The sequence below is a fragment of the Arthrobacter sp. ok909 genome (assembly GCF_900104405.1).
Taxonomy (GTDB): Bacteria; Actinomycetota; Actinomycetes; order Actinomycetales; family Micrococcaceae; genus Arthrobacter; species Arthrobacter humicola.
This window is the reverse complement of the sequence record NZ_FNJS01000006.1, coordinates 90,639-147,823: the sequence shown is the minus strand read 5'-3', so window position 1 is coordinate 147,823 and position 57,185 is coordinate 90,639. Positions and strand designations below refer to the sequence as shown.

Here is a 57,185-nt window from a genome sequence, read left to right as displayed (position 1 = left end):
CAGCTGGACCTGGGTCTGGTTCTTCCGCGGCACCCCGGTCTACACCCAGTTGATCTTCTGGGGCCTGATCGCCGTTCTCTACCCCAAGATCAGCGCCGGTGTCCCGTTCGGGCCGGAGATGTTCAGCGTGGACACCAGCACGGTGGTCACGGCAACGGTGGCGGCGATCCTGGGCCTTGGCCTCAATGAATCCGCCTACCTCGCGGAAATCTTCCGGGCCGGGCTCAAGTCCGTGGACCAGGGTCAGATGGAAGCCGCCGAGGCTCTGGGCATGGGCAAGACCAAAATCATGTGGCGGATCATCCTGCCGCAGGCGATGCGGGTAATCGTGCCGCCCACCGGGAACGAAACCATCGGCATGCTCAAGACCACCTCGCTGGTCCTGGCCGTGCCCTTCACCCTGGACCTGACCTTTGCCACCAACGCCCTGGCGAACCGGACGTACCTGCCGGTTCCCCTGCTGATCGTGGCGGCTATCTGGTACCTCGTCATCACCAGCCTCCTGATGGTGGGCCAGCACTTCATCGAGGCCTACTACGGCAAGGGCGTGGACAACCGGGCCCCCGCCACCGTGAACCCCGCAGCGGCCAAGGCTGCCGCGGCCGTGGCCCCAAGCGCCGACGCCGAGCCGGCACTCAAGATGGACTTCCCCGAGGAGGAGGCGAAATGACGATCACCACTGAGAAACCGCTGGTTCAGATCGAGGGCCTTCACAAGTACTACGGCGAGCACCACGTGCTGCGCGGGATCGACCTGAACGTCAACCAGGGCGAGGTGTCGGTGGTGATCGGCCCGTCCGGTTCGGGCAAGTCCACCATGCTTCGCTGCGTGAACCTGCTGGAGACCATCAGCGCCGGACGCATTTCCGTCGGCGGGGACCTGATCGGCTACCGCGAGGTCAAGGGCAGGCTCCATGACCTGAAGGCCAAGGAGATCGCCGCCCAGCGCCGCGAGATCGGTATGGTGTTCCAGCGCTTCAACCTGTTCCCGCACAAGACCGCGCTGCAGAACATCATGGAAGCTCCGGTCCAGGTCAAAGGCCAGTCCAAGACCGTGGCCCGGAAGCGTGCCTTGGAGCTGCTGGACCGGGTGGGTCTCGCGGACCGCTCCGGCCACTACCCGAACCAGCTCTCCGGCGGCCAGCAGCAGCGTGTTGCGATTGCCCGGGCCCTGGCCATGGACCCCGAGCTCATGCTCTTCGACGAGCCGACGTCCGCGCTCGACCCCGAGCTCGTGGGCGATGTCCTGAACGTGATGAAGGACCTCGCCAAGTCCGGCATGACCATGATCGTGGTGACCCACGAGATCGGCTTCGCCCGCGAAGTCGGCGACCGCCTGACGTTCATGGACGGCGGCGTGGTCGTGGAATCGGGCGACCCGCGCGAGGTCCTCGCCAACCCGCAGCACCCCCGCACCAAGGAATTCCTGAGCCGGGTGCTGTAGCCCGACGCGCAAGTCGCCTGTCGATGCGCAAATGCCCTGCCGCTACCGTTATTCGGGTAGCGACAGGGCATTTGCGCGTCGTGGGACAGGTTGCGCGTCATGGCCACACGGCCGAACGGGCTCGACGGCGGGGCACACCGAACGCGGCCAGCTTCTGTTCCAGCCGGCCGGGCTCCATGAGGTCCGCCCAGACCCACCGCACTACCCGGAGCCCCATCGCCCGGATCCGATTTTCGCGCTCTTTCTCGTCCACGACGGCCTGCGATGCGGTCCTGCCCCGAAGGTATTCGGGTTTCAGATATTTCTCGACGCCGTCGAACTCGCCCACTAGCCGTGCAGTCTTCCAGTAGTAGTCGGTGTAGCCCGCGAGACCGGCGCTGTCCCGGACTTCGTGCTGAAGTTCCGGCGGTTGGAAGCCGGCCACCCACATGAGCCCGCGGCCGTAAGACTCCCCAGGGGACCCGGACCGCGGATCCGCGAACTTCACGGCAGTCCTGATCCGCAGCGCGGCCGCCGCTGTGTAATTGCCGTCGACACCCGCCAGCAGCATTTCCTTAGAGAGCGCGGGCAACCCTTGGGCTGCGTCCGGCCGGAGTACATGGTCCAAGGGAACAATAGCTTGGGCAAACGGTGTAAAGGCAGCGAGATCCAACACCGTGCGGACCCGCCCCGTGACCAGAAGGCCTTCGCGCCGGAACACCTTGAGACCGTCCGGGGCCGCGTAGTGCCGCTGGACTCCTGCACGCGAGCGTCCGCCAGCGTTCTGAAGCGTCAGGGCATGGACCGGATGGCGCTGTCCAATGGTTGGAACTCCCCACACGGATGCGGCGGAGTGCCTGGCAAAGACTGTCGGTGCCGTGAATGCCTCCGCCGCCGCGCTAACCCGGAGCCGGTATTGTTCCCAAGGCTGTAGCGCCCGCCACGCCTCCCCATCGACGTAGACGCCTTGACGCACGCGAACAAGCACCCCTGACCGGCAGCGTTTGGCGAGCTCTTTCGGTGTTAGGCCCTGCTGGACATGCTCGCGGGCCAGGACCAGTCTCGGTAGTTCCTTCATGGAACGAAGATCGCAGCACGGGAGCGGCGGCGCCATGAGCTACCGCCCGAGTGTGGACAACCCGACGCGCATTCCGTTCTGCGACGCGCAACTTACCTGGCGCGGCGGGTATTCCGGCGTCGGTGGGTTTCTTGCGCGTCGCCAGGGCACGAAGCGCGTCGGTGGGTAATTTGCGCGTCGCCGGGGCACGAAGCGCGTCGGTGGGTTTCTTGCGCGTCGCCAGGGCACGAAGCGCGTCGTGCCCGGCGAAATGCGGCTAGGCCTGCGGGACGCCCTCCACGGCGGCCTCGACGGCGGCCCGGATGGCGCGGTGCAGTTTCCCGAGGCTGTGCCGGTCCGTGCGCACTTCGATGATGCTGCGGCCTTCCACCGGGCCGGACAGCGCGTCGGCGAGTTCCGCCGTCGTGCCCACCAGACGGTGCGCGACGCTGTAGGCGGCCGCCAGCGCGGCGAGATCCACGCCTTGCGGGGTCGCGAAGAGGCGTTCGACGGCGTTGCCGTAGCGCCCCGCCGCGGCCACCGCGCCGTGCTCCAGGAGACCAAAGATGGCACCGCCTGCGTCGTTGAGCACCACGATGCGCAGCAGGGGTTCGGCCTCCCCGGCACCGAGGAGGAGCCCGCCGGCGTCGTGCAGGAACGTGACGTCACCCATGAGCACTGTGGTTTCCTGGCGCCCGCCGAGCGCGATGCCCGTGGCGGTGGACGTGGTGCCGTCGATCCCGGCGAGGCCGCGGTTGGCGAACATGGTCGCCTGCGGTTCAGCGGGCGGTGCCCCCGCGAGGTCGACGTCGCGGATCCCGTTCGACGAGCCCAGCACCAGCTGCCCGCGGCTGTGTTTCCAGACCTCGGCGCCGACGGACGGGCCGGTCGCAGCAGGGGACGCGGCAAGGACCAGGTCCACGGCGCGCTGCGCGGCGGCACCTGCCATCAGCCAGGCATCGAGCCACGCGGCAGACCCGCGCCCGGCGAACTCCGCCAGGTCTGCGAGGCTTTCCAGTGGCAGTTCGGTCCTCCGGCCGGGTTCGTACCAGGCCACGGGGACGGGCTGGTACAGGGCCGACGGCACGTCCGCCCTGGCCAGGAGCGCGCTGACCGGCCGGGAGAGCGTCGGCCGGCCGAAGAGGACCACGCGTTCGATCGGCTGGGCGGAGTCCGCGCCGAAGTGGTCAATCAGCAGCCGGTAGGGCCCGACGGCGTTGGGGCCGAACCGGGCATTGGAGGAGGGTTCGGCCAGCAGCGGCAGGCTGTGCGCGCGGGCGAAGGCCTCGGCGACCGGGCCGGCGTCGTGCCCGGCCAGCACGACGGTGCGACGCTCCGGCAGGACCGGTGGCGCGGCCGGGAAGTCCAGCGCCAGGGGGTTCCGGGCGGCCCGGTAGACACCGCGCGCGGCCGCTGCGGGCAGGGCGTCGCCCTCCGCCGGGACCAGCGGGTCGCGGAAGGCCAGGTTGAGCTGGACCGGCCCCGGAGGCGTGTCCTCGAAGGCTCCGGTGGCTGCGCTGAGGGCGGTTTCCACGGCGCGCTGCGGATCGCTGCCCGCAGGGACGTCGACGGCGAAGCGAACGTGCTCGCCGAACAGGTCCAGCTGCACCGTGGTCTGGTTGGCCCCGGTCCCGCGCAGTTCCTCGGGCCGGTCGGCGGACAGGACCACGAGCGGCACCGCGGCGTGGTTTGCCTCCATCACTGCCGGCAGGAGATTGCCGACGGCAGTCCCGGACGTGGTGAGAACGGCGACCGGGGCTCCCGTTGAGAGGGCGAGGCCGAGGGCCGTGAAGCCGGCCGAGCGCTCGTCGATCCGGACCAGCAGCTCCACCCGGCCGGCGCTTTCGGCCTCGGCCAGGGCATAGGCCATGGGCGCCGAGCGGGAACCCGGGGACACCACCACTTGGCGCACCCCGGCGTCGAGCAGGGTGCTGACGGCGATGCGCGCCGCCTCCACCGCCGACAGGCTGGAGGCCGAGGACGCGCCAGCGGAGGTCACATGTTCTCCGGCGTCTCGATGCCCAGCAGCTCCAACCCGCCGGACAAGCGGCGCAGCACCAGGGCGCACAGGGCCAGCCGCGACTCCCGGACGGACTCCTCGGCCTTGAGAACCGGGCACTGGTCGTAGAAGGACGTGAACAGCTGGGCGAGCTCGAAGAGGTAGCCGCAGAGCCGGTGCGGTTCCAGCGCGTCCCGGACCTTGTTCAGCGTCGTGTCGAACTCCAGCAGATGCAGGGCCAGCGCGCGTTCCGCGGGTTCGACGACGGCGATCGCCGTTGCGGGGCCGCCGGTCGGGGCGCCGGCTGCGGAAGTGCCGTCGGCGACAGTGCCGCCCGCGCCGCCGTCGGTGAACTGCTCCAGCACCCCGGCCTTGCGCAGGATGGAACGGATCCGTGCGGCCGCGTACTGCACGTAGGGTCCGGTGTTGCCGCTGAGGGCGAGCATGCGGTCGAAATCGAAGACGTACTCGGTGTCGTGGCCGGTGGAGAGGTCGGCGTACTTGACGGCGCCGATGCCCACCTGGCGGGCGGTCACGGCGCGCTCCTCGTCGCTGAGCTCGGGCCGGCTGGCGTCGATGACGGCGCGGGCGCGGTCAACGGCCTCCTCGAGCAGGGCCATGAGTTTCACCGGGGCGCCGGAGCGGGACTTGAGGATCTTGCCGTCCTCGCCGAGCACGTTGCCGATCTGCACGTGGACGGCCTCGACCGTGTCCGGAAGCCAGCCGGCGTCCCGGGCGGTGGCCATGACCATCCGCAGGTGGACGTTCTGCGGCGCACCCACGACGTAGAGGACGCGGTCTGCCTCCAGCTCACGGACCCGGTAGCGGATGGTGGCGAGGTCCGTGGTGCCGTAGCCGTAGCCGCCGTCGGACTTGCGGATGATCAGCGGCAACGGCTGCCCGTCGCGGCCCGAAAAGCCGTCGGGGAAGGTGCACAGGGCGCCGTCGCTGATCCGGGCGAGGCCGCGCTCCTCAAGCTCCTGGCACAGTTGTGCCAGATGCTCGTCATAGGAGCTTTCGCCGGCGATGTGGTCATCGGTGAGGCTGATGCCGAGCATGGAGTAGATGGCGTTGAAGTAGCGTTTGGACTGGGCAACGAGCCGCTGCCAGACCGCGAAAGTCTCCTCGTCGCCGCCCTGCAGGGCAACCACGCGGAGCCGGGCCCGGGTGGCGAAGCCGTCCGCGTCGGCGGCCGAGGAATCGAACTTGGCCCGGGCCGCCTGGTAGAACGCGCTGGGGTCATCCACCAGCAGCGCCGCTTCCGGGGAGTCCTCGCCGATCTCCAGCCAGTGCTCGATCAGCATGCCGAAGGGGGTGCCCCAGTCGCCGATGTGGTTCTGCCGGATCACGGTGTCGCCGAGGGCTTCGAGCACCTTGACCAGGCTGTCCCCCACGACGGTGGTGCGCAGGTGGCCGACGTGCATTTCCTTGGCGACGTTCGGGGAGGAATAGTCGACGACGACGCGCTGCGGTGTTGCGGCCGGAGTGACGGCGGTGGCCTTGGACGCGGCTTGGGCCGCCTCCGCGTTGAGCAGTTCCTCGATCCACGTGCCGTCAAAGCTCAGGTTGATGAAGCCCGGCCCGGAAATTTCGACGCCGGTGCAGATGCCGTCCAGGTTCAGGGCATCCACGATCTTTGCCGCGGCATCACGCGGCGGCAGGCCCGCCTTCTTGGCCAGGGCCATGGCGGCGTTGATCTGAATGTCGGCGAACTGGGAGGGCCTGACCACCGGGTCCGTCTGCCGGAACTCCTCACCGAACGCGGTGGCAATTGCAGCCTGGACTCTGGGGACAACCAATTCGGCCGGATTATTCACAGTCCCAAATTATCAGTAGGAGCCCTCCCCCGATGCTCGCCCGGCCTCAGGAGCAACGCACTCAGAAGCAACGCGGGGTCAGATATCGCCCATGCAGGGCGCCAACATGGGCGTGAAGTGACCCCGCGTTGCTGTGACCGGAAGGTAGTTAGGCGTCGGTGCGGAACACCTGGACCACAGAAGGGCGCGGGGCGCGCGCCTGCCCTGGTTTCGGCGTCGCGCCGGCAGCGACGTAGTCCGGGAAGTAGGAATGCTGGTCGGCGAAGGTACCTTCCTCCCCCGGGTGCTGAACGGCAACGAAGACCGTCCGTTCGTCGTCGTGGATCACCGGACCGCAGGTCTCGGCGTCGCGCGGGACGGCGAGGAACTGCTCCACCTTGCCGCGGTCGGCACCGTCCAGGGTCACCTTGAAGAGCCCGTCGGCGTAACCGATGCTGGACGGCGCACCGTCGGTGGAGATCCACAGGTTGCCCACGGAGTCGAAGGCCACGTTATCCGGGCAGGAGATCGGCGAGACCTGGCTGGCCGGGAATCCGGCAAAGTAGGCGGCCGAGTTCTTGGCAGGATCCCCGCAGACCATGAGCAGGTTCCAGCCGAACGTGGTGGACGCCTGGTCCCCGGTCTCGGTGATTTCGACGATGTGGCCATCGCGGTTGAGGGTGCGGGGGTTAACCTCGGTGGCGCCCTCCTTGCCGGCCTTGCCGCGGTCCGTGTTGTTGGTGCAGACCACATAGACCTTGCCGGTGTGCAGGCTGGGCTGGACGTCTTCGCAGCGGTCCATCTTCGTGGGGCCAACCTTATCTGCGGCGAGGCGGGTGTAGACCAGCACTTCCTCCACGGACATCCCCGCCACCTTTGACTGCCCGCCCACAACGAGCGGCAGCCATTCGCCGGAGCCGTCGAATGCGCCGTCGGCGGGGAGTTTCCCCGAGCCGTCTAACTCTGCCGGCGCGGAGTTGCCGGTGAACTTGGCAACGTAGAGGTCCCCCTCCGAGAGCAGCGTCAGGTTGTTCCTGCGGTCCTCCGCCGTCGTGCCGGGGCGATACGTTCCGGCCGAGACGAACTTGTAGAGGTAGTCGAAGCGTTCGTCGTCGCCCATGTAGGCCACCACGTGACCGGACTTGGCGACGATCACGTTGGCGCCCTCGTGTTTGAAGCGGCCCATCGCGGAGTGCTTGCGGGGCGTGGACGCGGGATCGAACGGGTCAACTTCCACGATCCAGCCGAAGCGGTTGGCCTCGTTCTCGTAGCCGGGGTTGCGGGTGTCGAAGCGCGGATCATCCAGTTCCCACTGGCGCGCGGTGGGTTTGCTGGTCAGCCCGTAACGCTTGTCCGAGTCGGACGTTCCGGGCGCGGCGAAGTAGCCGTTGAAATTTTCCTCGCCGGAGAGGATGGTGCCCCACGGCGTGGTTCCGCCGGAGCAGTTGCCCAGGGTGCCCTTGATGGCCCGGCCGGAGGGATCGGCGGTGGTCTTCAGGAGGGCGGATCCGGCAGCCGGGCCGTCGAGTTCGTACGTGGTGTCGGTCAGGAAGCGGCGGTTCAGTCCGGCGCCCTTGACGTAGCTCCAGGGCTTGTTCTTGTTCTTCCGCTCCAGCTCCACGACGGTGAGCCCGTGGGCGGCCCGGCCGATCGCGCGGGTCTCGGCGGCGTCGAACCCGGCCGGCAGCATGATGTTTTCGTTGGTGTATTCGTGGTTCGTGAAGAGCACTGCCCGGCGGTCCTTGGAGCCGTCGATCGGCAGGATGTCCGTGTAGTCGTTGTTGTAGCCGAACTGGCGGGCCTGTGCGGCCGCGCTCTGGTGGTCGACGTCGAACACCGGAGAGTCGTTGAACAGCGGGTCGCCCCAGCGGATGACCGGCTGCCAGGTGAAGCCGGCGGGGACGGTGAGCTTGTCCACGGCGGCGTCCACCGGCGCGATGGCCGTGAACTGCAGCTTGGAAACACCGAAGCCGTCTTTGGCGGCCGCCGCGAGGCCCGGGCCGCCGTCGGCCACTGCCGTGCCGGCGGACGTCACCGCGTTGCCGAGGACGACGGCGAGCGCGCCGGCGGCGCCGAAGCCCAGGGCGGCGCGGCGGGACATCGTGGCGGAGGCGATGTCCCGGAAGTATCTGTTGCTGCTGGTGTTGCAGACCTCGCCCGAGCAGGCGTTGTCGCACTTGAGCGCGCACGTGACGGGGCTGCGTTTGCCCTTCGTGTGGCCAAGCATGGGGAGCAGGGAAAAGGTGCGTCCGGAGGATGCGGGCATGGAGAGACCTTCCAAGGGGTGCGTGCGATGCGGGTCCGCCCACCCTTCCAGCCACGGGCTACGCGAAGCCGACTCTCACATGAAGCTCCGGTGAACTCCCGCGGCTGAACTCCCCAGCCCAGCCTGAAGAGGCGTCAACCCAAGCACTGAGCCCCGTCCCGGGTCCAAGCTCCAAGCCCCGGAGGTCCTAGCCCCACCGGGGACGGAGGCTAGTTGTCCGCCTCTTCCGGGTCGCTGGCGGCAGCCATCAGCCGCTGGCCGATTCCTTCGAGAAATTCGGCGATGTTCACGATGTTTTCCTCGGAGGATTCCTCGAGGAGGGCTGCTGCCGCGGCCGCGAAGTGGTCGTTGGCCCACTGCATCGCGTCGGTCCCCTCCGGGCTCAGGTGCAGCAGCACACTGCGCCGGTCCGTGGGGTTGGGCTTGCGCACCATGAAGCCCTTGGACTCCAAGCGGTCCACCATGGCTGTCACGGACCCGGTAGTGATATTCAGCGCCTTGCCGAGATCCTTGGGAGTGAGACCATCCACCTCGCCCACAAACGCCATCGCGTTGATGTCGATCGTCCCGATCCCCAGCTTTTCGGCCAGCCGGATGCGGAGGGCATAGGTCCCGGTGTCGACCCGACGCAGGCCCTGCACGATCCGGAGGAGCCCGTCTTTTTCGGTCACCTTCGGCCCCTCCGCAAGCTGTGCCGGAGCCGCTTCGTCAACTTGCCGGGATCCAAAGGTGGTCATCACGAATATTCCGCTCCAAAGCTGTCTTCCACGGGTACTTCACCGCGCCCGCACCCACTTTACTCCCAAAGCACCTTACCGACTCATGTGCAGGCCCGGGCCAGTATGCACAGCCAAGTCATCGCGACTTTCCGCACCCTAAATATAGCTCTAAAATCATTTAGCTTGTTAAACAAGATACTTTCGTGTAAGTTCGCTTCACAGGCTCCGCTCAGGGAGCTTGTGCCGGGTCTCAGCCTGGCGCAGTCACCTTTCCTCACCAGGAGCACTTCATGGCACAGATTTCAGCACGCACGGCCAAATGGGCCAAATGGGCCGTCGTCCCCGCAGCACTCCTCGTGAGCGGCTTTGTCGTATCCCAGGCTTCCTACTCCGCATTCACCTCCACCACGGCAAACCCGGCGAACAACTGGTCGGCAGGGACGGTCAAGCTGGACAACGACGCTGCCACTGCACTGTTCACCGCCACTAACCTCAAGCCCGGATCAACCGGGTTCAAGTGCATCACCGTGACTTCCAGCGGCTCGCTGGCCTCCGCCGTGAAGCTCTACGCCACGGCCCCGGCCACCAGCAACGCCCTCAGCTCAAGCATCGATCTAACCATTACCCAAGGGAACGGCGCAGGGGCCGACTGCACTAGCTTCACTCCGTTGGCCACCGGATCAAGCGTATATTCCGGCACTCTGGCAGCCTTGAGCACGGCGAACACGAACTTCGCCAACGGCCTTCCGACATGGGCGCCGACCGGTGCAGCGTCGGAAGCCCGCACCTTCAAGATCACCTACACACTGAACGCGGCAGCACCGGACAGCACCCAAGGCGGCACCGCCTCCGTCGGATTCACCTGGGAAGCCCAGAACAGCTGATCCGAGATGCCCGAGTCGAGCCAGCTACCCGCGGCGGCCGGCCTGCGCCCCGGCCGCCCGGGCGCCGGCCCCGCCAACGGGACATTTGAGAACTGCACCGCCCCAGGACCGGGATTCCGGCCCGGAGCGGTGCCCAGCGGGGCACTGCTCGCTGATGCTCTACCAACGTCGGACGCTACGGCCAGCGGCATCACCGTGGATGAGGACGAGCACGGCACACCGGTAATTGCAGGGTTCGGGTTAGCCCGGCTGACTGTCACCTTGTTGGCCCGGGTCGTCTTGTTCTCGGCCCTCGGCCTGCTGGCCTGGGCATCTCTCCCAGCTGTCATCGGATGGACCCCCACGACGGTGATGACTGGATCGATGATGCCGCGCATCCATGCCGGAGACGTGGTTGTGTCCCGGCCCGTACCGGCCGGCTCGGCCGCGCTGAAGCAGATCCTACTGGTGGATGATCCGGACCATCCGGGCAGGCTGCGCCTCCACCGCTTCGCGGAATTCGCCCCCGACGGCGACCTCATCCTGCGCGGCGACGCGAACCCCGCCAACGACTCCACGCCGGTTGCACCCGCCGCTGTCCACGGGGTGGCCGTGCTGCGCATTCCCTTCATGGGGCTTCCTATCGTCTGGTTCACTGAACACGCCTGGGGCCCGCTCGCCACAGTGCTGGCCGCTGTGGCTGGCCTGACAGTCGCGGCAGCCGGTTCCAGTGCGGCTCCTCTCCGCGACGGCCCTGACAAGCCCAGCGGACCAGCCGCAAAGCCGCGCAAACCGCGCCCGGGCCGAGCCATCCAAACCGGCGGGCACACAACGGTCCGCAGAAGCAGACGCTTGCGCGCATTGCTGGCAGTGGCCGCGGTACCGGTCCTGGCATGGCCTGCGACGTCCGCCACGGCACAGGCCAGCTTCTCATCCCCGGCTCCCACCCAGACCAGCAGCTTTTCCGCTCTTGCCAGCTATCCGTGCACTTATGCAAGCCTGCCGGATAGCCCCTACCTCTTCTACCGCTTCAACGAGGGCTCTGGAACCGGCGCCGCTGACGCATCCGGGAACGCACGGAACGGCACTTTGCAAGGGGCAACCACCTGGGAACCAGGATCGTGCAGTGCCGGCCCCAGTCCCGCGTTGACCTTGGGCGGTTCACCCGGCTACGTCAGCACCGCGGCCGCCCTCACCGCCCCGGACATCTTCACCGTGGAAATCTGGTTCAAGACCCCACGCGGGTCCACAACTGGCGGGCGGCTCATTGGCTTCGGTAACGCCCAGACCGGCAATTCTGCCGTCTCGGACCGGCACTTGTACATGACAACTACGGGGGCAATCGTCTTTGGTGCCGCCCCGAACCCCGGCAGCAGCACCAACTACAAGGCCTCCGCCATTACCAGTGCCCCCGACATGAACAACGCGAACAAGTTTTACAACGACGGCGCCTGGCACCAGGCCACGGCGACCATGTCCAGCTCGGGAATGAAACTCTACCTCGACGGATCACTCGTCAACCAGAGCACTGTCAGGTCAGGGGCCGAGGTCAGCGGCTTCTGGCGAGTTGGCTATGACGCCCTGAGCACCAACAGCTGGCCAGGAGTCACCGGCAACCCGGTCTTCGCGGGAACTGTCGACAACGCCGCCGTCTACCCCGCCGCGCTCACTGCAACCCAGGTGCAGGATCACTTCGCAGCCGGCCACTAAGTCCGGAATCTCCGGAGGGAAGGGATCCTAGCCCGCAGCCAGCACCGCGTGGACCCGGCGAAGGCGCTCCAGCCACCACTCCCGGCGGTCCTGGGCGGCCGCGTATTCCGCGAGCAACTCCGGATCGGCGGCGACGTCGCGGACCCTGATGGCGCCGTCGTCGGGTATCAGCGAGTCCCGGGTAACATCAGCGGCGAGCAGGGACACGGTACCCAGCCCGCAGGCATACGGCAGTTCAGGCAGCGCCGCGGCGAGCGCCAGTCCGGCGCGGATCCCCACGGAGGTGTCCAGCGCAGAGCTGACGACGGCGGGAAGCCCGGCCTGCGCCACGATGTCCAGGGCGCGCCGCACTCCCCCGAGGGGCGCCACCTTCACGACGATCAGGTCCGCTGCGCCGGCGCGGGCCACCTTGAGCGGGTCGTCCTCCTTGCGCACGCTTTCGTCCGCGGCGATCAGCACCGGGATCCCCGCGGCCCGCAGCCGGCGGCGGACCTCGGCGAGACCGGCAATGTCCGGCACCGGCTGCTCGGCGTATTCGAGCCCGACGCCGGACAGCCGGGTCAGTGCCTCGACGGCGGCAGGGATGTCCCAGCCGCCGTTCGCGTCCACCCGGATCGCGGCGTCCGGGAGCGCCTCACGGACGGCGGCGACCCGGGCGGCGTCGTCGTCGAGGCTCTGCCCGGGCTCGGCCACCTTGATCTTGACGGCGTCCACCCGGCCGAAGCGGCCCAGGATTTCCGGAACCCGGTCCGCGGCGACGGCGGGGACCGTCGCGTTGACCGGGATCACCGAACGCAGCGGCTCAGGAAAGCCCTGCCAGCCGGCCTCGATCGCGGCGGCGAGCCAGCGGGACGCTTCCTGGTCGCCGTATTCCGGGAATGGGCAGAATTCGCCCCAGCCCAGCGGGCCGTTCAGCAGCAGTGCTTCGCGCTGGAGGATGCCGCGGAACTTCACCCGCATGGGCAGGCTCACCACGTGGGCGCCGGCGAGGAGTTCCTCCAGCGCGGGAAGCTGTTCGCGGGGTTCTTCCGGACGGCGTCCGGGACCGTCCGGCCGCGGTGGAAACGGGTTTGTGGTCATGATGGTGCCGCGCTCAGTTCTGCGCGACGGTTGCGTCCGTCAGATGCGTCACTTCAGCCATCCACGGAAACACGAACTGATCCAGCACCACGAGGGCTCCCGCAAGGATCGCCAGGGACAGGAGTATCTTCAGCCACAGAGGCCCGGGAAGTTGCCGAAAAAGCCAAACGTACATGCTCTAGCCCTTCCCCTGCAGCGCGGCGAGCTGCTTAGCGATGGCCGCCGGAGGCCCCGCGCTGAGCGGCTGCCATGAATCGAAAACGGAGTACGCAATGATGCGTTCCTGCGCACCAAAGCGCGGGTTGCAGCTTGTCATGGTCAAAACCCGTTGCTCCGGCACCGCTCCGGGCTGAGTCGGCACCGGCGCCAGCACATCCGTCCGGTCCGGCAGGACTATCTCCTGGTTCCGGAAGACGTAGGTGTAGAACCCGTCGGCGGTCTGAACGTAGATTTTGTCCCCGGGCACCAGCGTGTGGATGTTGTCGAGCACCGCGCCATGCGTCTGGCGGTGGCCTGCCACCACAAAGTTCCCCAAGGCCCCCGGCATCGCCGTTCCCGCGTAGTGTCCCAGGCCGAGGGTGTCCAGGACATCCTGGCTGGTGCCCTCGATGATCGGCCTGCTGTAGTCGACTCCGAAGCGGGGAATGTAGATGACCCCGATCGCCTCGCCGTGACCCGGCGCCTTGCCGACCGGCACGGCAGCGGTGCCCGTGGTGCCCCCGGGCGCCGTTGCGGGCGGGTCATTCGTTACCGGCGCCTGGTGCTGCTGCACGAACTGCTTCACGGCTGCCCCCTGAGCCGCATCCGCTTGAACGTTTGTCCACCACAACTGCCAGGCGACGAAGAGCACGGCAATCACTCCGAGGGTGATCAGCAGTTCGCCCATCACTTGGACGACCAGCAAAGAACGACGCCGGCGGGTGCGTTTAGTTTCTTGCGCCACCGTGTCGCGGCGGTTCAGTACCTCAGACATGCCACTCCTGTTGACTACCGCTGGACGCTGCCGATGAAGCATCGCCCGTTCGGAAGAACCGGCAAGACTGACGATTCCACAGTTCCGGACCGGACCTGCGCCATCACGCATTCGGTACCGCTTAGGACTCCGACGTCCACGGCGTCGGCGGTTAGACCGGTTGGGGTGACGGACGCTGAAACCTCCACCGCGGCCGGGGCAATCCCCGCCGAGGACAGACTCTGGCGGATTTGTTCCCGGCTCGGCTGCGGCGATGACGCAAGCAGCGTCTGCAGGGCCGCTTCCACAGCATGAGGAACGCCGGAGGGAGCAGCCGTTGCGGACGACGACGGCGATGCCCCGGCTGTTGCCAGGTTCGGGACAGCCGATGCCTGCTGAGCCAATGCTGGCGCCTGGCTCACGGTGCCGGCAGAGACCGTTGGAGAAGACGAGACCGTCGGCGAAGGGGCAGAACACGCAACCATGCCCGCTACCAGGGGCAGAACCGCAGCGGCCAGCGCCAGGGACCGGCGGCCGCTGTACCGTCCGCCACGTTGGCGGCGGAGCTGGGCGGGGTTGCGGGAAGTCACCGGAACATCCTCCCATACCGGGTCCGGCTCCCTGCGACCGACGCGGCTGTGGCCTGGGCGCGGGCTGGGCGCGGGCAACGGGTTCATCGCGGCCGGACAAGGATGCGTCTACACGTCCCGGGGGATCCTTGATTGGGCCGGCGTCGACTGGGGGTGAGTTCCTGGACCAGGAAACTCGTCTCCGCCGGCCCCGCTCAAGGAGCGACATGCCGGGGACAAGCCACGCCGGCACAAACGACTCTACGAATCCCGTTCCCGCGCGGCACCAGTAGTGAGTACCCGTCTTTTCTCCAGGCACTACTCCCCCGCCGCGCGCCCGGTTCATCAGGTGGCGTGCAGGGTTCTGTGGGAGCCTTAACGGCATGACTTTTCGGCAGGAACGCACCCCACGGGACCCGTCTGCCCCCGTCCCTGTGACGCAGATCCCGGTGACGCATGTCCACGAAACGCAGGTCCTCCCGTCGCAGCTCCCAAAACCTGAGGCCGCCACAACGCCGGAACCGCAGGCGAAGTGGTCCCCGGGCAGGGGCACGGCAGCCCTGTTTGTCCTGGCCACTGTTGCCTGCATCGCCGGGCTGGCCGCCACGTATTTCTTCTTTGTCCGCACCACCACGGGCCAGTTCATTGACGAGTCCGCCCTTGTGGAGGCGGTGGCGCTCAGCGGGACCGCGGGCAAAGCCGCCACCAAGTTGCTGGACTGGCTGCCAGCGCTCTGTGTGGTGATCGCGTCGATCGTGGTCATCTTCGTCACCATTCTGAGGCGCCGCTGGGCAGCAGCCGGGATCGCGATTGCGGCTTGCGTTGGTGCCAACCTGGCCACGCAGATCCTGAAGGACCTACTCCCGGTCCGGCCGTACCGCGGGGTCGAGACGCTGGAGTTGAACTCCCTGCCGTCCGGCCACACCACGATGGCTGCCTCGGCTGCGGCTGCCGTGTTCCTCATGGTCTCGCCGCGGTGGCGGCCGCTGGCGGGCTTCCTGGGCGGCAGCTTCGCCGTCGCCACCGGCGTGTCCACCCTGATCAACCAGTGGCACCGTCCGGCCGACGTGGTGGCAGCGTTCCTCGTGGTGGGGGCGTTTATGCTCCCGGCCGGCTGGCTGATCATCCGCACCGGCTGGCGCTGGAACGTCTGGGACGGTTACGGGGAGCACTGGGCCTCAGCCAAGGTGTGGGTGGCGCTCCCCGTGCTCACAGGACTCGCGGCGGCCGGGGTGGCAGCTTACGCTTTGCTGAGCATCGGTCCAGGCGGCCAGGAAATCAGCACCACCACCTACTTCTGGGCCGGGACCTCACTGATCGTGGCCGCCGGCTACCTCGCCACCGTGGCTGGCATCTGGCTGTTCGGGCATGCGGCACGACGCCGGGACGCGCCTCTGCGCTGAACGCCCCATGTAGCTCGCAGGTAAGGGCCGTTTTGACCCCTGAAAACGGCCCCTGCTGCCAGTCAGATGGGTATCCGGTGAGCACCGGTTCACGGCACAGCCACACGGGCGCAGTCATTAGGCGAGCGCGCTCGCCAGCGCTTTGGCGATCCACTCCCGATAGACCGGCACCGACCAGCCGGAGTCCTGCACGAGGGCCCGGTACACCTGGGCGCCGGAACCTCTGGTTCGGAAATTGCCCTGGAGCTGTCGGCAAGCCACCGGGTGCTCCTGTCCGGCCGTCTCACCCCGCACATTCCCGATCCCCTGTTGCGCTACGCCGGCGAGGCCTATTGGCGGTTCATCCACTCGGTGCTGACGCTGGGCACGCCGGTCGGACGCAAGGTAGCGGCCAACTTCCATGAGCGCGGCGCACCCTTGATCCGGATCTCGCCGGCGGACCTTGACCGCGCCGGTGTGGTCCGGGTTCCGCGGCTGGCCGGCACCGGGGACGGTCAGCCAACCTTCGACGGCGGCGATCCCGTCGGCGTGCGGACCGTCATCTGGGCCACCGGCTACCGCCCGAACCTTGACTGGATCGACGGGCTGAAGCTGGCTGCGTCGGGCTGGCCGGAAACCGAACGGGGGGCTGTCCCCGGAACGCCGGGGCTGTACTTTGTCGGTATGCCGTTCCAGTACGCCCTCACCTCCGGCCTGATCGGCGGTGTGGACCGGGACGCCGCCTACGTGGTTGACCAGGTGGTGCAGCGCCTTCCGGCAGCGGTCAGTAGTTCCGGCGGTGTTTGAGCCGGGGAATAGTGACGGCGAAGACCGCGGCGGCAGCGAAGCCCAGCACGCCGGTGGCGGCCACCCCGGCCCCGAGCGAAACCGCGGCGGTCACGCCGGAGAGCAGCACCGGACCGCCGGTAGAGCCGGCGTCGGCCAGGAACCGCCAGATGCCGAGGAACTGGCCGCGGCCGTTGTCGGGTGAGAAGTCGGCCCCCAGCGTCATGTTCAGGCCGGAACTGATGCCGTTGCCGAACCCGACCAGGAGCGCCGCGAGCAGCAGGCCCACGAAGCCGGTGCTGAGCGGGATCAGCAGCATCGCCGTGCCCATGATCAGGTTCGAGGGAATGGCTACCCATTGACGGCCCCTGCGGTCCATCAGCCTTCCGGCCGGATAGAAGACCAGCATGTCGATGGCGCCGGACAGCCCATAGATCAGCGATGCCTGCGTGGCGTCCATCCCGAGGTGTTCCGCCCAGAGCGGGATCACCACCTGCCGTGACGCACGCAGCGCACTGAGCAGCAGCACCCCCATGCCGACGGTCAGGAAAACGCCGGCGTGGGACACGGCCACGCTGCGCAGCGTCGCCTGCCTGACGGGGACGCCGTCGTCCGCCGCGGGTGCGGCCACGAGGTCCGGGATGGTCACCGACACGACGGCGGCCGCGGCCATCGCGACGACGCCCACCCAGTACGCGCCGGTGATGTCGGCGAACTGCATCACGGCAGCGCCGATGAAGGGGCCGATGAAGATGCCGATCCTGTTGACGCCGCCGAGCGTGGACAGCGCCCGCGCCCTGAGCATTATCGGCACCGCCTCGGTCAGGTACTTCTGGCGGGCCAGGCTGAAGACGCTGGCGGCCATGCCGACGACGACCATGGCCGCCGCCAGCAGCCACAGACCCTCGGGCACCAGAGGTGCCAGGGCCGCGGCGGCCAGGGCGACGGCGCTGGCCGCCGCTGCCCCGACGATGGCCCAGCGTTCGCCGAACTTCAGCGTGATGAGCGAGGCGGGGAGGTTGAAGAACCAGGAGCCGAGACCGATCAGGGTGACCACCAGCGCGGCAACAGCCACCGAGGCGCCGAGGTCGCGGGCGGACAGTGCCACCACCGGCAGGATGGCGCCCTCGCCGATGCTGAACAGCAGGGCCGGGCCGAAGGCGGGCACGGCGATGCTCCGGAGGCTGAAGGGGGCGGTCTGTGTGGTGGTCATCCCCTTCATCCTAGGGCGGGTTCATCCCAGGGCGGCCCGCCCCGGGCGCTCAGGCGTCGAAGTGCGTGCGGACTTCCCCGCCGGCCCTAGAACTGGCGGGCTAAAGCGAGGTAAACAACCGTGAACGTTACGGCAGCGAGGACAGCCAACCCAGAAAGCTGCGCCAATCGCCATGCTCGTCGCCTTGAGTAACGCAGCTCCTCAAGTGCATAGATGTCGTTGCTAGTGCTCATCTGATCTCCCCAAACTCAGCGTCAAGCCGTCCCGGCTGCGCGGGCATCTCACCCACGCCACTAAGCCTGCGAGATTGGGAAGGCGCCGGTACAGAGTGGAGAGTACTTGTCTTCGCACCACCGGACTACTTGTTTCGTGAAGAATCCGATCCGGCGGCGGGGAGCTCAGGCGTCGAAGTGGGTACGGACTTCCCCGTCGGTGAGTTTCCGAAGGACCTCGGCCGCGACGTCGCGGAGCTTCTGGTTCCGGTTGCTGGACACCCGGGTGAGGATGCCCATGGCCTCGTCCTGGGAGCAGCGGTTCTGGGCCATGATGACGCCGCAGGCCAGGTCGATGGACGTGCGGTGCTCCATGGCGGCCTGCAAGTCCTCGGCCCGGGACTGCGCGGTGCCGATCCGAACGGCCAGGCGCAGCGAGCGGCCCGCAAGGTCAGCAAAGCCGGAGGCCTCAGTGATGATGTTCTGGGTGAAGATCCCGGTGTCGGAGCCGAAGAAGTTCAGGGCGGCGATCGCGTCCTCGCCGATTTCCAGGGGCACCCCGAGGGTGCTGCGGCAGCCCTGGGCCGCGAGCTGCAGCTGGTAGTCCGGCCAGCGCGGATCGGTGTCGACGTCGGCCAGCAGGACCACAGACTTGGTCCGCAGCGCCTCGATGCACGGGCCGTCGCCGAGGCTTTGCTCGATGCGGTCCAGGATGACGGCCCGGGGGCTGCTCCCCGCCACCGTCATGGTCTTCTTCCGGCGCTGCAGCGTAACGCCGCATTCGATCTCCGCGCCGGCGGCCTGGCTCAGTGTGGCGGCCGAGAATTCGGCGAGGCGGCCCAGGAAGTCCTCGACGTTCTCGGTTCCCATCAGGAGGTCCTGCAGTTGCAGGGCGGCTTCGTCCCCGGCGTTGTTGGTCATGCCTAAATCTAAGTCGGTCACCGGCGCGAAACAACTTGCCAGCCACGCGATAGCATGAAGCCTTGCGAGGGCCCCGAGTAATGCTTCATGGCCTCTCTAGTGCGGGTGGAGGTCTCATGGCTGAACAGGTGTGGCGCGTCAGCGCCGACGTCGCCTGTGTCCACAGTGACGACGGCGACCGCGTCGCCGTGCTGCACCTTGAGCAGCAAGTGCCGTCCATCCTCGTTGGAACGGCTGCGTCCGTCTGGAACGCGCTGGACGGAACCAGGACCGAAACCGAACTCATCGAATACCTTGCCCGCGAATACGCCACAGATGCCACCGCCATCCACGGGGACGTGATGGGCCTGATCCGCAGCCTGAGCAGCACAGGAATGATCACGTTGTCTCCGCGTGAAAGCGAAGGTGTCAGCTGATGGATTGCGCAGAGACCCTGCACCAGGAGGAAGCCGTCCTCCTGGCCACGGCCCTAGTGGACTACGTGGCAGCTTCTGCCGGTCTCCAAGCGCTGTTCATCAAAGGTCCGGCGGCCACCATGATGGGGCTTCGCGGACATCACGTCTCTGCGGACGTGGATGTCTTGGTCCGCCCGGAAGACCTGGACAGAATGGTGGAGCTTCTGGGCGGTAGAGGCTGGCTCGAAAGGCCCTCCGGCGTGACGGTCGTTCGCCGGTACTCGCACTCCCGGACTCTTTATCATCCGCAGTGGAACTGCGATATCGACGTGCACGACAGATTTCCGGGTATGGAGGCCGCACCCGGGAATGTGTTCGAATCGCTCTGGCGCGACAGGCAACATCTGGTCATGGCTGCCCGGAGCGTCCCCGTTCCTTCCAAACCTGCGGCGGTGATCTTTCAGGCCCTGCACAGCCTTCGTGCCATGGATGATCCCCGCCATCAGCGCGAATACAAAGAGCTGCTCCAGCGGGTGGACGTCAGTATGCACCAGGACATCGTGGATCTCAGTGTGGAGCTGCAGTCGACGGCGGCGCTGACGCCGTTCCTGGACGATCTGGGCATCGGAAACTTGCCGGTCCGACAGGGCATTGTCAGCGAGGAGTGGTGCCACCGCACGTCCGCACAGGGCCCGGGTACGGCCTATCTGGTCTCGCTCCTCGAAAGTCCCTGGCGGGCCAAACCGCTGGTGCTGGCCCGCGCAGTCTTCCCGTCAAGGCACACATTGCGGGAGCGCGATATTTACCTTGACGACTCCGTTGCCGGCCTCCTCACGGCCCAAGTTGCACGCTGGCGCCGCGGGGTGGCAGGCCTTCCGGCAGCGGCCCGCAAGATCCGAGCATCACGCCGCCGGTAGGGTTCCCCCTTATACGTAGCCGTCCACAATGGCGGCGGCAATCTCCCGGTAGGCGCGCCGGGTTTCCGGGCGCAGCACCTCCAAGGTGACGAGGTCGCCGTCGGCGACGCCGCGGTCGTGCGGGACCGCGATCAGCTGGCGGCAGATGCCGGACAGGTGTTCCTCGATCGCGTCCTTGTCCACCCTGCTGGACACTTCGTCCTTGTCCGTGATGACCACGATCGCGTTGCGCGCCAGGTCCTCGTAGCCGTGGCTGGCCAGCCAGTGCAGGGTGCTGCGGGCACGCTTGGCGCCGCTGACGGCGTAGCCGGCCGCGATTATCAGGTTGTCCGCCGACTGCAGGATGCCGCTCATGGCATTGTGCGTGACGCCGGTGCCGCAGTCGATCAGCGTCACCGAGTAGTAGGCGGAGATGAGCTTGCGGATCCGCAGGTATTCCTCGGCCGTCAGCGAGTCCGACACCTCGGGGTCCTGTTCGCCGGCAATGAGGTGGAGCCTGCCGGCGTGGTGCATGTAGCGGGCCAGTGCGGTGAGGGAATCGACGGACTCGATGTTCTTGAGCAGGTCCGTGATGGTCCGCGGGCTCTGTTGCTGGTAGATCCCCTCGCCCAGGGCGCGCTCCACGAGGTCACCGGAATCGGGGTTGGCGTCGATCGCGCACGGCGGATCACCGCGGAACTCGGCCAGGGTCAGTCCGACGCCCACTGTGGTGGAGGTCTTGCCGATGCCGCCCTTGAGGCTCAGCACGGCGGTGTTGAAGCTGCCCTGGAGCTGGCGGGAGATGCGCCGCGCGAGTTCGTCTTCTTCACGCTGCCGGGCGCTCGGGCCCAGGTTCAGCCCGCCGCCGGTCAGCTTGTAGAGGGCGCCGCGGAACCCGCCGACGGGCCGGGGCTTCTGCTCGCGGACAAAAAGGCCCGGAGAACTGATGAAATCAGGTACCGGTCCGTCGGCCAGGGCCGCGGACCGGCTGGCCGAACGCGCAGAGCGGTCCGGCTGCGCGGGCACGGCAGGAGGTGTTCCGGGCGCCTCGGGCAACACCGCCGGCGCTGCGCCAGACGGTGCGCGCATGGGCGCCGCGGGCGCATCCGCGGCGGCGGCCGCTTCTGCCCACGAGCTGCTCGGGGCGGTACGGACAGGTTGGCGGTCCGCTTCGTTGGGCGTGATGATGGGCATGGTTCCCGTCCAGGCATCGGAGCCGTCGCCGCGGCGGTCACGCCGGCGCCGGAGATCCGGCTGCTCAGCGTCCACCGTGTCGTTGGCAGTTTTGGTGTCCACCGGTTCGGACATGTCGATTCCCCCCAGGGATCACAGCGCAGGCCGCTGCGTTGCTTGTTTGATTCGGTCCAAACAGCAAGTCTAGGCGCAGACGTGGTCAGCGACGGACCACCGGGCAGCGCGCGGCCGGCTTTCCTGCCGGATTCACCGCCGCAGCGCCCACACCACCACCACGGCTGTCGCGATCGCCAATACCCCCAGTCCCACATAGGCGAGGGCTCGAAGCTGACGCCTCCGGATCTCGCGCTTGGAATCCTTTGCGTAGTACCCACCCGTTCTTCTCACCATGCCGGTGATGCTACAGGCACCATGTTTCAGTTAGGCCAAGTCAAGGGAATATTGCGCAAATAGAGGCACGTCCACCGGTCGTCAGCCGACCTGGCGGCCGCAGCTAAAAGTCCGCAGGGGCAACGAAAACCACACAGCCGGTGGCAACGGTCAGGAGCACCAGGCCCACGTAGGCCCACCATTTCGGCCGGTTGCGGTGGGGGTTGATGTCGACGTACGGCACTGTTATGACTCCTGGCGCTGAGTAACTGAGGTGGGCACGTGCCTGCGGCGCCTGAGGCGAAGCAGTACGTAGAACACGGCGGAGAGGAACGCGAGGCTCCCCAGCAAAATGCACAGCGCAAGGACATAGCCGGGCAACGACACAGGTGAGACCTCCTGAGAGCCGCGACATCTTTGACGCGGGCCCCGGGTTCCCCTTCCCTAGGCAAGCAGGTCGCTGGCGAGAGCGGGCCCGCGGAAAGGGACCCCGAATGAGATTACGAACAGGCGACCGGTGTTGCGACTTAGGCTCGCCCTGTGCCGGGAGATTTTAGCGGTGGGCGTGCGTCTCCTGCAGGCGCTTGATGAACCAGCGCGACTGCTCGGGCCCGTAGGGCAGGATCGGGATGGCCTTGGTTGCGTCGTCCGGGGTTTCCCGGGTGGCTTGGACTGCCTGCCGGACCGCGGTGGTCATGGTGTTGGCCATGGTCTTGACGAACTGGTCGCTGCACGGCTCGCCGTGGCCGGGGATCAGGAACTCGTAGCGGTGCCGCAGCGCGGACAGGTGCCGCAGGGCATCGGCCCAGTCTTCCGGGAACGAATCCTCGAAGGACGGGTGGGAACCCTGCTCCACGAGGTCGCCGGCGAAGACGGTGGTCGCCGTGCCCACCAGGAGGTCGCCGTCGGTGTGGCCGCGGCCCAAGTAGAACAAGGTGGCGGCCTGTCCGCCAAGGTCCACGAGGACCGGCTGGTCTTTGACGATCGCGTTCGGGACCACGAGCTCGACGTCGGTGCCCTCCCCTGCGGCCATCTCCGGCTCCGCCAAGGTCACGAACCGGCGCTGCTCGTCGCCGTTCTCCTCGATTTCCGCGGCGCAGTTCTCGTGCGCCCAGAATTCCGTGACGCCGGCGGCAGCGAAAACGACGTTACCGAAGAAGTGATCGTAGTGGGCGTGGGTGTTGACGACGACGAGGGGCAACTGTGTCTTTTCCCGCACGGCGGCCAGGATGTCGCGTCCCTGCCGGGGCCCGCAGCCTGTGTCGATCACCATGGCGCGTTCAGTGCCGACCACCAGACCTGTGTTGAGCCAAGAACCTTGTGTTGTCAGTACGTAGTTGTCCGGACCGACTTCGAGCCATCGTGACATTAAATCTCCGTAATTCAGACGCTATTCCGGCGTTGTTGGGGCGCTGTATAGAGTTCGATTCTACCCGTGCAGGCTGACAATTCCCGGAGGGCATGCCCGCTCCGCGCTGGTGGCGGATTAATCCGGAACCCCTCGTCTTGGTAGCGCCGCGGTGTCTCGCCTGGGCTACATCCGCCGATGATCCCGTTGCCTCCGAACGATTGGCGTGGCTCCCGTGGATTCCCTGCAATTATCTGGAGCGGGTGGTGTTGTTTAGGGGTGCGTCTGTGCCAGCGCACTGACCCCTTTGTTCTTCATCGCCATGCTGCCCGCTCCGACGTCGGCGCTTAGCGACTACGGTGGCGACCGCACTGCGTGGCGGAGCGCCTTGCACGCCACCAATATTGCCGCTGTCCTTCTGATGATGTCGGGCATCGGGGCTGCGCGAAGGGCGCGCCGGCTGATGGACCGCGAGATGGCGGCCCATGTCCACTGTCCATTTCTTGTGCGGGGATGGTCGAGGCGGCGGCCTTCCTGCTCACGATTCCGGCGGCCTTCGCGCTCAAGACCTACACGCCGTTCTTATGGCTGTTGCTCGTGGCGGCGTCGTGCCGGTGGCTGGCGCGGCGATTTTCGACATCAGCCGAAAAATGGGTGACCGTATAGATCTGGCAGTGCGGTCCCCACCCCAACATCCAAGAACCCCGGTCGAGTCCATGTAAGCGTCAGTGCAGTGATCTTGACCGCGAGTTCCCCGTTGCCCCCCCGTTGTCGAGTGCACTTAACGCCACTTTTGTCCCCAAGCGGAAGGCAAACACGGCGTACCTCGCGGGCAACCCGGCGCTCAACCCATCGGGCGATACGGTCACAGCCAAAGCTAACTTCACGTCAGGCGCCAGCTACGACGCCGCAAACTGGAACGTGCCAACAGCCTATGCCCCTGCGTCCGTCGCCCTAAAGGTTGCCCCGTCACCTGGCCGGAAGATCGCGTTCGCAGGCGACTCCATCACGACCGGCACGGGCGCGTCTGTCTCGAACCGGCGGTTCTCCGTTGTGGCCCCAATGCTCGCCAGGACGCGCTGGTACTCCCGCAACCCACTACAGGCGGGTGTCGCCGGGAACACCTAGCAACTGCTGGCACGGATCGGCGCTGACGTCCTCTCCGACTCGGCGGTGCAGCATGTCGATGTGCAGATCGGCACCAATGACGCCGGAACGGTCACGCCCACCGCCTACTCAACTAACATCAAGGCCATCCACGCCCTCGTACAAGGTTCGGGCCGGTCCATGAGTATCGGTCTCGTGCCGCCGCGCTCTTCCGCTGCCAGGACCGCCAGCAGCCGGATGCTTGAAACCCCGTACAACGAGTGGATTCCGACATGGGCAGGCCCCGCAGGCGTCACCGTCGCGGATACCAGAACACCGCTGATTGACCCTGCCACCGGCTACCTGTACGCGTCCCTGTCGAGTGCCGGCACGCACCCGACCGACGCGGGACACCTCGCCATAGCCCGCGCGGTTGCAACGACCATCCTGTCCAAGACTGCCAAAACCCCTGGCAGCCGGCTCGTAAACCCAGACGTGAACAAGTTCAGCAACGGCACCATGATCGGCGGCACAGCCTCGACCGCTCCGACCGGCTGGTTCAAGCACCCCGGCTCCACAGGTACGGCGCCCGTCATCGGGACGATTGCCGACACCAGCTCCACCCTCACCGAAGGGCTATGGGCGCAGATCGACCTGGACGCCGCCGCGACATCCAACGTCATCCTCCTCGACCCAGCCATCACCACGTCAGGCACGTTCGCCGAGAATGATCAGATCATCACCGAATGCCAGGTGCAGATCGAAGACGTCGCCGGGTACAAGGCCGCATACCTCGCCGGGACCGCGAACCTCACTGTCACACTCGTCAATCAGTCCATGGTCCAACTCGGCGGGCAGCCCATCTTGGAAAACCTTGGCGCGGAGAACTCCGGCCCGTCACGGTTCGCGACACTCACCCCCTCGGCGGCCGCCGCCACAGCGGTCAACATCATGGTCACGCTCAAACGCCCCGGCAGGCGTTCACGTCGAGGTCCGCATCGGCGCAGTGTCATTCCGTAACGCCACCGCAGAAGGCGCCATCAACATTGCAAGCTAGGGGCTGTATTGGACCGGCGTTCCACCACCTGCCCGTCCTGCTGTCTGAATTCGGCCCGGCAGCAGCCAATGCAAAATGGCTGGTTGTCGGGCCAGTACCCTATACACATGGGGACGACTCAATCACAGGACCATATGCTGAAGCTACCACTGGCAGCGATGGTGTTTCTGCTCCCTCTGCGCGCCTTTTCCATCCCCGGAATGGGAGGGGCGACCCCAGGTCTCATGATTGCGCTGTTCCTGATTATCGTCATATGGAGCCAGACCCGGGTGTATCGCAGGGGGTGGCCAGTTGCCCTGTTTATCGCCTCATTGATGTCCGCGCCACTCCTAATTGAGATCACGCGAGCGGACCACGACGTGGACTCGACCGCCGGAATCGGATACTACGTAATTCTCATAGGCGCACTACTGACGTACTTGGCTCTCTTGTGGTCCAAGCGAGAGCTTGGTCTTCGCGCTACTGCCCTGCTCTACAGCGCAGGATGGATACTCCAGCAGGCCCTGTCTTCAAGCAACTGGAGCACTAACGCCTGGAAGTACGCCTTCGCATGGCCGGTGACAATCTTCCTTGCAGCCCTCATCTACAACAACAGATCCCGGCTGATGTCCATCGCCCTGATCGCAGTCCTGGCAGCTCTGTCCATCATGAACGATTACCGAAGCAACTTCGGACTGCTGGTTGTTGCGGGCTTGATAGTCCTGTGGCTCTGGAAGCGAAAAAACGTGCCCAGCGGGCCCAAGGCCACCGCAATACTCATCGGACTGACCGGCATCTTCTGGGCAGTCTACCAATGCGCATCCTGGTTAGCCCTGCAGGGGTATCTCGGAGCTCGCAACCAGATGGTGACGGCATCTCAAATTGCCAATGGCGAAAACCTTCTCACCTCCGGCCGTGTGGAATCTTCGGCAGCGTTCAATCTCTTCCTCCACAACCCCTTCGGCTACGGTCCCGGCGTAGCCCCGAACAGCGAAGACGTGTTCATAGCCAAGACAGCTCTCCAAGCAACAGGCGTCAACCTTGAGGGCGACTACGTGAATACCTATGTGCTCGGCGATCAGATAAAGCTGCACTCCGTGGCCAGCGACCTTTGGGTCAGCTTTGGCCTCGCCGGACTGATTCTCGCCGCTTACCTTGCCTGGCTCCTGCTGACCCGTCTCGTGGCCTCACACGAACGTGTAACGGTGCTCTACGTATTCGCTTCGCTCGTCGCGCTTTGGGATATCGCATTCTCCCCGATCACATCCAACATCCACGAAGTCATCTTCGCTGCCGTCCTCGCCACACCACTGCTGAGCGAACGCCACGAGAACAATCGCACCAAGAAAGTGCACATCCGCCGTCTGACACCCCACGAGCAGCGGCTTCGCGAGCTGACGGACGCCCACGCGGCACGAACGCACCTGTCGGCGAAGGCTACCTAAGTCTCTTCATGCCAATCGCGCCGACCAGCAGACGCCACCAAGAATGACAAAGCCTCCCCATCCGGATTCCCCTACGACGAGGACTGGAACGCCGAACATGATGAGGATGACACCGACGGCGAACGTCCCGGCATGGATGTTTCTGAACTCGCGTGGCACCACGTGGACCATTCCCCCATAGTAGATTTACGTCCCACACTAAGGGCCCGTAAGACCCGTGAAGCACCTCGACGGAATGCCCCCCTCCGCCGCCTCCGTGTGGCGGGGGCGATCCTCGGCGTACTTAACGGTGCGCTGGCCGGGTTATTCTTTTTCACTATGGGGAAAAAGCATGGAACGTGTCCGGAGTGCAGTCACCAGAACCCGATGGTCGAGACGTCGCGGGGGTCCGCGTCGCACACGGATTTCGTCAAGACACGCACAATTACTTACATCTGCCGGGATGCCGGCTGTGGCTGGCGGAGTAACGGTTATGAAGAGGGTTTTGACGGTGTGCGGTGGCACGAAAACGCATAGCCACCGCCGTTCATGTCACGGCTAGATAAGGTCTTCGGACGAATTTCGAAGAACCCGCCCTGCCGGAGGTCCCGGACAATCCCTCAGGTAACAGGCGCGAGGAAAGATACCGCCGGTCATGTTTTCCAACTGAAACGCCCCGTTCTCCGTCACTGGAGGGTGAGACATATCCCCCCGTGGCGGGCTCGGCAGGCTAAGCGGTGGATCTGTGGCGGAAGATCGCAGCAGGCAGATGCAGAAACTTCCCTAAGGACGCCCGGACAATGGCTACGACGGAGACGGGTTCCACAAAGGATATTTTCGTGACCCTTTCATCTGCATTAATCAGGGCGATGAGGTCCTGGATCTCGCGTTCCGTAGGCCGGGACCTCCTGCGCCGCCACTTATCGTTGTAAGACTCTTGTTCCATAGTCCGAGACTAAGAACTCGGAGCCGACAGCGCACGAGTAGTGACTACCGCCATTACATGGCCAACCACCTGCTTACGGCCCATAAGGCCAGTTAAGTGCCCCGGCTGAACGTGACAGAACTCCCCCGTCCGCATGCCGCGACATTCGGCAGATCGCAAGGGCGCCCCGAGCGTCCCGTCACCTCCCAACGGCCCTGTCTCCCCGTTCAGTCATCATCCGGCTTATTAGATCCGCCGGGACTAGGCCGAATTGATGAATCGTCACATGTCCGCGAGCGCCGACCCCGGGTTCTCGATCGCGTCGGCGACGTAGCGCAGGAATCCGCCGGCCGTGCCGCCGTCACAGACCCGGTGGTCGAAGGTGAGCGTCAGTTCGGTGACCTTGCGGACCGCGAGTTCCCCGTTGACCACCCAGGGCTTGTCGATGATCCGGCCGACGCCCAGGATCCCCACCTCCGGGTGGTTGATGATCGCGGCGGAGCCGTCCACACCGAACACGCCGTAGTTGTTCAGCGTGAACGTGCCGCTGCCCAGTTCCGCCGGGGTCGCCTTGCCGTCCCTGACGACGGCGGTGAGACGGCGGATCTCGGCGTCCAGCTGACGGGCGCTGAGCTTGTCCGCGTTGCGCACGGACGGCACCATCAGCCCGCGGTCGGTCTGCGCCGCGAAACCTAGATTGACGCCGTCGAACTCCACGATTTCCTGGCTCGCTCCGCCGGTGGTGTCCTCGGTGGTGACGATCCTGGTGTTGAGCGCGGGGTACTTCTTCAGCCCGGCGGTGACGAACCGGGCGACGAACGCCAGCAGGCCCGGCGTGTTCTCCGGATCGGCCTTCTTCAGCGCGGCACGCAGTTCCACGAGCGCCGTGGCGTCCACGTCCACCCACACCGTGGCTTCCGGGATTTCGGACCGGCTGCGGGTCATGTTCGCCGCGACGGCCTTCCGCACGCCGCGGACGGCGGTGCGCCCGGCGATGCCCAGCCCGGTGCGCGCATCCGTATCCGCAGTGGCGGTGGTTGAGTCCGCCGACAACGCCGGGACCGGCGCCCCGTCATGCGCAAACACCCGGCGCTCAACGGCCGGGGCGGGCTTGATGGCCGCCTCGACGTCCCGCCGCATGATGAGCCCGCTGGCCCCCGACCCCTGGAGTCCACCCAGGTCGACCCCATGATCACGGGCCATCCGGCGGACCAGCGGGGAAATAACGGCCCCCAGCTTCCCGGGAACCCGGGTGCGCAGGAGCACCAGGTCATCGGCAGCCGTCTCGGCCTCCGACACCCGGGACACCGGAGCAGCCTCCGCAGCGCGCTTGGGAGCCCGGGTCCGCCGGGCCACCCCGTGCCCGCCCGGAGTCCCGTACCCGATGAGGACATTCCCGGATCCGGCCTTCTCCTCCTCGCGGTAGGTCTCGGCAGCGGCGTCTTCGGTCTCGGCAGGCTCAACCACCGGAGACGCGGCAGGTTCGACCACGGCGGCCCCGGCCGGCGTCACAGAGATCAGCGGCTTGCCGACGTCGAGCGTCTGGCCGGGCTCGCCGTGCAGCACGGCGACGGTGCCGGCGTACGGGGAGGGCACCTCCACCATGGATTTGGCGGTCTCGACCTCGGCGATCGGCTGGTCCACGCGGATCTCATCGCCCACGGCCACGAGCCAGTGGACGAGTTCGGCTTCGGTAAGGCCTTCGCCGAGGTCCGGGAGGAGGAATACTTTCGGTTCGCTCATGGTCAGTCTTCCCACTGGAGGTCGTCAACGGCGTCGAGGATGCGGTCCACGCCGGGCAGGTAGTAGTGCTCGAGCTTCGGCGCCGGGTACGGCACGTCGAAGCCGGTGACGCGGCGGATCGGCGCGGCGAGGTGGTGGAAGCAGCGTTCCTGGACCCGGGCCACGATTTCCGAGGCCACGGACGCGAAGCCGTGGGCCTCGGCGATCACCACGGCGCGGCCGGTCTTGCGGACCGAGGCGCAGACCGTTTCGTCGTCGAACGGCACGATCGAGCGGACGTCGATGACCTCCAGGGAGCGGCCTTCCTCGGCGGCGGCGGCCGCGGCGGCGAGCGCCGTCGGGACGGAGGGTCCGTAGGCGATCAGCGTGGCGTCGGTGCCGGGGCGGGCGACGGCGGCCCGGCCTTCGGAGGAGGTGCCGCGTTCGGCGTTCGCGGCGTGCTCGGCGCGCAGCGCGTCCAGGTCCACCTGGTCCTTGGACCAGTACAGCTTCTTGGGCTCCATGAACATGACCGGATCATCGGAGTCGATGGCTTCGCGGAGCATCCGGTAGCCGTCCGCGACCGTGGCCGGGGTGAACACCTTCAGGCCCGCGGTGTGCGCGTAGTAGGCCTCGGAGGAGTCGCAGTGGTGCTCCACTCCCCCGATGCCGCCCGCGTACGGAACCCGGATCACGATGGGCAGCTTCACGGCGCCCTTGGTGCGGTTGTGCATCTTGGCGACGTGGCTGACGATCTGTTCGAAGGCCGGGTAGGCGAAGGCATCGAACTGCATCTCGATGACCGGGCGCATCCCGTTCATGGCCATGCCCACGGCCATGCCGACAATGCCGGACTCGGCCAGCGGGGTGTCGAAGCAGCGGCTCTGCCCGAAGGTCTTGGTGAGGCCGTCGGTGATGCGGAAGACGCCGCCGAGCATGCCGACGTCCTCGCCGAAGACCAGGACCGACGGGTCGGCGTGCATGGCGTCGGCCATGGCGGTGTTCAGCGCCTTGGCCAGGGTGATGGTCTGCGGACCGGTCTGCTCTGCTGCAGCGGCGGCCTTGGCGGCCGCGCGGGCCGTGGCGGCGCTGACGTTGCCGTTCGCCTCGGAGGACGTGGTGACGGTGGGGCTCATTTTCCGGCCTCCTTCGAGGTGGATGCGGCGTCGCGGGCCAGTTCGTCGGCGAGCATGGCGGACTGTTCCTTCAACTGCGGCGTGGGGGTGGAGAAGACGTATTTGAAGAGGTCCAGCGGCTCCACCGGGACCTCTTCGCTGAGGCCTTCGCGCAGCTGGGTGGCGACCGCTTCGGCCTTGTCGGCGATCCTGGCGGCGCCGTCGTCGTCGAGGATGCCGCGGTCCGTCAGGTAGGTCTTCATCCGGCTCAGCGGGTCCTTGGCCACCCATTCGGCGACTTCGCTGTCCTGCCGGTAGCGGGTGGCGTCATCGGCGTTGGTGTGCGCCTGCATCCGGTAGGTGTGGGCCTCCACGAGCAGCGGGCCCGAGCCTTCCCGGGCGAGCTTGACGGCACGGCCCAGGACGGCGAGCAGCGCGACGACGTCGTTGCCGTCCACGCGTTCGCCGGCCATGCCGTAGCCGACGGCTTTGTGCGCGAGAGACGGCGCGACGGACTGGTGCGCGAGCGGGACGGAGATGGCGTACTGGTTGTTCTGGACGAAGAAGACCACCGGCAGGTGGAAGACGGCGGCGAAGTTCAGGGCCTCGTGGAAGTCGCCTTCGCTTGTGGCGCCGTCGCCGCACATGGCCAGGACCACGGTGTCCTCGCCGCGCAGCTTGGCCGCGTGCGCGACGCCGACGCCGTGCAGCAGCTGGGTGGTCAGCGGGGTGCATTGGATGCCGACCTTGTGCCGGGAGGGGTCGTAGCCGCCGTGCCAGTCGCCGCGGAAGAGCGTCATGGTCTGGACGGGGTCCACGCCGCGGGCCATCACGGCCACGGAGTCGCGGTAAGTGGGGAACATCCAGTCACCCTCGGACAGGCACAGCGCCGCGGCGACCTGGCAGGCCTCCTGGCCGTGGCTCGAGGGGTACACGGCCATCCGGCCCTGCCGGACCAGGGCGGAGTTCTGGTCATTGACGCGCCGGCCGACGACGAGCTGTTCGTAGGCGGCGAGCAGTTCGGCGTCGCCGGGCAGGCTGTATTCGTGCCCCGGCTGGGTCCCCTGCTCGGTGTGCGGGTTCAGCGTCCCGTCCGGGCCGACCATCTGGATCTGGTGGCGGGCCGGCAGCATGTAGTCCTCAACCGTGATGCCGAACTTGCGCACCGCCTCGCTGGCAGCATCTTGCTGCGCGGGCTGCTGCGCAGTCTGGTCTGCGGAGATCGTCATTGGTCCGTCCTTCTGTAGCCACTAATCTTTCCCAGTATGCTGCCGGCCGATGTTTCGTATCCACCTCCGCTGAAAATCGTGGAGAAGTCCCCAAATTTGCCCTAATCTGGAAGACAAATCGTAAGTGTGAGCTGGATTACCGGCGGGGGTTGTAGACGAATGGCAGAGCTCGAGCCGGACCAGGTGGCGGTGCCGCTGGACGATGTGGACCGGAACATCATCGCGGAGCTGACCCGGGACGGCCGGATGTCCGTCACGCAGGTGGCGGAGAACGTCCACATTTCCCGCGCCCACGCCTACACCCGGATCGCCCGGCTCACCGGCGAAGGCGTGTTGACCAAGTTCACGGCGCTGGTGGATCCGATCAAGGCCGGCCTCAAATCGTCCGCCTACGTCACGCTGAAGGTACGCCAGCATTCCTGGCGCGAGCTGCGCGAACTTCTGCGCGCTATCCCCGAGGTGCACCACATCGCCCTAGTGGGCGGGGACTTCGACGTCATCCTGCTGGTGCGCGCGGTGGACAATATCGACCTGCGCCGGGTGATCTTCGACCAGTTGCAGTCCATGCCGGGGGTTCTGGATACGCAGACGTTTCTGGTGTTTGAGGATTTGGATACGAGGTAGGCCAGTCATTGACCCGCATCTAGTGGCCTTCATACCGGCAATTTTCGATCGGTCGAAGGCACGATCCAAATCGTACGTATTTGCTTACAGCAACTGGGCGGGGGCACCGCGTTTCGGAGATCAAGGGGGCACGATGCCATACCCCAACGACGCAACGGGATTCATCGCGGGATACGCCGCAGAGCAGAGCCAAGTTAGCGGCGGGTACAATTACCCAGACCGCACGAATATTGCCGTTCTGGGGGCGCGCCAGTCGGCAGCCCCTGGGATTCCACACAGGGGGACCGGGTTTGAACTTACGCGATTACTTGCGCATTGCACGCCGAAACTGGATTGTGGTTGCGGCGTGCGCACTCGCTGGCCTGCTCACGGGCGGCAGTGTATCGATTCTGACTACGCCCACTTATACCGCGGAGACGCAGCTTTTTGTCGCCATTCAAAGCTCCGGTTCGGTTCAGGAGCTTCAACAAGGCAACACTTTCAGCCAGGCCCGTGTCCAGTCCTATGTCCGGACAGTCCAGACACCGGTAGTGCTTCAACCCGTCATCGACGCACTTGGCCTCCCCCTGACATCCGGGGAACTGGCAAAAAAGGTCGCGGCAACCACCGACCTCAACACAGTCCTGATCAACGTGTCGGTGTCCGATAGCTCACCAGCGCAAGCCGCAGCAATTGCGGAGGCGGTTGCAAACAGCCTCGTAAAGGCGGTTGACTCGTTGGAGAAGCCAAAGGTTGGAGGATCCTCTCCAGTGAGCCTATCCATAATTACGCCGGCAACGGCACCGCTCGTCCCGTCCGCCCCTAATACCCGAGTTGATCTCGTATTGGGTTTGATTGTTGGTCTCGCTCTCGGCATCGGCGCAGCGGTTCTGCGCACGGCCCTAGACAACAGGATTCGAGGCGAAGCTGATTTGCGCCGCGTTACAGAGGCTCCGCTTCTTGGCGGCATTTCGTTTGATCAGGATGCAACCCGGAAGCCCCTGCTGACCCAGGCGGCGCCACAGAGCCCACGAGCAGAATCATTCAGACAGCTCAGAACTAATCTGCAATTTGCAAACGTTTCTGGGAAGGCTAAGACAGTTCTTTTGACATCATCACTCCCAGGTGAGGGCAAGAGTACGACTGCCACTAACCTTGCGATAGCTCTGGCCCAAGCCGGCCAAACAGTCTGCCTCGTGGACGCTGACCTTCGCCGCCCAATGATCGGCGAATATCTTGGACTCGAGCGAGGAGCTGGACTCACGACGGCACTGGTTGGATCAGCCGACATAGCAGACTTGCTGCAACAATGGGGTGACAATGAGCTTTTTGTCTTGACCTCGGGCCAGATTCCGCCGAACCCTAGCGAACTGCTCGGCTCTAGTGAGATGAAACGCCTCCTCCTCCGGTTAGAGCAATCGTTCGATGCCGTGATCATTGATGCCCCTCCCCTGCTTCCGGTAACGGATGCCGCCGTCTTGTCACAGCACGTGGGTGGCGTTGTTCTTGTGGTGGGAGCACAGAAGACAAGACACCAAGACCTTGAAAAATCGCTCAACGCCCTAGCCATGGTGGGATCAAACCTTCTTGGCGTCGTCTTGAATAGGCTCCCACTCAAGGGGCCTGATGCGTACACCTATAGCTACTACAGCGCGGACCATTCGAAGTCGTCCGAGAAATCGAGACTCACCTCGAAAACGCCAAAGGAATACATAACCGTTTCTCCCCTTGCCGATTTTCCTGAAAGCGACTTCGATCGGACGTTGCTGGGTTCGGGTGAGGAGCGTGCTAGGTCCTTTCCAAACCATCGTTTCGGTCAGTTATAAGACCAGCCAGCCCATCCTCGTCAAAGATGCGTCGTGCGAGAGGAACATCCATGACCTCCATGCTTAGATTTGCCAGAGCCAGATTCTCCGCCGTGGAAATGACAGCGCTTCGATTAGCATCCTTCGTGCCGCTGCATCGATTGCGAGTTGCGGCCCTGAGAACCTTCGGTGCAAAAATCGACGCAAAAGCAGTGATCTACCATGGGTTTCAAGTCAGAAGCGCACGCAATCTAGTCATTGGCGCCAGAACTTCCGTTGGCGACGGTGCCGTGCTCGACGCCCGAGGGGGCCTAACACTGGGCGAAAATGTGAACCTCTCGACCCAAGTGATGATTTGGACAGCCCAGCACGACTGGCAGGCCGCCGACTTCGATTACGTCCAGGCTCCCGTGGTGGTCGGTAACCGCGTTTGGATAGGGCCGCGCGCCGTAATCTTGCCGGGGACCACAATAGGCGAAGGCGCGGTAATCGCTGCCGGAGCGATAGTGCGCGGAGCTGTAGCTCCTTTCACCCTAGTAGGAGGGGTACCTGCCAGGCACATAGCAGACCGACCCAGAAATCTCCGCTATGAGCTGCCCACGCCCTCCAAGAAATCCTGGTGGTGGTGAACTAGTGTTCTTTTCTCCCGAACGCGATTCCGCTCGAAAGCACCCGCGTCCAGGCGGCCTGCAGTGGCATCGATAGTTAGGACCCTCGGCGCTTCTGCCGGGGCTCGACTGCTCACCCTCCCGGTCACTGCCGCTGCAACTGTAGTTACCACGTACCTATTAGTAAAGGAACTCGGCGTAGAATCCTATGCCTATGTAGTACTAGTGGGGTCGCTTTTTCAGCTCGTACCATTCGCGGACTTAGGTCTGGGTGCAGCAATTGTGAATGCATCCTCCAGGAGACTGGAGAGTCGTGAACGGTCCGCAGCAGCTCTGGCAACGGCAAGCAAAACCCTCAGAACTCTGGCATTATCGGCGGCGATACTTGTAGGGCTGTCAATTCTAGTCGGGCTATCCGGAGCTTGGCCAACCCTTTTGGGGTTACCGAGCAACTTCGCCAAATCATCCGAATGGGCTATCGCCGTGGTACTGCTGCCCTTCGCGCTTTCAATCCCCTTTGGCATAGGTCAACGCATTCTGATCGGCGAAGGGCGTAATCACCTTGTTAACTACATCGGGATCCTAGGCCCATTAATCGCCACAGCAACGACCTATCTCCTACTCAGGATGAATGCCGATCCCCTTGTTCTTGGCATGGCGACGCCAACAGGCATTCTGTTTGTTTCGATCATTTGCTTCTTCACGGCTCTGAGAACAAGCCAGTGGCGCTTAAGGGACATACTTGTCAATCGCCGCACTAGACAAAAGCCGCGTCTTTGGGATTCCGCAATCCCCATGTTGGTTATCAGCATAACTGTTCCCCTGGGCATGCAAAGCGATCGCTTAGTCTTGGCGCATTTTTCGGAAGCCGCAGAGCTCTCAGAATATTCAGTGGCAGCTCAAATGTATGTTCCCTGCTTCTCGATTGTGTCAATGGCTGCCATTGCACTGTGGCCTATTTTTTCTCGATCAGGTTCGGCTTCGTCGGCTCTTTGGTCAAAAGCAATCAAGTCATTGGGTGTTGGCGGTTTCGTTCTAGCGGCAGTCTTTGTTGGACTTGTGGGTCCAGTATCGAATTTGATTACAGAAGGCAAATTAAGGGTTGATCTCGATTTGGCAATAGCCTTCGGCTCCTTGCTTATCGTGATGGCGTGTCATCAAGCGTCCGCCGTTCTTCTGACTTCTCCATTGCACCTTGCTTTCCAAGCAGCTTGCTCGACTGCAATGCTGGTGCTAAACATTGCTCTTTCCATCTATTTAGCGCCTATTCTGGGTGCCGGCGGCGTCGTATGGGCATCAGTAATAGCCGTCCTAATTGCACAATTTGTTCCGTGCGTAATCAAGGCCAGGCGCTTTATGGCGACTAGTGTTGAACCAGTGAAGGTGTTGATAAATGCGTCCCGCTAAAGTAGTTATTTATGACCCCAACTGGATTAATCCGTACGGAATTGAGCTAAGTTCAGTCATTGCGGAATGTGGCTACCTGGTTGATTTATGGTGTACCGCAAATAGAAAATTGGCTCCAACGGGAGTCAACCTTCAGTCTCGCCTTGCCCTTGGCCGACGAGACGCGGGAAACCTCGTGACTCTAGCGGCTCGGAGAGCGCTGGGCCCGCTGTTAGTCGCGCGTTCGACCCCCCAGAGAATACCGTTGGTTGTCGTCTGGACTCGAGACCCGTGGGACGCTTTTGTCTTTAGCGTCAGGGCGATTTTGGGGGGAAAGACGATTTTCATATACCATAATCCAAGCAGCGTTCGAGATCGCGGCGGTTGGGCTGGTTTGGCTGAACGTCTTCTGCTCCGAGTTTCAAATTTGTGTGTAGTCCACAGTGACCGCCTGGCGGCTGCCTCTGCAGCGTTCGCTCCAAAAGTCCGAGTTGCCGCCCATCCGCCCTACAAAGAAACCAGCAGAGGCAACAGGCCTCCGACCGGCGGGCTGCGAGAAAAATCGCCCCTGCCAATCGTTGCATTCGTGGGAGCCATGCGACGTGACAAGGGGGCCGACGAACTTGTACCAATTGCAGAGGGTGCAGGAGCGAGTTGGATTCTCCGCATATTGGGCCCAGATAACGTCTCCCCCACCGTGGCAGCACTCCTGGAAGAGAACGGCGTGATTTGCGAGCACATCGGCGCCGGATCGGGCCCCTCCGATGAAGAACTCTTGGCCGGGCTATCCGCCGCGGACCTCATGATGGCGCCATACAACTCAGTCACGGAGAGCGGATCGATTCATTTGGCTCTGAGCACTAATGTGCCCGTTCTTGGTTACGAATCAGAGGGCGTGCGTCACATCATCAATGCGGACAGCATGGCACCAAACGCCGAACGCTTTGGAAAATTACTGTCTCGCTACTTTGAAAAACCGTGGCCTACATTCACCCCCCAAGCGATAAACCTCCACCAAAAGTGCAAAATGGATTGGTTCCGTATACTAAATGAATCTATCTGACAGCGAAAACCCGATTCTATCCATCGTCATCGCGACCTACAATGCGTCGGAGTTCCTTCCCCGAACGCTAGAGTCCCTGAGCGTCCAGACTTTAATAGATTCGCCGAGTGTTGAAGTGGTGGTGGTAGATGGTGCTTCCACGGACCAGACGCTTAAGCAGGTCGCAGATTATGAATTCATCAGGAGAGTGTCTTCAGAACGCGATAACGGAATTTATCATGCAATGAACAAGGGTGCCCTCATGGCGTCGGGCCGTTGGCTACAGTTCCTAAACGCCGGAGACTCCTTTACGGATTCATCAGGCTTAGAGGAAGTGCTTAGAGCCCTGAAACGAGCAGATTCCGCAGCTGTACCTTGGGTAATATCAGGGGCACAAAACCTCGGGGGTGCCACTGGCATCACTAGGCGGATTCCCAGCGTGCCACATGTATGGTGGCGCCACGCCTACGGACTTCAGCCGCATTGCCATCAGGCAACGTGGTTTAGAAGGTCTACCTTCGTCGAGTCTGGTTCTCACGCGCTCAAATTCAGCACCGCGGATGATTTTGACGTAATCTTGCGGTTCGGCTTGCTGGCTTCACCTATCGTGATCAACAGAACAATTATTGATTATTTGGGTGGCGGCATATCCGAACGAACGTCTAGACTCGTTCCATCGCTACAGCATCAAGTACGTGCCGACAGGTTCCAGTTAGGCCCGGTCGGGCGCGCATTGGATAAACAGGCTGGCCAAGCGATCAATGCATGGAACTCATTTCGCAAATTTGCCGGAAAATTAAGGTCCTCCCTTCGCTAGCGGCGATCTAGTGACAGTGCTGCCTGACTATTCCGTCCACTCGGCCGCGGTGGTGGCTCATGACCGGCGGCTCCGGATCATCGTAGAAACCGATCAGCCACCGGGCTGCCCCAGTTGCGCTGTCGTGGGGACGCGGCGGAAAGAACGGCGATTCCAACGGATCCGGGATATCCGGCTCTTCAAGGACACTAACCTCCAAGGACACTCCGCAGCCCTGACGTCCCGGACACGGTGGACCCGACCTGCCTGGGCCCGGGACGAGATCAGGCCGCAGTCAGGGCAGGCACCTTCTCTGTCGACCAGCACCGTCCGCCGCACCCGCAGGCCCGGCGGAGAGCACAACGAAACCCTTCAATTTGAACAGAATCGACGCGGCATCGCACGTCTGTGCAATCTCTAACAAGGCTCGTAGTCCTAAGCAAGAGATGCTTCGACAACACCTATGCTCGCAGGGCCACGGGCCCCTTCATTTGAAGGACACCAGCTAAAAGTTGATGAGCTGGCATCAGCCACAAACGCACCGGGCCCTCGGGCCTGAGACCAACGGCAAGGTCGGACTCTTCAACCGCATCCTCCTGGAGCAATGGGCCTACGCCCGGACGCACACCTCAAAATCGGAACGCCCGAGCCTGTTACCAGCACATCATCGATGATTACAATCACCGCTGGCCCAAATCGCGCTCAAAGATGCCTCGCCCGCCAACTGTGTCAGTAACCACCCTGGTAATACAGCTGGACCTCCCTACTTTCTCTATTCCGCCATCGCATCAGTCGCGTTCTCGCCTCGGGCGGAATGATACGTCGAAAGTAGTTGACGACCGATTGCAGCCTGATCAAAACGGACCCGGGCGAACGCCTTAGCTGTTCCGGAGTCTTCTGTCGTTCGCCACGGACTAGTCACAATTCGATGGACAGCCTCCGCGACGGCAGGGGGATCACGATCCGGCACTACGATCCCAAGGTGGTTGTCCTCGATTTCGGTCGCAAGGGCAGCCGATTGGGTGACAACAACCGGAATTTCTCTTGCCAGCGCTGCGACCAGCACATTGCCCCACGGCTCATTTTCTGAGGTGAGGACAAAAACTCCAGCGGTATCCAGAATCGCTTCTATCGACGACGCGGGAACTGCACCCCTATAGGTAAGTCCGGGGGTAGAGGCCGCCGCAGAAATTACTGCGGCCGCGTCGCCTTGGTCGGGGCCAACCACCTCGTACTCTTCTTCCCACCCTCTGGAGTTGGCGATCTGCCGAGCTTCTACGAAATCGCTGACTCGTTTTCGCGGTTCTAGTCTCGCAATGAATAACGCCTTGGACGACCCTGTGGGCGCCTGACCCACCCCGGCCACGTATGGCAGCGGGTTTCCGATCACGTCTATCATCGTGCGTTGGGTGACGCCGGCCCACTCTTCGAGCTGGGCCTCCTCAACTCGGGTAAGAGCAATAGCTCGTCCCGCCATGCGAAACATGGGCCGGGCGATGAGATCGACCAACTGATGCAGCCGGCTCGTTCGGGACGTAAGCATGCCATGAGGCTGGACAACTAAAGGTCGGCGAAGCACTATGGCCACGCCCGCGGTTATGAGCGGAACTAGTTCCCTGGCAAAGCTGACGTGAATAAGATCAGCGCGCCGCACTTGACGGAATATCTCAGCAACCATCGACCACGAGATGCAGCTGAAGAATCCAGTCTTCGCCCCCAGCCGATACACTTTGCGCCCAACCAAATCGAAGTCAAGATCGACCATGTTGGGAAAGTCATCGCGCAGATGACCCGCCAGAACGGTTACCTGGATGTCTTCAACTTTAGTCATGAGGCGGGCCTGGCTGACGGACGTGTCAAAAGGGCCACCGTATTTGCCCGTGGCACTGGCCAAGGTGACAACGCGAAGTATTTTCAAACTCAAGCTCCATCGTGCATGAATATAGTAATATTTGCCATCAGAACCGTCGCTGCTCCGTCACGCACACGGCAACTCAACGCCGGCGGCTAGCTGCGCACTCAATGTGCTGGCTGGAAGCAGCGCGCCGTGCATTAGAACCTCTGCGTCGAGACGCCTGCCGACCCGCTACTTACCTCATTCGCCGGAATGTCTTTATCAACAACTGTCATAGGACGAACTATGGCGGACTTTCCGACTCTGCGTCCCCCCAAGACTATGCACCTTGATGTTATCCATGCGCCGTCGTCGATGTGGATTGGACTAGTCACCAGGCCCATATCCGTGCGATGACGATGGCTTCCGGTCGTAAGCATGGCCTCCTGTGAAATGACTACGTTTGAACCGACGTAAACGTGGTCCTGATTGTGAAACCACACGCCCTCGCCGATCCAACAGTTGTCTCCTATGTGCAGCTTCCACGGGAATTTGACCCTAGTCCGAGGACGAAAAACAACCCCGTTACCGATTTCCGCTCCGAACGATTTCAGAACACGCACCCTCAGGCCGGAGCTTATCTGCCAGGGGTTTGAGACGAACAGAAGCTCCATGATCCCCCAGAGGTAGATCAACGCAGCCGGGCGGTCCCAAGCGCCGCGCTCGCCTGGCGCCATGCTCAGATCAATTACGGGGATTTCAAGATTTGAACGCGCTGTTGGATGCATTCGGAGGTCCTCCAGTGAGCCGAGAGTTGCCTGAACGACTATTGTTGCACCTGTGAGTCGACCAAATTTGCGAATAACCATCCTAGGGCTGAACTACGCCCCCGAACCTACAGGCAACGCACCTTATACCACGAGTTTGGCAGAAGGGTTGGCAGGGGCTGGTCACTCGGTCCATGTCGTCACCGGGTACCCTCACTATCCGGAGTGGGAATTGAAAGAGGGCTACACCGGCTGGGATCGCGCTGAAGTAATTAATGGAGTAGCTGTGAAGCGGCTCCGACACCATATACCACGTAAGGCGTCGACTCTCGGACGCATCCACATGGAACTGAGCTTTGGACTCCGCTTGCTCTTCGCTCGCTGGAATAACCCGGACGTCGTACTCGTCGTGAGCCCGGCCCTGTTCGCGAGTGCTGTGGCAATTCTCCGCGTAAGGCTTTGGCCCAAGAGGCCTGCGGTCGGCATTTGGATTCAAGACTTGTACAGCCGGGGCATCATCGAAACCGGCACCGGCAACGGACGTCTTGCAAGCTTCGCTTCATCCCTGGAGTCACTGATACTCCGGTCCGCAGACGCCGTTGCGGCCATCCACGACAGGTTTAAAGCTCACATGGTAAGCGAATTGGGCGTACCTGCTGAAAATGTCAAGGTCATCCGGAATTGGACTCATCTGCCAGCGTCCCCTCAATCTGGACTCAATGAAATGCGCTCGAGGCTTGGCTGGGCAACTACGGACATAGTCGTTCTTCATGCGGGCAACATGGGCAAGAAGCAGGGCTTGGAAAACATTGTTGAAGCGGCCCGCATCGCGGAAGCCCGCGGGAGCAGGGTCCGCTTCGTCCTAATGGGCGACGGCAATCAACGACAGCGCCTTGAACGCATCGCCGACGGCGTTTCCAAAGTCACCTTCGTAGACCCGCTGCCAGGAACTGATTTCCAACTCGCACTCGCTGCTGCTGATTTCTTACTTGTGAATGAGCTTCCCGGCGTAAAGGATATGGCGGTGCCCAGCAAGCTAACTTCATATTTCAACGCTGGCACTCCCGTGATAGCGGCAACAGACGAGGGCAGTGTCACGGCGTTCGAGATCGAAAGCTCCGGAGGCGGCATCAGAATTGATGCTGTCGATCCCGGTGCGCTCGTGGAGACTGCTGAGGCTTTGGCTTCAGATCCTGCTATGGCGCTGCAGTTGGCCCAAAATGGCCTCCGCTTCAGGCAGGAAACATTGTCCGAAGCATCTGCCGTTGCACACTATGATAATTTCATCACGAATCTGGCATCGTCGCGCGGTCGATAGACCGGGCGATTCCTTTTTTGACGCACAATCTTCCTTTGGGGGTACCTTGACTAAGCGCGCACTTATTACCGGCATTACAGGGCAGGACGGTTCGTATCTGGCCGAGCTCTTGCTTTCCAAGGGGTACGAGGTTCACGGCCTCATCCGTCGGGCCTCGACCTTCAACACTGCCCGCGTGGATCACCTCTACGTTGATCCGCACGATCCGAAGGCCAAACTGTTCCTTCACTATGGCGACCTTAGCGACGGCGCGCGCCTAGTCACTCTGCTCGCGGAGATCAAGCCGGATGAGGTCTACAACTTGGCGGCCCAATCTCACGTGCGAGTCTCATTTGATGAACCCGAGCACACGGCCGACACCACGGGAGTGGGAACCATCCGCCTTCTCGAGGCTGTCCGTATGTCGGGCATCGAGACCAAGTTCTACCAAGCCTCCTCCTCGGAAATGTTCGGCGCTACGCCGCCCCCACAGAACGAGGACACTCCTTTCTATCCGCGTTCTCCCTACGGTGCTGCGAAGGTTTACAGCTACTGGATCACCAAGAACTATCGAGAAGCGTACGGAATGTTCGCGGTGAACGGGATCCTTTTCAATCACGAATCGCCGCGCCGTGGTGAAACGTTCGTGACCCGCAAGATTACGCGCGCAGTGGCAGCCATCAAAGCAGGGAAGCAAGATCTTCTCTATATGGGCAACCTCGACGCAGTTCGCGACTGGGGTTATGCCGCCGAGTACGTCGAAGGCATGTGGCGCATGCTCCAAGCGGACGAGCCCGACGATTTTGTGCTGGCCACAGGCGGCAACTACACCGTTCGTGACTTTCTCCAGATATCATTCGAACACGCCGGCCTCAATTGGGAGAACCACGTGCGCTTCGATGAGCGTTACCTTCGCCCGACAGAAGTTGATGCCTTGGTGGGAGACGCTTCAAAGGCCCAAGAAAAACTTGGCTGGAAGGCCTCCGTTCATACACCTGAACTTGCTCGAATCATGGTCGACGCCGACATCGAGGCCCTCAAGCACGCAGGGAATCATTGGATCGACACTGTGAAACTTGACAGTTGGAAGAACTGATGACCACGGAGTTCAATTTCGTTCCAGGCAAGCTGGACCGGGCTGCACCTTTCTACGTTGCCGGTCACCGTGGACTTGTTGGTTCGGCAATATGGCGAAACCTTGAAACTGAGGGCTTCACGAACCGCATCGGCCGATCGTCCACGGAACTTGATTTGAAGGACCGGGGGGCAGTGTTCCGGTTCTTTGCCGAGACAAGGCCTCGCTATGCGGTCCTGGCGGCGGCCAAGGTTGGAGGCATCCTGGCCAACAACACCTACCCAGTGGACTTCCTCAGCGAGAACCTCCGCATCCAGGTTAATGTTCTCGACGCTGCCGTCGAATACGGGGTTGAACGCCTCCTGTTCCTAGGGTCCTCATGCATTTACCCCAAATTCGCGGAACAGCCCATTCGGGAAGACTCACTCTTGACTGGACACTTGGAGCCGACGAACGACGCCTACGCCATTGCCAAGATCGCCGGAATCATGCAAATCCAGGCTGTCCGCCGCCAGTATGGGTTGCCGTGGATTTCGGCAATGCCAACGAATCTCTACGGCCCTGGAGACAACTTTTCCCCAGAGGGTTCACACGTCCTCCCCGCGCTAATCCGTAGGTACGACGAAGCGGCACGATCTGGGGCGGTAAGTGTCAGCAATTGGGGAACTGGATCGCCTAGGCGCGAATTCCTCCACGTCGACGACATGGCGGCCGCGTGCTTACACCTGATGGAGAACTATGACGGACCGTCACAGGTCAACGTCGGGACGGGCTCTGACGTCACCATCAAGGAACTGGCATCACTTGTGGCTGAAGCTGTGGGCTATCAGGGCGAAATGCAATGGGACACCTCCAAGCCCGACGGAACACCGCGCAAGCTCCTCGACGTTTCCAAGCTGACGGAGGCCGGCTGGTCTGCATCGATCGGGCTCGAACAGGGAATTCGCTCAACGGTCGACTGGTATCGACAGAACCTGGCATCCGTTCGGCGATAGCCGCAGTCGTCCGTCGCCGCCTAGCCGCGGCAATCTAGTTATTGAAGTGGGGGAATCTGATGCCTGCGGGCAGAGATTGGCGTACTCGATCTTCCCGGCGTTTGGGGGTGGTCGATGCATTCGTCGTTGTTTGGGCGGTGGTCGGAGCCTTCATTATCCGATTTGGCGTGGAACCAGACTTCGTTGTTGCCGGGCAAGAATTCAACTACGCGTGGCTGTCAGTCGCGCTGGCCGTAGTATGGTGGTCCATGCTTGGTGCATGGAACAGCAGGCAGCCGCGGGTTCTAGGTGCTGGGCCCGATGAGTACAAGCGGGTCGCAGCAGCCTCCCTATGGCTTTTCGGACTCATCGCCATTGTCTCCTACGTCCTCCGCGTTGACACCGCACGAGGATACGTTGGAGTCGCTCTTCCTGTTGGGCTCGTTGGGCTGCTTCTTGGCCGCTGGCTAATTAGACAGCACCTCAATATCAACCGTAAGCGTGGCCTCAGCATGTCGCGACTGCTCATCTTGGGTGGTCCCAGTGCTGTCGCACATTTAGCGGCGTCACTCGAACGCGCAAGGCACGCCGGCTATCTGCCCATCGCGGCATACACACCGGGAGCACACGCGGAACCTGCCATTGAACCGGAGTCCGGGTTGCCTGTCCTGGGATACAAGCCTGATGCGCCTTCGATTATAGAGGCAATTGATGTCTGCGGTGCAGACGCCGTCGCGGTGTCCGCCGGCGTTCAACTCCATCCTCAAACGCTGCGGCACCTTGGCTGGGAGCTGGCGGCCCGCAATATCGGATTGATCATGGCTCCGGCACTAACGGACATTGCGGGGCCGCGGATTCACACTCAACAGGTTGCGGGGCTACCGCTGATCCATGTGACGACGCCTACACTTGACGGAGGTCAAGGCGTCGCAAAGCGACTGTTTGACGTCCTTGTCTCAACCCTTCTGATCATCATCTCCTCCCCAGTCATGGCAGGCGTAGCGATACTTGTGAAGATCGAGAGCCAGGGTCCCGCGCTCTTCAAACAAGAGCGAGTTGGGATGGAGGGGGAACATTTCGAAATGCTGAAGTTCCGATCCATGGTGGTTGACGCGGAGCAGCAGCTGACGGAACTTGCCCAACACAGTGACGGGAACGGTCTCCTCTTCAAGATGAAGAATGATCCACGGGTCACCCGCGTTGGGAAATTCATCAGGAAATTCAGCTTGGACGAGCTTCCCCAACTGTTCAATATCTTCGCGGGCTCCATGAGCTTGGTCGGTCCTCGTCCCCCGTTGCCCTCTGAAGTGGCAGCTTATGAGCACGACGTTCGCCGGAGGCTCCTTGTTAAGCCTGGCCTCACGGGTCTTTGGCAGGTTAGCGGGCGGTCCAATCTATCGTGGCAGGACTCGGTCAGGCTCGATTTGTACTACGTGGAAAACTGGTCGCTCGCCGGGGATCTCATGATCTTGCTGAAGACCTTTCGCGCCGTTTTTCGCGGCGCAGGCGCCTACTAACGCCGTCACTAGACAAACGCCATTCAAAGGCTAAGGAACGAACAATGCGAATATCTGTAATCGGCTGTGTCCACCTAGTCTGTGGGCATCCGTAGGCGATGGCTGACACCCATGAAGAGCCCGAGGGCGGCAACGGCCATCTCGAGGAGAAGAGGCAGGGAAAGCAGAGACAAGCCCGAAAAGTGCCGCGCTGGCCGCGTCATTACATCATCCTTTCCTCATCCCTGGCGCTCACAGCGGTGCTGGGAGTGACGGCGGCGGCGTGGCTCGGCTCCAGGGCCGTGATCGTCAAGTCCGAGCTCGAAGCCACAGCCCAACTAGTTCCAGTTCTCAAGGGCAACATTGCTAGCAACAAGCCGCAAGAGGCACTTGCCACGGCGACACAGCTCCGCTCCCGCACAGCCGCAGCACGCGCGGCAACAGGAGACCCACTGTGGTCCTTGGCCTCTGCGATTCCGTGGCTAGGACCAAATTTCAGCGCCATCACTGAAGTCGCACGGTCAGCAGACGATGTGGCCACGTTGGGCGTGGACCCGCTCGTGAAAGTTTTCGAGTCCCTCAATTGGGACAGTCTGCTGCCGAGCAGCGGAGGCACGAATCTGGAGCCCCTACGACAAGCTTCTCCAAACGTGTCGTCCGCCGCCCACGCGGTGCGTTCGTCAGCCGAGCGAGTCAACGGCATCGACGCTAGCAGTTTGCTCCCCCAAGTGGCGGAGCCCCTGGCGCGCGCCCGCGAACAGTTCAGGGGCGTCACCGATGCGTTGGATGCAGCTGCTAGTGCCGCAAAGGTGGTCCCAAGCATGCTGGGGTCAGACGGCCAGCGCAGCTACTTGCTGATGATTCAGAACAACGCGGAGACGCGCGCCTCCGGAGGCATTCCGGGGGCCTTGGCGGTCTTGACATTCGATGACGGCAAGCTGACGCTCGGGGCCCAAGGGAGTGCCTCAGGGCTCGGGCTGTTCTCCCCAAGTATCCCTGTGGATCCCGAGCAGGCGCAGATCTACTCGACACGGCTGGGGGAGTACATGCATGACGTCAACCTCACCCCCGACTTCCCCACTGCAGCTACCACAGCGCAGGCCATGTGGGAGAAAAAGACCGGGCAGCACGTGGACGGTGTCCTCTCCATCGATCCTGTGGCGCTGGGCTACATCCTGGATGCAACCGGCCCCGTTCGGATGACGGGCCCCGAACTGAATGTTGCAGCCAAAGACGGACTCCCGACCGAACTGACGGGTAAGAATGTTGTGCAGACCCTGCTCTCAGACGTCTACGCTAAGATCGAACGCCCTGAACTTCAGGACGCCTATTTCGCCGGAGTATCCAAGGAAATCTTTGGAGCCCTCTCCAGCGGAAAGGGAGAAGCCAAAGGCTTGATCAAAGGCATCACCCGTGGAGCAGCAGAAGGCCGCATTCTCATATGGTCCGGCACGGCCGCGGAACAGACTATTATCGCGAACTATCCGCTCAGCGGATCAATTGCCGGCAAGAGTGTCGCCCCTGCGCAGTTCGGCGTCTACTTCAACGACGGCACCGGAGCCAAAATGGACTACTACGTCAAGCGGACCGTTCAACTTGTAGAGGAATGTACCGGTAACGACTACGGGCAGGTCAAGGTGCGCATCACCAGCACCAATACGGCCCCCGCGGACGCAGCAACGTCACTACCTGCGTACGTCACTGGTGGCGGCAGTTACGGCGTGCCAGCCGGGACAGTCCAGACCAACGTGATCGCCTACGGACCGGCTCAAGCCAACGTGGAAACAGCCGCCGTGGACGGTACGAAGACTGATTTCGCCGCCCACCGCCATGAAGATAGACCCGTCGGAACAGTCACTGTCACACTGGCCCCAGGTCAGAGCAGCACGGTAGAACTCACCTTCGGCAAAATTGTCCAGCACACTGAACCTAACTTGGTTGTCACACCCACTGTTCAAGCTGTCAAAGACGTTGTCATGGCCACGAAGCCGGCTGAATGCGTTCCCGGCAAGTAGACACCGCGTTAACAGTATGTAAAGCGACTTGATTCACTTTGGTAACACGCGTTGCAGATGCTAGTGTCTGCATGGGCTTATCAAATGAGATTTCAACCTGCTGCCACTCGGGGGACTGGAAATCTCCACATCGCGTGATATTCGTAGTTACGGTCTCAGGGGGACACATGAAAAAAACACTTGCAGCAATCACACTTGCGGGCTCCATCGCACTCATCGGCGCAATTCCGGCCGTCGCAGCGGATCACTACCCCGCGCCGCCCGCAAACGCCGCCGTTTCTGACGGCGTTGTTGGGCCGGGCTCCCAGTTCGTCTTCCGGGGCCACGGCTTCAAGGCCGGCGAAGGCCTGGTCATCAAGGTCACGCCCGGGACCAAGCCTGCATCGACTGGTGCAAGCGTCAACGGCCGCGGCATGGGCGTTTCCGGCAAGATCACGCTGCCGCTGGCACCGCAGCAGCACTCCGCCAATGCAGATGGCAGTGGCGCCTTCGCCCTCCCGATCAGCATCAGCGAGACGGGGGTCTACACGCTCACCGCGACCGGCTTGGAGTCCGGCGTTACTGCCAGCGCTAGCATCACGGTTGAAGGCGCCGCAGTAGCGGCCGCTTCGACCACGACTTCGACATCCACCTCCGCTTCCACGAGCGGCCTGGCCAACACCGGCGCTGATTCCAACCTCATGATCTGGTCCTTGGTTGGAGCAGGCGCACTGGCCGCCGGCGTCACCTCCGTCGTGGTGGTTCGGCGCCGCGCGAAGGCTGACGCCACCGCCTAAGCATTCGCACATCGCACATCGCACACTAACGATGGTGGTGTGTTTCATTGGGAAACCGGTGAAACACGCCATCATCTGCTTTAAGACACGCCTTGGTGGTCCTGTTATGGCCTGCCGTGGTATTTACTTGAGCTATGGGGAGACCTACGGCTATGGGGAGACATTGGCGCACGAGAAGGAGATGGCAGTCGGACTTTTCCATACCGTGGCCATCGAAACAAACACTCCCCTACGTCCTCCTGGCGCTCCTGGCAGCCGCGGCATTTGGAGTGGCGGCCCTAGCCGTCCTGAAAACCTCCTAGGACGATTTTGAGGACGCTGGGAGGGGCCCGGCTCTGGCAGGGAGTCTTGGGCGGAGCATTTATCCTGCTGGCGCTCATCGGATTTTGGCCCAGCCCCGTGGACAAGCCCGTTCAGGGAGACATTGCCGGGGCTCTGCTTTTGCTCCATGCAGTCGGAATTCCGAGATGGATCAACTACGCGTTCGTGGAGGCCTCCGCGAACGTGGTGCTATTTATCCCCGTGGGCATTGCGGCCACCTTGGCCTTTCCCGGCAGGAAATGGTGGCAAAACGCGGCCCTGGGGCTGCTGGCCTCCGCGTGCATGGAACTGGGCCAGTTGTTGTTCCTCAGCAGCCGCTTCGCCAGCCTTCTGGATGTTGCTACAAACACCGCAGGCTGCGTGGCCGGGACACTGATGGCAGCCGCCATGCTCAGCGCCGTAAAAGAACGACAGGCCCGGCGCCTGTCAGCGCCGGGCCTGTCGAAGCCTTATTTCTAAGATTGCCGCCTAGTTTACGAATTCCTTCAACCAAGACTTCAGCTCTTCGCCGAATTCCACCCGCTCCGACGCGATGGATATGACCGCCTTCAGGTAGCTGAGCTTGTCCCCGGTGTCGTAGCGGCGCCCACGGAAGACCACACCGTAGACGCCGCCGCCCTCGCAATCGGACACGGCCAGAGTCTGGAGGGCATCCGTCAGCTGGATCTCCCCGCCGCGGCCCGGTCCCGTTTCCTCCAGGACATCGAAGACCTCGGGGTGGAGCACATACCGCCCGATCACGGCAAGGTTGGATGGAGCGTCCTCCACCGATGGCTTTTCTACGAGGCGGTTCACCCGGAAGTAGTCCTCGCCTTCCACCGCGGAGATGTCCGCGCAGCCATAGGCGCTGATCTGGGACGGATCCACTTCAATCAAAGCGATCACCGAGCCGCCGGTCCTGGCCTGGACGTCGATCATAGTGCTCAGGAGCTCGTCGCGCTCGTCGATGAGGTCATCGCCCAGCAGCACGGCAAACGGCTCGTCCCCCACGTGCTGGCGGGCGCACAGGACGGCGTGGCCCAAGCCCTTAGGATCGCCCTGACGGACGTAGTGCAGCGGCCCGAGGTTGGAGGCACGCTGTATGGCCTGCAAACGGTCCAGGTCGCCCTTGAGTTCCAGCGTCTGTTCCAGGACCGGGGCACGGTCAAAGTGGTCCTCCAGCGCCCGCTTCTGGCGGCCGGTGATCATCAGGAGATCGGTCAGGCCCGCATTGACGGCCTCTTCCACCACATATTGGATTGCCGGCTGGTCAACCACCGGCAGCATTTCCTTCGGCATTGCCTTAGTGGCCGGCAGGAAGCGTGTCCCCAATCCGGCAGCAGGAATGACGGCTTTTCTTACGGATTTCCCCAAAGTCATAGCTGCACCATACAAATTTATGGAACAACGTGGCAATCGTGACCCGGAGGAACTCTATAGACCTTTAAAAACCGGGCTGCGCTTTTCCTGAAACGCGCGGAACCCCTCGGCGTAGTCCTCGCTCTTGCACAGCCGCGCCTGTTCTGCATTCTCCTCTTCCATGGACTGCCACAGACCCAGCCGCTGGTCCCGGATGTGCGCCACGAGGTCCTTGCTGGCCGTGAACGCGCTGGTGGCGCCCGAGGCAGCCTTCGCCACGATGCCGCGGGTGTTCTCCAACAGATCCGCCGCCGCCATGGCCCGGCTGAACATCCCCTGCGCGACGGCGTCCGCGCCGCTCATGAGCTCGGCCGTGTAAATCAGGTCCAGGGTGCGATGCATGCCGAGGCGCTCGGTGAAGTACCAGTGACCGCCGGAATCGAGCGTGGCACCCAGGTTCGCGAACGGGGAGCCGAATTTGGCGTTCTCCGCCACGTACACCACGTCCGTGGCCAGCAGGAGCCCCAGTCCCACGCCCAGGCAGGCGCCCTGGGCCGCCGCGAAGGTGGGGGCCGGGAAGGCACTCATCTTCTTCAGCAGCGGCTGCAGGAGGCCGCCCAGGTACCCCTGGACGTCGTCTGTCTCCGGCGTGACGCCGGCAATGTCACGGCCCGCACAGAAGGCGCGCCCCTCGCCCCGGAGCAGCAGCGCCCGCACCTCGCCGCGCGAGGCGGCGGCAGCGGCGTCGCCGTACGCCTGCGACAAATCCCTGAGGGCCTGCTCGTCCAGGGAGTTGAGCTTGTAGGGGGCGTTGAGGACGATCTCGGCGACGCCGTCGGCGATGGAGAGGGAAATCATGGGGCTCCTGAGTTCGGGGCGGGAAGCGGGGTTGGACTGCTAGACGTCGAAGTCGACCGTGACTTCCGGGGTGGTGGGGTGGGACTGGCACGTCAGGACGTAGCCCTTGTCCAGCTCGTCCTGCTCCAGGGCGTAGTTCTCGTCCATGGTGACCTTGCCGGTGACCACCTTGGCGCGGCAGGTGCCGCAGACACCGCCGGCACACGCGAACGGGACATCCGGGCGCACCCGGAGGGCTGCGTTGAGGATGGATTCCCGGGCGTGGGTGGGGCTGGCGACTTCGCCCTGGAGTCCGTCCAGCTTGAAGGTGATCTTGTAGGTTGCCTGGGACTCGTCCACAATCACGGGACGCCCTGCGTTGCCCTCCGGGCGGTCCGGCTTGCCGGTGGTGAACAGTTCGAAGCGGATGTGGTCCGGGCTTACGCCGCGCTCGGCCAGGGTGTCCCGGCACAGCTGGACGAGCTCGAACGGGCCGCACAGGAACCATTCGTCGACGTCGTCGGCGTGGATGGCGGTGCCCAGCAGGGCCTGCAGCTTCTCGGCGTCGATCCGGCCGCTGAGCAGTGGTGCGATCCGCTGTTCACGCGAGAGCACGTGGTGCAGCGCGAGCCGGGCCGGGTACTTGTCCTTCAGGTCCGCGAGTTCCTCGAGGAACATCACGTCCATGGCAGCCTTGTTGGCGTAGATGAGGTCGAAGCGCGTGTCCGGGTGTGCCGCGAGCAGCGTCCGGGCAATCGCGATCACCGGGGTGATGCCGGAACCGGCCGCGATCGCGACGAACGAGCCGGCCTCCCCCGCCAGGTCCTCGGGATGGTTCATCGAGTTCATTACGTTCTGATCCACCGACTTGCCGTCCCGGCCATGCTTGGACACGAACGCGCCCATCGGGCTCATCACGTCCAGCACGTCGCCGGCCTTGAGCTCGGCGTTCGCCCACGTGGAAAACAGTCCGCCGAGGTCCTTCTTGATGGCGACCCGGATTTCGCTGCTGCCGTCCGCGAAGCTCCGCGGTTCGGCGCAGATCGAGTAGCTGCGCCGGATTTCCTTCGGCTCGCCGGACTCATCCGGCAGGGTGGTGCGCAGGGCGACGTACTGGCCCGGCAGGTAGTCGAACTGGCCGGCGAGCTCGGCCGGAACGCCGAACGTCACCTCGATGGCGTCGTCGGTGAGCCGGCGGACCTCGTCCACCGTCAGCGGGTGGAAGGACGCACGACGGCGGCCGGTGGCCGCCGCCGTTTCAGCGGCGGTCTGGCGGACAACAGTCATGGGAGCACCTGTTCCTTACAAAACTTTGAAGTAGTCGAACGGTTCCTTGCAGTCCTGGCAGACGTACAGCGCCTTGCAGGAGGTGGAACCGAAGCGGGTGAGTTCCTTCGTGTTCAGAGATGAACACTGCGGACATTTGACGGCGAGGGACAGCCGGACCGGCCCGGCGTGCCGCACGGCGTTGGAGTGGCCGGAGGGCGGGGCGATCCCGTACTGCTCCAGCTTGGCCTTGCCGGCCTCGCTCATCCAGTCGGTGGTCCAAGCGGGGGAGAGGACCATTTCAACGTTGACGCTCGGGTAGCCTCCGCGCTGGAACGCCTCCCTGAGGTCGTCGCGGATGGCGTCCATGGCGGGGCAGCCCGAGTAGGTCGGCGTGATGGTGACCTGGACGGCAGGAACCATCCCGCCGTCGTCGTACAACTGAACATTGCGCAGGATCCCGAGGTCCTCGATGGTGAGAACCGGGATTTCCGGGTCGCAGACCGTGGCGGCGAGGTCCCAGGCCTTCCGTTCGGCAGTCTTCTGCTCCGCGGTGCTGGCGTCGGCGGCCGTGGGGTGGCTGACGTACATTTCCATGGTGGTTACCAGCTGGCTCCGGGGTACTCGCGGGCGAGCACCTGCATTTCAGCCAGGAGGTAGCCCAGGTGTTCGGAGTGCAGGCCGCGGCGGCCTCCGCCGGGTGCGGGCTGCACGTGGGGGACTTCGAGCTCTGCTGCGGCGAGGACCTCGCCGGTGAGGCGGTCGAAGTCCTCGCGCAGGCTGGACGGCTGCGGCGAGGCGCCGGCTTCGCTGAGCCGGGCGGTCAGCTCGTCGTCGCGGAAGAGCTCGTCCACGTAAGGCCAGATGACCTTGAAGCCGTGGATCATCTTCTCGCGGGACTCGTCCGTGCCCTGGGCCAGGCGGAGCACCCACTGGGCGCTGTGGTCGCGGTGGTAGTCCACTTCCTTGACGGCCTTGGCGGCGATGCCGGCCAGGGTGGCGTCGGTGGACTGTGTCAGCCGGCGGTAGAGCTCGAACTGGTAGTAGCTGACGACGAACTGGCGGGCGATGGTGACGGCAAAGTCGCCATTCGGGAGTTCGAAGATCTGGACGGAACGGAACTCGGGCTCGCGGCGGAAGTAGGCGAGGTCGTCCTCGCTCCGGCCGTCGAGTCCGCCGGCGTAGCTGAGGAAGGAGCGGGCGTGGCCCAGCTGGTCCAGGGCGATGTTGCCGAGGGCAATGTCCTCCTCGAGCTCCGGCGCACGGGAGATCCAGTGGCCCAGGCGCTGTGCGAGGACCAGGGCGTCATCGCCCAGGCGCAGGGCGAACTCCGCGACGTCTTCGCTCGGCTTGGCGGTGCCGAGGCTGACAGCCTGGGCGATGTCCTCCGGGCGGAGGGCGTTGCCCGGGGTGATGCGGGTGGCGCTGGCCGTGGCCTCGCCGCTGCCGCTGGCTCCCTTGACGCCGACGGAGATGTCCCCGTGGCCGGCCGTTACTGGTTCTGCGGGTGCCGCAGCTGCCGCGGTTTCAGGTGACGTGCTCACAGGTGCTTCACGCCCTCGCTCTTGGTGTAGTAGGTCGCGTGCCGGTAGTCCTTGCCCTGGGGCGATTCGAAGAACGCGCCCTTGGCGTCAGGATCGCTGGAGGCGATGGCGTCAGCGGGGACAACCCAGATGGACACGCCTTCGTTGCGGCGGGTGTAGAGGTCACGGGCGTTGCGCAGGGCCATGGCGGCGTCCGGCGCGTGCAGGGAGCCGGCGTGGACGTGGGAGAGGCCGCGGCTGGAGCGGACAAACACTTCCCAGATGGGCCAGACGTTTCCTGCGTGCGGTTCGGGCGTTGTCATGCTGCGGATTCCTTCTCTGCTTGCTTGCGGCTCTGTTTGGCGGCGTAGGCCGCTGCGGCTTCGCGCACCCAGGCGCCGTTCTCGTGTGCTTCGCGGCGCCGTTCCAGGCGCTGGGCGTTGCAGGGGCCGCGGCCGGCGAGGACTTCGTGGAATTCGTCCCAGTCCAGGGGCCCGTGCTCCCATTTCTTGGTTTCTTCGTTGAAGCGGATGTCCTTGTCCGGAAGGGTGAGCTCCAGGACCTTGACCTGCTCCATCATCATGCCGACGAAGCGGTTGCGCAGTTCGTCATTGCTGAAGCGCTTGATGTTCCAGGCCATGGACTGCTTGGAGTTGGGCGAGTCGTCATCCGGCGGCCCGAACATCATCAGTGCCGGGGCATACCAACGGTTCACCGCGTCCTGGGCCATCTGCTTCTGCTCGGGCGTGCCGTGGGAGAGTTCCAGCAGGATCTCGAAGCCCTGGCGCTGGTGGAAGGACTCTTCCTTGCAGACGCGGACCATGGCCCGGCCGTAGGGGCCGAAGGAGGCACGGCAGAGCGGCACCTGGTTGGCGATAGCGGCGCCGTCGACCATCCAGCCGATGGCACCCATGTCTGCCCACGTGCGGGCGGGGTAATTAAAGATGGAGGAGTACTTGGCCTTGCCGTCCATCAGGTCCTGCATCATCTGATCGCGCGGCTGGCCGAGGGTTTCGGCGGCGGAGTACAGGTACAAGCCGTGGCCGGCTTCATCCTGGACCTTGGCCATCAGGATGGCCTTGCGCTTGAGGCTGGGGGCGCGGGAGATCCAGTTGGCTTCCGGCTGCATGCCGATGATCTCCGAGTGCGCGTGCTGCGAGATCTGGCGCAGCAGGGTCTTGCGGTATGCCGGGGGCATCCAGTCGCGGGGTTCGATCCGCGAGTCATCCGCCATGACTTTGTCGAAGTATGCCTGGCCTTCAGCATCACGCCGGGCCGCGTCCTCGAGGCTCTGTTCGTGCCGTGCCGGCGATGGCTCGGCGGGCACTGACTGCAGGGTCTGCGATGCCATGGTTGCTCCTCTGAATTTCCGATAAATAATTACCGACCGTTCGTTCAGGATATGCGGAAGGCGCGAGATGCGTCAAGCACCTGCGCCGCACCGGTGTCATGGGTCCGGGGCGCCGGTGATAGCTTGAACCCGTGAACATCGGCGCAGGCAAGAAGCTCCCCCTCTGGGCCTCCGTGGCCCTAAACATGCTGATTGCCCTGGTGGCCGTCGCCCTGGTCCAGGGGTTCCTGGTAAAGGCCTACCGGATACCGTCCGGCTCCATGGAGCCGACGCTGCAGGGGTCCGCGGGCGACGGCGACAGAATCCTCGTGAACCGGCTTGCCTACGCCGGCTCAGAACCGCGGCCCGGCGACATCGTGGTGTTCACCCGGCCGGACAGCTGGCAGGCGGAATCGGCGGCGGCGCGCAGCGGCGGGATCGCCGGGATTGCCCGCTCCTTCGGGGATGTGACAGGCATTGGTCCCTCCAACGAACAGTTCCTGGTGAAGCGGGTGGTTGCGACGGGCGGCCAGACCATCAGCTGCTGCGGGGAGGATGGCAAGCTGCGCATCAATGGCCGGCCCCTCGACGAACCGTACATTTTCGAGGATCTGCCGTTTGAGGCTGGCAGCCTCGACTGCCAGACCACTCCCCGTTCGCCCCGATGCATTCCCGCGTTTAGAGTCCCCGAGGGCGAGCTCGTGGTGCTGGGCGACCACCGGTCCGTCTCGGTCGATTCCGCCATCAACTGCCGGGGACTCACTGGTGGTGCCGGCGGCGACTGTGTCAGGACGATCAAGTCCTCGACCGTCGTGGGACAGGTGGCGGCGAGATTCTGGCCGCTGGACCGTGCTGGCGGAGTGGGCTGACGCCCCCGGCAAATGACAATCCCCTCGGAGCGGCTGCTCCAAGGGGATCATCATTGCTAGCGCGAGATAATTGCTACCGCGCGGCCGCCGGCTCAGGCGCATTGGACTGATATGCGGTGTAGTACCTGTACGAGCCGGCGCCGGTTGTGGGCACGCGGTTAAGAATGGTGCCCAGGACGTTTCCGTTCACGCGTCCCAGGTTGCCGAGGGATTTTCCAAGCTCTTCATCGGTGGTCTTCCCGGACCTGATGACAACAATTGCGCCGTCGGCAATGCGCGTGAGGACGGCGGCGTCGGTGACTGGAAGAAGGGGCGGAGCGTCTACCAGCACGATGGCGTCCCGTGCCAGCGTTTTGAGCAGGGTCTTCATGGCGTGCGATCCCAACAGCTCACTGGGGTTCGGCGGGATCCGGCCGGAGCCCAGCACGCGCAGGTTTGGCATCGCGCTCCACTCCTGCAACACGTCTTCCAGCTCCGCGTGGCCGCTCAAGACATCGGTTACGCCGACTCCGGGGATCAGGTTGAAAACATCCACCAGCGTGGGCCGGCGCAGATCGCCGTCGACCACTACAACGTTCTCGCCGGCGGCAGCCATGGTGACAGCCAGGTTGGCCGTCACCGTCGACTTGCCCTCGGCCGGAACCGAACTCGTCACCACAATGATCCGCGGGGGGTTGTCGACGTCGACGTACTGGAGATTAGTCCGGAGCTCCCGCAGGGCCTCGGTGATCGCATGCGAGCCTTCCGCTGATGCGACCGGACTGAACCCGTCGTCGAGTACGGTGCTCTTCCCGTCCAGGCGGTGGTCCACCGGGAGCGTGCCCAGCACGGGCACCCCGAACCGGCGTTCGATCGCCGTGGCACTGCGAAGCCTGCGGTCCAAGCGGTGGCGAATGAGGGCGTAGAGGACTCCGAGTGCCAGCCCGGCCAGGGCTCCAATGCCGAGAGCCAGCTTCACGTTGGGGGAGGTCGGAGCGGTCGGCAGGACGGCTTCGCCCAGCGGAACCACCCGGATGACCGGAACGGGGACGACGTTCGAGCCTTCCACGGCGGGGATGCTTTCCATCTCCTTGACCTGATCGGCGAGGCCCTTGACCCAGGCATCCGCCACCCGCTGGGCCATTGCGGGGTCGGTGGACGTGGCGGTGACGGCAAGCTGGGCGCTTTCCTTCGGCACGGACACGGTGACGGCCCCCAGAAGGGCGTCCGGCGAGGTTGTGAGGCCCAGCGACGTGACGACGCGCTCGGCGACGAGCCTGGACTTGGCCACAGACTCGTACTTGGCGGCCTTGGTCTGGGCCAGGTTCTCGCTCATGAGCGAAAGGCTGAGGTTGTCAGAGCCGCCTGCCACAACGATTCCGCTGGACTGTGCGGCGTAGATCTTCGGCTGCAGGAGGGTCCAGCAGAAGGCGAGCACGGTAAAGATCAGGGTGAAGGCCAGGATGCCCTTCCAGCGTGCCCGGGCGATGCGCAGGTAGTCCTCCAGTGCAAGCCCCGCCGTTGTCTGCCCGTTGTTCTCGGCCGTATCAAAACCAGTCACG

Annotated in this window: 51 protein-coding genes and 1 pseudogene (1 of these 52 only partly in view); 26 read left to right on the top strand and 26 right to left on the bottom strand. The window is 63.9% G+C overall.

Annotated elements, in window-relative coordinates; translation table 11 throughout:
• Together BLR03_RS07255 and BLR03_RS07250 are read left to right on the top strand one after the other, a co-directional pair.
• Window positions 1-670, top strand: partial view of an amino acid ABC transporter permease gene (locus tag BLR03_RS07255; protein WP_091251214.1) — the 3' portion only. The gene continues 302 nt to the left of window position 1, outside the view; 670 of the gene's 972 nt are visible here — the last part of the coding sequence; its start codon lies off the left edge, out of view; the stop codon is at window positions 668-670.
• Window positions 667-1,443 carry an amino acid ABC transporter ATP-binding protein gene (locus tag BLR03_RS07250; protein ID WP_091251213.1) on the top strand — a complete coding sequence of 259 codons (777 nt, stop codon included), beginning with the start codon at window positions 667-669 and terminating at the stop codon, window positions 1,441-1,443. Before BLR03_RS07255 ends, BLR03_RS07250 begins: the two co-directional genes overlap by 4 nt.
• A gap of 97 nt (window positions 1,444-1,540) precedes the next feature.
• On the opposite strand, the gene BLR03_RS07245 is transcribed toward BLR03_RS07250, so the two are convergent.
• From BLR03_RS07245 to BLR03_RS07225, 5 genes are all read right to left on the bottom strand, one after another.
• Window positions 1,541-2,500: a hypothetical protein gene (locus tag BLR03_RS07245; protein ID WP_091251212.1), complete on the bottom strand. Its 960-nt coding sequence runs from the start codon at window positions 2,498-2,500 to the stop codon at window positions 1,541-1,543.
• Between the two features lie 256 nt (window positions 2,501-2,756).
• Window positions 2,757-4,478 (bottom strand): 2-succinyl-5-enolpyruvyl-6-hydroxy-3-cyclohexene-1-carboxylic-acid synthase, encoded by a 1,722-nt coding sequence (gene menD / locus BLR03_RS07240; protein WP_091251211.1) that lies wholly within the window; start codon window positions 4,476-4,478, stop codon window positions 2,757-2,759.
• Entirely contained in the window at window positions 4,475-6,295 is a 1,821-nt protein-coding gene (gene argS / locus BLR03_RS07235) for an arginine--tRNA ligase (protein WP_175460440.1), read from the bottom strand. Before argS ends, menD begins: the two co-directional genes overlap by 4 nt.
• A 148-nt stretch (window positions 6,296-6,443) precedes the next feature.
• Complete coding sequence (locus BLR03_RS07230) at window positions 6,444-8,540, bottom strand: PhoX family protein (protein ID WP_091251209.1); 2,097 nt, start codon at window positions 8,538-8,540, stop codon at window positions 6,444-6,446.
• Between the two features lie 209 nt (window positions 8,541-8,749).
• A complete protein-coding gene (locus tag BLR03_RS07225; protein ID WP_217639749.1) occupies window positions 8,750-9,211 on the bottom strand; it encodes a MarR family winged helix-turn-helix transcriptional regulator in 462 nt (153 codons plus the stop codon).
• Between the two features lie 338 nt (window positions 9,212-9,549).
• Here BLR03_RS07225 and BLR03_RS07220 point away from each other — a divergent pair, with 338 nt between their 5' ends.
• Window positions 9,550-10,143, top strand: coding sequence for a M73 family metallopeptidase (locus BLR03_RS07220; protein WP_091251208.1), 594 nt, complete (start codon window positions 9,550-9,552; stop codon window positions 10,141-10,143).
• A 6-nt stretch (window positions 10,144-10,149) separates the two neighbouring features.
• A complete protein-coding gene (locus BLR03_RS07215) occupies window positions 10,150-11,832 on the top strand; it encodes a LamG-like jellyroll fold domain-containing protein (protein ID WP_091251207.1) in 1,683 nt (560 codons plus the stop codon).
• Window positions 11,833-11,859: 27 nt separating this feature from the next.
• On the opposite strand, the gene BLR03_RS07210 is transcribed toward BLR03_RS07215, so the two are convergent.
• The 3 genes from BLR03_RS07210 to BLR03_RS07205 are packed head-to-tail and all read right to left on the bottom strand — an operon-like array spanning window position 11,860 to window position 13,885.
• On the bottom strand, window positions 11,860-12,912 hold the full coding sequence (locus BLR03_RS07210; RefSeq protein WP_091251206.1) for an o-succinylbenzoate synthase: 1,053 nt from the start codon (window positions 12,910-12,912) through the stop codon (window positions 11,860-11,862).
• Window positions 12,913-12,925: 13 nt separating this feature from the next.
• Window positions 12,926-13,087, bottom strand: coding sequence for a hypothetical protein (locus BLR03_RS24340; RefSeq protein WP_175460439.1), 162 nt, complete (start codon window positions 13,085-13,087; stop codon window positions 12,926-12,928).
• A gap of 3 nt (window positions 13,088-13,090) precedes the next feature.
• A complete protein-coding gene (locus tag BLR03_RS07205; RefSeq protein WP_091251205.1) occupies window positions 13,091-13,885 on the bottom strand; it encodes a class E sortase in 795 nt (264 codons plus the stop codon).
• Between the two features lie 931 nt (window positions 13,886-14,816).
• Between BLR03_RS07205 and BLR03_RS07195 the strand changes: the two genes are divergently transcribed.
• On the top strand, window positions 14,817-15,836 hold the full coding sequence (locus tag BLR03_RS07195; RefSeq protein ID WP_091251203.1) for a phosphatase PAP2 family protein: 1,020 nt from the start codon (window positions 14,817-14,819) through the stop codon (window positions 15,834-15,836).
• Between the two features lie 117 nt (window positions 15,837-15,953).
• On the opposite strand, the gene BLR03_RS24335 is transcribed toward BLR03_RS07195, so the two are convergent.
• A complete protein-coding gene (locus tag BLR03_RS24335; RefSeq protein WP_175460438.1) occupies window positions 15,954-16,097 on the bottom strand; it encodes a hypothetical protein in 144 nt (47 codons plus the stop codon).
• Between the two features lie 3 nt (window positions 16,098-16,100).
• Here BLR03_RS24335 and BLR03_RS07190 point away from each other — a divergent pair, with 3 nt between their 5' ends.
• Window positions 16,101-16,622, top strand: a complete 522-nt coding sequence (locus BLR03_RS07190) for an NAD(P)/FAD-dependent oxidoreductase (RefSeq protein ID WP_091251202.1) — start codon at window positions 16,101-16,103, stop codon at window positions 16,620-16,622.
• Here the strand turns inward: BLR03_RS07190 and BLR03_RS07185 are convergent.
• Both BLR03_RS07185 and BLR03_RS07180 read right to left on the bottom strand, forming a co-directional pair.
• Complete coding sequence (locus BLR03_RS07185; protein ID WP_091251201.1) at window positions 16,600-17,814, bottom strand: MFS transporter; 1,215 nt, start codon at window positions 17,812-17,814, stop codon at window positions 16,600-16,602. The two genes, BLR03_RS07190 and BLR03_RS07185, sit on opposite strands and share 23 nt — an antisense overlap.
• Before the next feature lie 398 nt (window positions 17,815-18,212).
• Window positions 18,213-18,947: a GAF and ANTAR domain-containing protein gene (locus BLR03_RS07180; RefSeq protein WP_091251200.1), complete on the bottom strand. Its 735-nt coding sequence runs from the start codon at window positions 18,945-18,947 to the stop codon at window positions 18,213-18,215.
• 116 nt (window positions 18,948-19,063) lie between these two features.
• Here BLR03_RS07180 and BLR03_RS07175 point away from each other — a divergent pair, with 116 nt between their 5' ends.
• Window positions 19,064-19,363, top strand: a complete 300-nt coding sequence (locus BLR03_RS07175; RefSeq protein WP_175460437.1) for a PqqD family protein — start codon at window positions 19,064-19,066, stop codon at window positions 19,361-19,363.
• The gene (locus BLR03_RS07170; RefSeq protein WP_091251198.1) at window positions 19,363-20,259 is read left to right on the top strand and encodes a nucleotidyltransferase family protein; all 897 of its coding nucleotides are present in this window, start codon (window positions 19,363-19,365) and stop codon (window positions 20,257-20,259) included. Before BLR03_RS07175 ends, BLR03_RS07170 begins: the two co-directional genes overlap by 1 nt.
• A gap of 9 nt (window positions 20,260-20,268) precedes the next feature.
• On the opposite strand, the gene BLR03_RS07165 is transcribed toward BLR03_RS07170, so the two are convergent.
• The 3 genes from BLR03_RS07165 to BLR03_RS07160 form a co-directional block, all read right to left on the bottom strand.
• Complete coding sequence (locus tag BLR03_RS07165; protein WP_091251197.1) at window positions 20,269-21,546, bottom strand: MinD/ParA family ATP-binding protein; 1,278 nt, start codon at window positions 21,544-21,546, stop codon at window positions 20,269-20,271.
• A gap of 132 nt (window positions 21,547-21,678) precedes the next feature.
• Window positions 21,679-21,822 carry a hypothetical protein gene (locus BLR03_RS24330; RefSeq protein ID WP_175460436.1) on the bottom strand — a complete coding sequence of 48 codons (144 nt, stop codon included), beginning with the start codon at window positions 21,820-21,822 and terminating at the stop codon, window positions 21,679-21,681.
• Window positions 21,823-22,354: 532 nt separating this feature from the next.
• The gene (locus tag BLR03_RS07160) at window positions 22,355-23,170 is read right to left on the bottom strand and encodes an MBL fold metallo-hydrolase (protein ID WP_091251196.1); all 816 of its coding nucleotides are present in this window, start codon (window positions 23,168-23,170) and stop codon (window positions 22,355-22,357) included.
• A gap of 492 nt (window positions 23,171-23,662) precedes the next feature.
• Between BLR03_RS07160 and BLR03_RS24325 the strand changes: the two genes are divergently transcribed.
• The 3 genes from BLR03_RS24325 to BLR03_RS07150 all read left to right on the top strand — a co-directional run bounded on the left by BLR03_RS24325 (window position 23,663) and on the right by BLR03_RS07150 (window position 26,716).
• Complete coding sequence (locus BLR03_RS24325) at window positions 23,663-23,815, top strand: hypothetical protein (protein WP_175460435.1); 153 nt, start codon at window positions 23,663-23,665, stop codon at window positions 23,813-23,815.
• Window positions 23,816-24,280: 465 nt separating this feature from the next.
• Window positions 24,281-25,255: an SGNH/GDSL hydrolase family protein gene (locus BLR03_RS07155; RefSeq protein ID WP_091251195.1), complete on the top strand. Its 975-nt coding sequence runs from the start codon at window positions 24,281-24,283 to the stop codon at window positions 25,253-25,255.
• A 144-nt stretch (window positions 25,256-25,399) separates the two neighbouring features.
• Window positions 25,400-26,716, top strand: coding sequence for a hypothetical protein (locus tag BLR03_RS07150; RefSeq protein ID WP_139184478.1), 1,317 nt, complete (start codon window positions 25,400-25,402; stop codon window positions 26,714-26,716).
• 1,186 nt (window positions 26,717-27,902) lie between these two features.
• Here BLR03_RS07150 and BLR03_RS07145 read toward each other — a convergent pair.
• Genes BLR03_RS07145 through pdhA form a run of 3 tightly spaced genes read right to left on the bottom strand, consistent with a single transcriptional unit; the run spans window position 27,903 to window position 31,686 of the window.
• Complete coding sequence (locus BLR03_RS07145; RefSeq protein WP_091251193.1) at window positions 27,903-29,363, bottom strand: dihydrolipoamide acetyltransferase family protein; 1,461 nt, start codon at window positions 29,361-29,363, stop codon at window positions 27,903-27,905.
• Window positions 29,364-29,365: 2 nt separating this feature from the next.
• Window positions 29,366-30,478, bottom strand: a complete 1,113-nt coding sequence (locus tag BLR03_RS07140; RefSeq protein WP_091251192.1) for an alpha-ketoacid dehydrogenase subunit beta — start codon at window positions 30,476-30,478, stop codon at window positions 29,366-29,368.
• The gene (gene pdhA / locus BLR03_RS07135; protein WP_091251191.1) at window positions 30,475-31,686 is read right to left on the bottom strand and encodes a pyruvate dehydrogenase (acetyl-transferring) E1 component subunit alpha; all 1,212 of its coding nucleotides are present in this window, start codon (window positions 31,684-31,686) and stop codon (window positions 30,475-30,477) included. The genes BLR03_RS07140 and pdhA overlap by 4 nt, the downstream gene beginning before the upstream one ends.
• A gap of 159 nt (window positions 31,687-31,845) precedes the next feature.
• Here pdhA and BLR03_RS07130 point away from each other — a divergent pair, with 159 nt between their 5' ends.
• The 7 genes and pseudogenes from BLR03_RS07130 to BLR03_RS24860 all read left to right on the top strand — a co-directional run.
• Window positions 31,846-32,310, top strand: coding sequence for an Lrp/AsnC family transcriptional regulator (locus BLR03_RS07130; protein WP_091251190.1), 465 nt, complete (start codon window positions 31,846-31,848; stop codon window positions 32,308-32,310).
• Window positions 32,311-32,600: 290 nt separating this feature from the next.
• Window positions 32,601-34,115, top strand: a complete 1,515-nt coding sequence (locus BLR03_RS07125; protein ID WP_091251189.1) for a tyrosine-protein kinase domain-containing protein — start codon at window positions 32,601-32,603, stop codon at window positions 34,113-34,115.
• A 26-nt stretch (window positions 34,116-34,141) separates the two neighbouring features.
• Complete coding sequence (locus BLR03_RS25275) at window positions 34,142-34,723, top strand: acyltransferase (RefSeq protein WP_368086949.1); 582 nt, start codon at window positions 34,142-34,144, stop codon at window positions 34,721-34,723.
• A gap of 462 nt (window positions 34,724-35,185) precedes the next feature.
• Window positions 35,186-36,109, top strand: coding sequence for an MATE family efflux transporter (locus BLR03_RS23895; protein ID WP_254788247.1), 924 nt, complete (start codon window positions 35,186-35,188; stop codon window positions 36,107-36,109).
• Between the two features lie 676 nt (window positions 36,110-36,785).
• A complete protein-coding gene (locus BLR03_RS23890) occupies window positions 36,786-37,151 on the top strand; it encodes a hypothetical protein (protein ID WP_139184476.1) in 366 nt (121 codons plus the stop codon).
• Complete coding sequence (locus tag BLR03_RS07115; protein ID WP_091251188.1) at window positions 37,138-37,947, top strand: glycosyltransferase; 810 nt, start codon at window positions 37,138-37,140, stop codon at window positions 37,945-37,947. Before BLR03_RS23890 ends, BLR03_RS07115 begins: the two co-directional genes overlap by 14 nt.
• Before the next feature lie 521 nt (window positions 37,948-38,468).
• Window positions 38,469-38,570, top strand: a pseudogene (locus BLR03_RS24860) (IS481 family transposase); the annotation flags it as partial.
• 128 nt (window positions 38,571-38,698) lie between these two features.
• On the opposite strand, the gene BLR03_RS07110 reads toward BLR03_RS24860, so the two are convergent.
• A complete protein-coding gene (locus BLR03_RS07110; RefSeq protein ID WP_139184475.1) occupies window positions 38,699-39,757 on the bottom strand; it encodes a glycosyltransferase family 4 protein in 1,059 nt (352 codons plus the stop codon).
• An 843-nt stretch (window positions 39,758-40,600) separates the two neighbouring features.
• Here BLR03_RS07110 and BLR03_RS07100 point away from each other — a divergent pair.
• The 7 genes from BLR03_RS07100 (at window position 40,601) to BLR03_RS07070 (ending at window position 48,940) form a co-directional block, all read left to right on the top strand.
• On the top strand, window positions 40,601-41,845 hold the full coding sequence (locus BLR03_RS07100) for a glycosyltransferase (protein WP_254788244.1): 1,245 nt from the start codon (window positions 40,601-40,603) through the stop codon (window positions 41,843-41,845).
• Window positions 41,846-41,891: 46 nt separating this feature from the next.
• The gene (gene gmd, locus BLR03_RS07095) at window positions 41,892-42,920 is read left to right on the top strand and encodes a GDP-mannose 4,6-dehydratase (protein ID WP_091251183.1); all 1,029 of its coding nucleotides are present in this window, start codon (window positions 41,892-41,894) and stop codon (window positions 42,918-42,920) included.
• Window positions 42,920-43,894, top strand: a complete 975-nt coding sequence (locus BLR03_RS07090; protein ID WP_091251182.1) for a GDP-L-fucose synthase family protein — start codon at window positions 42,920-42,922, stop codon at window positions 43,892-43,894. The genes gmd and BLR03_RS07090 overlap by 1 nt, the downstream gene beginning before the upstream one ends.
• 59 nt (window positions 43,895-43,953) lie before the next feature.
• Window positions 43,954-45,390, top strand: coding sequence for a sugar transferase (locus BLR03_RS07085; protein WP_091251180.1), 1,437 nt, complete (start codon window positions 43,954-43,956; stop codon window positions 45,388-45,390).
• A gap of 98 nt (window positions 45,391-45,488) precedes the next feature.
• Window positions 45,489-47,384 carry a DUF4012 domain-containing protein gene (locus tag BLR03_RS07080; RefSeq protein ID WP_091251179.1) on the top strand — a complete coding sequence of 632 codons (1,896 nt, stop codon included), beginning with the start codon at window positions 45,489-45,491 and terminating at the stop codon, window positions 47,382-47,384.
• A 167-nt stretch (window positions 47,385-47,551) separates the two neighbouring features.
• The gene (locus tag BLR03_RS07075; RefSeq protein ID WP_091251177.1) at window positions 47,552-48,160 is read left to right on the top strand and encodes an LPXTG cell wall anchor domain-containing protein; all 609 of its coding nucleotides are present in this window, start codon (window positions 47,552-47,554) and stop codon (window positions 48,158-48,160) included.
• Window positions 48,161-48,508: 348 nt separating this feature from the next.
• A complete protein-coding gene (locus BLR03_RS07070; RefSeq protein WP_254788242.1) occupies window positions 48,509-48,940 on the top strand; it encodes a VanZ family protein in 432 nt (143 codons plus the stop codon).
• Window positions 48,941-48,949: 9 nt separating this feature from the next.
• Here BLR03_RS07070 and galU read toward each other — a convergent pair whose 3' ends face one another.
• The 7 genes from galU to paaA are packed head-to-tail and all read right to left on the bottom strand — an operon-like array spanning window position 48,950 to window position 54,796.
• Entirely contained in the window at window positions 48,950-49,840 is an 891-nt protein-coding gene (gene galU / locus BLR03_RS07065; RefSeq protein ID WP_091251174.1) for a UTP--glucose-1-phosphate uridylyltransferase GalU, read from the bottom strand.
• Window positions 49,841-49,894: 54 nt separating this feature from the next.
• Complete coding sequence (locus tag BLR03_RS07060) at window positions 49,895-50,677, bottom strand: enoyl-CoA hydratase/isomerase family protein (protein WP_091251173.1); 783 nt, start codon at window positions 50,675-50,677, stop codon at window positions 49,895-49,897.
• Window positions 50,678-50,716: 39 nt separating this feature from the next.
• Window positions 50,717-51,943, bottom strand: coding sequence for a 1,2-phenylacetyl-CoA epoxidase subunit PaaE (gene paaE / locus BLR03_RS07055; RefSeq protein ID WP_091251172.1), 1,227 nt, complete (start codon window positions 51,941-51,943; stop codon window positions 50,717-50,719).
• Window positions 51,944-51,958: 15 nt separating this feature from the next.
• Window positions 51,959-52,513, bottom strand: coding sequence for a 1,2-phenylacetyl-CoA epoxidase subunit PaaD (paaD, locus tag BLR03_RS07050; protein WP_091251170.1), 555 nt, complete (start codon window positions 52,511-52,513; stop codon window positions 51,959-51,961).
• Between the two features lie 11 nt (window positions 52,514-52,524).
• The gene (gene paaC / locus BLR03_RS07045; RefSeq protein WP_091251169.1) at window positions 52,525-53,466 is read right to left on the bottom strand and encodes a 1,2-phenylacetyl-CoA epoxidase subunit PaaC; all 942 of its coding nucleotides are present in this window, start codon (window positions 53,464-53,466) and stop codon (window positions 52,525-52,527) included.
• Window positions 53,463-53,768, bottom strand: a complete 306-nt coding sequence (paaB, locus tag BLR03_RS07040; protein ID WP_091251167.1) for a 1,2-phenylacetyl-CoA epoxidase subunit PaaB — start codon at window positions 53,766-53,768, stop codon at window positions 53,463-53,465. The genes paaC and paaB overlap by 4 nt, the downstream gene beginning before the upstream one ends.
• A complete protein-coding gene (paaA, locus tag BLR03_RS07035) occupies window positions 53,765-54,796 on the bottom strand; it encodes a 1,2-phenylacetyl-CoA epoxidase subunit PaaA (protein ID WP_091251165.1) in 1,032 nt (343 codons plus the stop codon). The genes paaB and paaA overlap by 4 nt, the downstream gene beginning before the upstream one ends.
• Window positions 54,797-54,927: 131 nt before the next feature.
• On the opposite strand from paaA, the gene lepB reads away from it, so the two are divergent.
• Window positions 54,928-55,644, top strand: a complete 717-nt coding sequence (lepB, locus tag BLR03_RS07030) for a signal peptidase I (protein ID WP_091251163.1) — start codon at window positions 54,928-54,930, stop codon at window positions 55,642-55,644.
• 73 nt (window positions 55,645-55,717) lie between these two features.
• Here lepB and BLR03_RS07025 read toward each other — a convergent pair whose 3' ends face one another.
• The gene (locus tag BLR03_RS07025; protein WP_091251162.1) at window positions 55,718-57,184 is read right to left on the bottom strand and encodes a tyrosine-protein kinase domain-containing protein; all 1,467 of its coding nucleotides are present in this window, start codon (window positions 57,182-57,184) and stop codon (window positions 55,718-55,720) included.
• Window position 57,185 lies beyond the last annotated feature (1 nt).

Coding starts and splice junctions, on each gene's coding strand:
- paaD (WP_091251170.1), bottom strand. CDS start 52,513: ATGTACGTCAGCCACCCCACGGCCGCCGACGCCAGCACCGCGGAGCAG.
- paaB (WP_091251167.1), bottom strand. CDS start 53,768: ATGACAACGCCCGAACCGCACGCAGGAAACGTCTGGCCCATCTGGGAA.
- BLR03_RS07195 (WP_091251203.1), top strand. CDS start 14,817: ATGACTTTTCGGCAGGAACGCACCCCACGGGACCCGTCTGCCCCCGTC.
- BLR03_RS07060 (WP_091251173.1), bottom strand. CDS start 50,677: ATGATTTCCCTCTCCATCGCCGACGGCGTCGCCGAGATCGTCCTCAAC.
- BLR03_RS07230 (WP_091251209.1), bottom strand. CDS start 8,540: ATGCCCGCATCCTCCGGACGCACCTTTTCCCTGCTCCCCATGCTTGGC.
- BLR03_RS07075 (WP_091251177.1), top strand. CDS start 47,552: ATGAAAAAAACACTTGCAGCAATCACACTTGCGGGCTCCATCGCACTC.
- BLR03_RS07180 (WP_091251200.1), bottom strand. CDS start 18,947: ATGACCAACAACGCCGGGGACGAAGCCGCCCTGCAACTGCAGGACCTC.
- BLR03_RS07080 (WP_091251179.1), top strand. CDS start 45,489: ATGGCTGACACCCATGAAGAGCCCGAGGGCGGCAACGGCCATCTCGAG.
- BLR03_RS07110 (WP_139184475.1), bottom strand. CDS start 39,757: ATGACTAAAGTTGAAGACATCCAGGTAACCGTTCTGGCGGGTCATCTG.
- BLR03_RS07250 (WP_091251213.1), top strand. CDS start 667: ATGACGATCACCACTGAGAAACCGCTGGTTCAGATCGAGGGCCTTCAC.
- BLR03_RS24330 (WP_175460436.1), bottom strand. CDS start 21,822: ATGGTGAGAAGAACGGGTGGGTACTACGCAAAGGATTCCAAGCGCGAG.
- BLR03_RS07210 (WP_091251206.1), bottom strand. CDS start 12,912: ATGACCACAAACCCGTTTCCACCGCGGCCGGACGGTCCCGGACGCCGT.
- galU (WP_091251174.1), bottom strand. CDS start 49,840: ATGACTTTGGGGAAATCCGTAAGAAAAGCCGTCATTCCTGCTGCCGGA.
- paaE (WP_091251172.1), bottom strand. CDS start 51,943: ATGACTGTTGTCCGCCAGACCGCCGCTGAAACGGCGGCGGCCACCGGC.
- BLR03_RS07145 (WP_091251193.1), bottom strand. CDS start 29,363: ATGAGCGAACCGAAAGTATTCCTCCTCCCGGACCTCGGCGAAGGCCTT.
- BLR03_RS25275 (WP_368086949.1), top strand. CDS start 34,142: ATGCGTCGTGCGAGAGGAACATCCATGACCTCCATGCTTAGATTTGCC.
- pdhA (WP_091251191.1), bottom strand. CDS start 31,686: ATGACGATCTCCGCAGACCAGACTGCGCAGCAGCCCGCGCAGCAAGAT.
- BLR03_RS07150 (WP_139184478.1), top strand. CDS start 25,400: ATGGGGACGACTCAATCACAGGACCATATGCTGAAGCTACCACTGGCA.
- BLR03_RS07115 (WP_091251188.1), top strand. CDS start 37,138: ATGAATCTATCTGACAGCGAAAACCCGATTCTATCCATCGTCATCGCG.
- BLR03_RS07165 (WP_091251197.1), bottom strand. CDS start 21,546: ATGTCCGAACCGGTGGACACCAAAACTGCCAACGACACGGTGGACGCT.
- BLR03_RS07170 (WP_091251198.1), top strand. CDS start 19,363: ATGGATTGCGCAGAGACCCTGCACCAGGAGGAAGCCGTCCTCCTGGCC.
- BLR03_RS07140 (WP_091251192.1), bottom strand. CDS start 30,478: ATGAGCCCCACCGTCACCACGTCCTCCGAGGCGAACGGCAACGTCAGC.
- BLR03_RS07215 (WP_091251207.1), top strand. CDS start 10,150: ATGCCCGAGTCGAGCCAGCTACCCGCGGCGGCCGGCCTGCGCCCCGGC.
- BLR03_RS07185 (WP_091251201.1), bottom strand. CDS start 17,814: ATGACCACCACACAGACCGCCCCCTTCAGCCTCCGGAGCATCGCCGTG.
- BLR03_RS07245 (WP_091251212.1), bottom strand. CDS start 2,500: ATGAAGGAACTACCGAGACTGGTCCTGGCCCGCGAGCATGTCCAGCAG.
- paaA (WP_091251165.1), bottom strand. CDS start 54,796: ATGGCATCGCAGACCCTGCAGTCAGTGCCCGCCGAGCCATCGCCGGCA.
- BLR03_RS07175 (WP_175460437.1), top strand. CDS start 19,064: ATGGCTGAACAGGTGTGGCGCGTCAGCGCCGACGTCGCCTGTGTCCAC.
- BLR03_RS07085 (WP_091251180.1), top strand. CDS start 43,954: ATGCCTGCGGGCAGAGATTGGCGTACTCGATCTTCCCGGCGTTTGGGG.
- BLR03_RS07205 (WP_091251205.1), bottom strand. CDS start 13,885: ATGTCTGAGGTACTGAACCGCCGCGACACGGTGGCGCAAGAAACTAAA.
- BLR03_RS07160 (WP_091251196.1), bottom strand. CDS start 23,170: ATGTCACGATGGCTCGAAGTCGGTCCGGACAACTACGTACTGACAACA.
- BLR03_RS07130 (WP_091251190.1), top strand. CDS start 31,846: ATGGCAGAGCTCGAGCCGGACCAGGTGGCGGTGCCGCTGGACGATGTG.
- BLR03_RS24340 (WP_175460439.1), bottom strand. CDS start 13,087: ATGTACGTTTGGCTTTTTCGGCAACTTCCCGGGCCTCTGTGGCTGAAG.
- BLR03_RS07090 (WP_091251182.1), top strand. CDS start 42,920: ATGACCACGGAGTTCAATTTCGTTCCAGGCAAGCTGGACCGGGCTGCA.
- BLR03_RS24325 (WP_175460435.1), top strand. CDS start 23,663: ATGGTCGAGGCGGCGGCCTTCCTGCTCACGATTCCGGCGGCCTTCGCG.
- BLR03_RS07220 (WP_091251208.1), top strand. CDS start 9,550: ATGGCACAGATTTCAGCACGCACGGCCAAATGGGCCAAATGGGCCGTC.